68 protein-coding genes (1 of these 68 only partly in view) are annotated in these 54,984 nt (G+C 50.2%); 23 read left to right on the top strand and 45 right to left on the bottom strand.

Annotation, left to right across the window (positions count from 1 at the left end):
- Positions 1 to 339: 339 nt before the first annotated feature.
- From ONV78_RS28810 to ONV78_RS28840, 7 genes are all read right to left on the bottom strand, one after another.
- On the bottom strand, positions 340 to 807 hold the full coding sequence (locus tag ONV78_RS28810) for a hypothetical protein (protein ID WP_279507960.1): 468 nt from the start codon (positions 805 to 807) through the stop codon (positions 340 to 342).
- Positions 808 to 908: 101 nt separating this feature from the next.
- A complete protein-coding gene (locus ONV78_RS28815; RefSeq protein WP_279507961.1) occupies positions 909 to 1,817 on the bottom strand; it encodes a DUF2167 domain-containing protein in 909 nt (302 codons plus the stop codon).
- A 450-nt stretch (positions 1,818 to 2,267) separates the two neighbouring features.
- A complete protein-coding gene (locus ONV78_RS28820; RefSeq protein WP_279507962.1) occupies positions 2,268 to 2,792 on the bottom strand; it encodes a hypothetical protein in 525 nt (174 codons plus the stop codon).
- 552 nt (positions 2,793 to 3,344) lie between these two features.
- Entirely contained in the window at positions 3,345 to 5,204 is a 1,860-nt protein-coding gene (locus ONV78_RS28825; protein WP_279507963.1) for a hypothetical protein, read from the bottom strand.
- On the bottom strand, positions 5,179 to 5,463 hold the full coding sequence (locus ONV78_RS28830; protein WP_279507964.1) for a hypothetical protein: 285 nt from the start codon (positions 5,461 to 5,463) through the stop codon (positions 5,179 to 5,181). The genes ONV78_RS28825 and ONV78_RS28830 overlap by 26 nt, the downstream gene beginning before the upstream one ends.
- 116 nt (positions 5,464 to 5,579) lie before the next feature.
- Positions 5,580 to 5,954, bottom strand: a complete 375-nt coding sequence (locus ONV78_RS28835; protein ID WP_279507965.1) for a hypothetical protein — start codon at positions 5,952 to 5,954, stop codon at positions 5,580 to 5,582.
- A gap of 10 nt (positions 5,955 to 5,964) precedes the next feature.
- A complete protein-coding gene (locus tag ONV78_RS28840; RefSeq protein ID WP_279507966.1) occupies positions 5,965 to 6,327 on the bottom strand; it encodes a hypothetical protein in 363 nt (120 codons plus the stop codon).
- A 141-nt stretch (positions 6,328 to 6,468) separates the two neighbouring features.
- Between ONV78_RS28840 and ONV78_RS28845 the strand changes: the two genes are divergently transcribed.
- Entirely contained in the window at positions 6,469 to 6,747 is a 279-nt protein-coding gene (locus ONV78_RS28845) for a hypothetical protein (protein ID WP_279507967.1), read from the top strand.
- 17 nt (positions 6,748 to 6,764) lie between these two features.
- Here the strand turns inward: ONV78_RS28845 and ONV78_RS28850 are convergent, their stop codons facing one another.
- Both ONV78_RS28850 and ONV78_RS28855 read right to left on the bottom strand, forming a co-directional pair.
- Positions 6,765 to 6,980: a hypothetical protein gene (locus ONV78_RS28850; RefSeq protein ID WP_279507968.1), complete on the bottom strand. Its 216-nt coding sequence runs from the start codon at positions 6,978 to 6,980 to the stop codon at positions 6,765 to 6,767.
- Between the two features lie 13 nt (positions 6,981 to 6,993).
- Positions 6,994 to 7,560, bottom strand: a complete 567-nt coding sequence (locus ONV78_RS28855) for a hypothetical protein (RefSeq protein WP_279507969.1) — start codon at positions 7,558 to 7,560, stop codon at positions 6,994 to 6,996.
- Here ONV78_RS28855 and ONV78_RS28860 point away from each other — a divergent pair.
- Positions 7,559 to 8,272, top strand: a complete 714-nt coding sequence (locus ONV78_RS28860) for a hypothetical protein (protein WP_279507970.1) — start codon at positions 7,559 to 7,561, stop codon at positions 8,270 to 8,272. The genes ONV78_RS28855 and ONV78_RS28860 overlap by 2 nt on opposite strands.
- Positions 8,248 to 9,270 (top strand): hypothetical protein, encoded by a 1,023-nt coding sequence (locus ONV78_RS28865; protein WP_279507971.1) that lies wholly within the window; start codon positions 8,248 to 8,250, stop codon positions 9,268 to 9,270. Before ONV78_RS28860 ends, ONV78_RS28865 begins: the two co-directional genes overlap by 25 nt.
- A gap of 155 nt (positions 9,271 to 9,425) precedes the next feature.
- Here ONV78_RS28865 and ONV78_RS28870 read toward each other — a convergent pair whose 3' ends face one another.
- Positions 9,426 to 9,803: a hypothetical protein gene (locus ONV78_RS28870; RefSeq protein WP_279507972.1), complete on the bottom strand. Its 378-nt coding sequence runs from the start codon at positions 9,801 to 9,803 to the stop codon at positions 9,426 to 9,428.
- A 130-nt stretch (positions 9,804 to 9,933) separates the two neighbouring features.
- Positions 9,934 to 10,788: a restriction endonuclease gene (locus tag ONV78_RS28875; protein ID WP_279507973.1), complete on the bottom strand. Its 855-nt coding sequence runs from the start codon at positions 10,786 to 10,788 to the stop codon at positions 9,934 to 9,936.
- Between the two features lie 984 nt (positions 10,789 to 11,772).
- Between ONV78_RS28875 and ONV78_RS28880 the strand changes: the two genes are divergently transcribed.
- The 14 genes from ONV78_RS28880 (at position 11,773) to ONV78_RS28945 (ending at position 22,060) form a co-directional block, all read left to right on the top strand.
- On the top strand, positions 11,773 to 12,360 hold the full coding sequence (locus ONV78_RS28880) for a hypothetical protein (RefSeq protein ID WP_279507974.1): 588 nt from the start codon (positions 11,773 to 11,775) through the stop codon (positions 12,358 to 12,360).
- A gap of 424 nt (positions 12,361 to 12,784) precedes the next feature.
- A complete protein-coding gene (locus ONV78_RS28885) occupies positions 12,785 to 13,093 on the top strand; it encodes a hypothetical protein (protein ID WP_279507975.1) in 309 nt (102 codons plus the stop codon).
- Positions 13,094 to 13,301: 208 nt separating this feature from the next.
- Positions 13,302 to 13,991 (top strand): hypothetical protein, encoded by a 690-nt coding sequence (locus ONV78_RS28890; RefSeq protein ID WP_279507977.1) that lies wholly within the window; start codon positions 13,302 to 13,304, stop codon positions 13,989 to 13,991.
- Between the two features lie 24 nt (positions 13,992 to 14,015).
- Positions 14,016 to 14,351 (top strand): hypothetical protein, encoded by a 336-nt coding sequence (locus ONV78_RS28895; RefSeq protein WP_279507979.1) that lies wholly within the window; start codon positions 14,016 to 14,018, stop codon positions 14,349 to 14,351.
- A gap of 91 nt (positions 14,352 to 14,442) precedes the next feature.
- On the top strand, positions 14,443 to 14,928 hold the full coding sequence (locus ONV78_RS28900) for a hypothetical protein (protein WP_279507980.1): 486 nt from the start codon (positions 14,443 to 14,445) through the stop codon (positions 14,926 to 14,928).
- Positions 14,929 to 15,036: 108 nt separating this feature from the next.
- Positions 15,037 to 15,681: a hypothetical protein gene (locus ONV78_RS28905; protein ID WP_279507981.1), complete on the top strand. Its 645-nt coding sequence runs from the start codon at positions 15,037 to 15,039 to the stop codon at positions 15,679 to 15,681.
- Positions 15,682 to 15,717: 36 nt separating this feature from the next.
- Positions 15,718 to 16,068 (top strand): ClpX C4-type zinc finger protein, encoded by a 351-nt coding sequence (locus ONV78_RS28910; protein WP_279507982.1) that lies wholly within the window; start codon positions 15,718 to 15,720, stop codon positions 16,066 to 16,068.
- 11 nt (positions 16,069 to 16,079) lie between these two features.
- The gene (locus ONV78_RS28915; RefSeq protein ID WP_279507983.1) at positions 16,080 to 16,580 is read left to right on the top strand and encodes a hypothetical protein; all 501 of its coding nucleotides are present in this window, start codon (positions 16,080 to 16,082) and stop codon (positions 16,578 to 16,580) included.
- A gap of 944 nt (positions 16,581 to 17,524) precedes the next feature.
- Positions 17,525 to 17,701 carry a hypothetical protein gene (locus ONV78_RS28920; protein WP_279507984.1) on the top strand — a complete coding sequence of 59 codons (177 nt, stop codon included), beginning with the start codon at positions 17,525 to 17,527 and terminating at the stop codon, positions 17,699 to 17,701.
- Between the two features lie 176 nt (positions 17,702 to 17,877).
- Positions 17,878 to 19,185, top strand: a complete 1,308-nt coding sequence (locus tag ONV78_RS28925; protein WP_279507985.1) for a hypothetical protein — start codon at positions 17,878 to 17,880, stop codon at positions 19,183 to 19,185.
- Between the two features lie 45 nt (positions 19,186 to 19,230).
- Positions 19,231 to 19,662, top strand: coding sequence for a hypothetical protein (locus ONV78_RS28930; protein ID WP_279507987.1), 432 nt, complete (start codon positions 19,231 to 19,233; stop codon positions 19,660 to 19,662).
- A 37-nt stretch (positions 19,663 to 19,699) separates the two neighbouring features.
- Positions 19,700 to 20,689, top strand: coding sequence for a DUF4123 domain-containing protein (locus ONV78_RS28935; RefSeq protein ID WP_279507988.1), 990 nt, complete (start codon positions 19,700 to 19,702; stop codon positions 20,687 to 20,689).
- Complete coding sequence (locus ONV78_RS28940) at positions 20,686 to 21,411, top strand: hypothetical protein (protein WP_279507990.1); 726 nt, start codon at positions 20,686 to 20,688, stop codon at positions 21,409 to 21,411. Before ONV78_RS28935 ends, ONV78_RS28940 begins: the two co-directional genes overlap by 4 nt.
- A gap of 19 nt (positions 21,412 to 21,430) precedes the next feature.
- The gene (locus ONV78_RS28945; protein WP_279507991.1) at positions 21,431 to 22,060 is read left to right on the top strand and encodes an Imm5 family immunity protein; all 630 of its coding nucleotides are present in this window, start codon (positions 21,431 to 21,433) and stop codon (positions 22,058 to 22,060) included.
- Between the two features lie 42 nt (positions 22,061 to 22,102).
- On the opposite strand, the gene ONV78_RS28950 is transcribed toward ONV78_RS28945, so the two are convergent.
- The 26 genes from ONV78_RS28950 to ONV78_RS29075 form a co-directional block, all read right to left on the bottom strand.
- Positions 22,103 to 27,373 (bottom strand): fibronectin type III domain-containing protein, encoded by a 5,271-nt coding sequence (locus tag ONV78_RS28950; protein ID WP_279507992.1) that lies wholly within the window; start codon positions 27,371 to 27,373, stop codon positions 22,103 to 22,105.
- A gap of 88 nt (positions 27,374 to 27,461) precedes the next feature.
- Positions 27,462 to 27,854 carry a hypothetical protein gene (locus tag ONV78_RS28955; protein WP_279507993.1) on the bottom strand — a complete coding sequence of 131 codons (393 nt, stop codon included), beginning with the start codon at positions 27,852 to 27,854 and terminating at the stop codon, positions 27,462 to 27,464.
- On the bottom strand, positions 27,854 to 29,719 hold the full coding sequence (locus tag ONV78_RS28960; protein ID WP_279507994.1) for a hypothetical protein: 1,866 nt from the start codon (positions 29,717 to 29,719) through the stop codon (positions 27,854 to 27,856). The genes ONV78_RS28955 and ONV78_RS28960 overlap by 1 nt, the downstream gene beginning before the upstream one ends.
- 32 nt (positions 29,720 to 29,751) lie before the next feature.
- Positions 29,752 to 29,931: a hypothetical protein gene (locus tag ONV78_RS28965; protein WP_279507995.1), complete on the bottom strand. Its 180-nt coding sequence runs from the start codon at positions 29,929 to 29,931 to the stop codon at positions 29,752 to 29,754.
- Between the two features lie 41 nt (positions 29,932 to 29,972).
- Complete coding sequence (locus ONV78_RS28970; protein ID WP_279507996.1) at positions 29,973 to 30,338, bottom strand: hypothetical protein; 366 nt, start codon at positions 30,336 to 30,338, stop codon at positions 29,973 to 29,975.
- A gap of 13 nt (positions 30,339 to 30,351) precedes the next feature.
- On the bottom strand, positions 30,352 to 30,768 hold the full coding sequence (locus tag ONV78_RS28975; RefSeq protein ID WP_279507997.1) for a phage tail tube protein: 417 nt from the start codon (positions 30,766 to 30,768) through the stop codon (positions 30,352 to 30,354).
- Between the two features lie 2 nt (positions 30,769 to 30,770).
- Positions 30,771 to 31,145: a DUF3168 domain-containing protein gene (locus ONV78_RS28980; protein ID WP_279507999.1), complete on the bottom strand. Its 375-nt coding sequence runs from the start codon at positions 31,143 to 31,145 to the stop codon at positions 30,771 to 30,773.
- A gap of 24 nt (positions 31,146 to 31,169) precedes the next feature.
- Entirely contained in the window at positions 31,170 to 31,709 is a 540-nt protein-coding gene (locus ONV78_RS28985) for an HK97-gp10 family putative phage morphogenesis protein (RefSeq protein ID WP_279508000.1), read from the bottom strand.
- Entirely contained in the window at positions 31,670 to 31,981 is a 312-nt protein-coding gene (locus ONV78_RS28990) for a phage head closure protein (RefSeq protein ID WP_279508001.1), read from the bottom strand. Before ONV78_RS28990 ends, ONV78_RS28985 begins: the two co-directional genes overlap by 40 nt.
- A gap of 23 nt (positions 31,982 to 32,004) precedes the next feature.
- A complete protein-coding gene (locus ONV78_RS28995) occupies positions 32,005 to 32,292 on the bottom strand; it encodes a head-tail connector protein (RefSeq protein WP_279508003.1) in 288 nt (95 codons plus the stop codon).
- Entirely contained in the window at positions 32,292 to 33,485 is a 1,194-nt protein-coding gene (locus tag ONV78_RS29000; RefSeq protein WP_279508005.1) for a phage major capsid protein, read from the bottom strand. The genes ONV78_RS28995 and ONV78_RS29000 overlap by 1 nt, the downstream gene beginning before the upstream one ends.
- A 5-nt stretch (positions 33,486 to 33,490) precedes the next feature.
- Positions 33,491 to 34,048 carry an HK97 family phage prohead protease gene (locus ONV78_RS29005; RefSeq protein ID WP_279508006.1) on the bottom strand — a complete coding sequence of 186 codons (558 nt, stop codon included), beginning with the start codon at positions 34,046 to 34,048 and terminating at the stop codon, positions 33,491 to 33,493.
- A 19-nt stretch (positions 34,049 to 34,067) separates the two neighbouring features.
- The gene (locus tag ONV78_RS29010) at positions 34,068 to 35,273 is read right to left on the bottom strand and encodes a phage portal protein (RefSeq protein WP_279508007.1); all 1,206 of its coding nucleotides are present in this window, start codon (positions 35,271 to 35,273) and stop codon (positions 34,068 to 34,070) included.
- On the bottom strand, positions 35,273 to 36,991 hold the full coding sequence (locus ONV78_RS29015) for a terminase TerL endonuclease subunit (RefSeq protein WP_279508008.1): 1,719 nt from the start codon (positions 36,989 to 36,991) through the stop codon (positions 35,273 to 35,275). The genes ONV78_RS29010 and ONV78_RS29015 overlap by 1 nt, the downstream gene beginning before the upstream one ends.
- Positions 36,992 to 37,005: 14 nt before the next feature.
- Entirely contained in the window at positions 37,006 to 37,482 is a 477-nt protein-coding gene (locus tag ONV78_RS29020) for a phage terminase small subunit P27 family (RefSeq protein ID WP_279508010.1), read from the bottom strand.
- Positions 37,483 to 37,678: 196 nt separating this feature from the next.
- The gene (locus ONV78_RS29025; protein ID WP_279508011.1) at positions 37,679 to 38,263 is read right to left on the bottom strand and encodes a hypothetical protein; all 585 of its coding nucleotides are present in this window, start codon (positions 38,261 to 38,263) and stop codon (positions 37,679 to 37,681) included.
- 331 nt (positions 38,264 to 38,594) lie between these two features.
- Entirely contained in the window at positions 38,595 to 39,302 is a 708-nt protein-coding gene (locus ONV78_RS29030; RefSeq protein ID WP_279508012.1) for a pYEATS domain-containing protein, read from the bottom strand.
- Positions 39,303 to 39,344: 42 nt separating this feature from the next.
- Entirely contained in the window at positions 39,345 to 39,707 is a 363-nt protein-coding gene (locus ONV78_RS29035) for an HNH endonuclease (RefSeq protein ID WP_279508013.1), read from the bottom strand.
- A complete protein-coding gene (locus ONV78_RS29040; RefSeq protein WP_011398331.1) occupies positions 39,707 to 39,985 on the bottom strand; it encodes a hypothetical protein in 279 nt (92 codons plus the stop codon). The genes ONV78_RS29035 and ONV78_RS29040 overlap by 1 nt, the downstream gene beginning before the upstream one ends.
- On the bottom strand, positions 39,985 to 40,389 hold the full coding sequence (locus ONV78_RS29045; RefSeq protein ID WP_279508014.1) for a 3TM-type holin: 405 nt from the start codon (positions 40,387 to 40,389) through the stop codon (positions 39,985 to 39,987). Before ONV78_RS29045 ends, ONV78_RS29040 begins: the two co-directional genes overlap by 1 nt.
- The gene (locus ONV78_RS29050; protein WP_279508015.1) at positions 40,386 to 40,769 is read right to left on the bottom strand and encodes a M15 family metallopeptidase; all 384 of its coding nucleotides are present in this window, start codon (positions 40,767 to 40,769) and stop codon (positions 40,386 to 40,388) included. The genes ONV78_RS29045 and ONV78_RS29050 overlap by 4 nt, the downstream gene beginning before the upstream one ends.
- 74 nt (positions 40,770 to 40,843) lie before the next feature.
- A complete protein-coding gene (locus ONV78_RS29055) occupies positions 40,844 to 41,923 on the bottom strand; it encodes a site-specific DNA-methyltransferase (RefSeq protein ID WP_279508016.1) in 1,080 nt (359 codons plus the stop codon).
- A gap of 359 nt (positions 41,924 to 42,282) precedes the next feature.
- Entirely contained in the window at positions 42,283 to 42,858 is a 576-nt protein-coding gene (locus tag ONV78_RS29060) for a DUF6037 family protein (protein WP_347815438.1), read from the bottom strand.
- A gap of 85 nt (positions 42,859 to 42,943) precedes the next feature.
- Complete coding sequence (locus tag ONV78_RS29065) at positions 42,944 to 43,777, bottom strand: hypothetical protein (protein WP_279508017.1); 834 nt, start codon at positions 43,775 to 43,777, stop codon at positions 42,944 to 42,946.
- A 140-nt stretch (positions 43,778 to 43,917) separates the two neighbouring features.
- Positions 43,918 to 44,592 (bottom strand): hypothetical protein, encoded by a 675-nt coding sequence (locus ONV78_RS29070; protein WP_279508018.1) that lies wholly within the window; start codon positions 44,590 to 44,592, stop codon positions 43,918 to 43,920.
- A gap of 77 nt (positions 44,593 to 44,669) precedes the next feature.
- Positions 44,670 to 45,434 carry a DUF3427 domain-containing protein gene (locus ONV78_RS29075; protein ID WP_279508019.1) on the bottom strand — a complete coding sequence of 255 codons (765 nt, stop codon included), beginning with the start codon at positions 45,432 to 45,434 and terminating at the stop codon, positions 44,670 to 44,672.
- A 177-nt stretch (positions 45,435 to 45,611) separates the two neighbouring features.
- On the opposite strand from ONV78_RS29075, the gene umuD reads away from it, so the two are divergent.
- From umuD to ONV78_RS29090, 3 genes are all read left to right on the top strand, one after another.
- On the top strand, positions 45,612 to 46,034 hold the full coding sequence (gene umuD / locus ONV78_RS29080) for a translesion error-prone DNA polymerase V autoproteolytic subunit (RefSeq protein WP_279508020.1): 423 nt from the start codon (positions 45,612 to 45,614) through the stop codon (positions 46,032 to 46,034).
- On the top strand, positions 46,031 to 47,296 hold the full coding sequence (umuC, locus tag ONV78_RS29085; RefSeq protein WP_279508021.1) for a translesion error-prone DNA polymerase V subunit UmuC: 1,266 nt from the start codon (positions 46,031 to 46,033) through the stop codon (positions 47,294 to 47,296). Before umuD ends, umuC begins: the two co-directional genes overlap by 4 nt.
- 74 nt (positions 47,297 to 47,370) lie before the next feature.
- Positions 47,371 to 48,444 (top strand): FKBP-type peptidyl-prolyl cis-trans isomerase, encoded by a 1,074-nt coding sequence (locus ONV78_RS29090; protein ID WP_279508022.1) that lies wholly within the window; start codon positions 47,371 to 47,373, stop codon positions 48,442 to 48,444.
- Positions 48,445 to 48,460: 16 nt separating this feature from the next.
- Here the strand turns inward: ONV78_RS29090 and ONV78_RS29095 are convergent, their stop codons facing one another.
- The 8 genes from ONV78_RS29095 to ONV78_RS29130 form a co-directional block, all read right to left on the bottom strand.
- A complete protein-coding gene (locus ONV78_RS29095) occupies positions 48,461 to 49,243 on the bottom strand; it encodes a toll/interleukin-1 receptor domain-containing protein (RefSeq protein WP_279508023.1) in 783 nt (260 codons plus the stop codon).
- Positions 49,244 to 49,578: 335 nt separating this feature from the next.
- Positions 49,579 to 49,932 carry an antiterminator Q family protein gene (locus ONV78_RS29100; protein ID WP_279508024.1) on the bottom strand — a complete coding sequence of 118 codons (354 nt, stop codon included), beginning with the start codon at positions 49,930 to 49,932 and terminating at the stop codon, positions 49,579 to 49,581.
- 283 nt (positions 49,933 to 50,215) lie between these two features.
- Positions 50,216 to 50,563: a hypothetical protein gene (locus ONV78_RS29105; RefSeq protein ID WP_279508025.1), complete on the bottom strand. Its 348-nt coding sequence runs from the start codon at positions 50,561 to 50,563 to the stop codon at positions 50,216 to 50,218.
- A gap of 204 nt (positions 50,564 to 50,767) precedes the next feature.
- Complete coding sequence (locus tag ONV78_RS29110; RefSeq protein ID WP_279508026.1) at positions 50,768 to 51,073, bottom strand: hypothetical protein; 306 nt, start codon at positions 51,071 to 51,073, stop codon at positions 50,768 to 50,770.
- 17 nt (positions 51,074 to 51,090) lie between these two features.
- Positions 51,091 to 51,804, bottom strand: a complete 714-nt coding sequence (locus tag ONV78_RS29115; protein WP_279508027.1) for a replication protein P — start codon at positions 51,802 to 51,804, stop codon at positions 51,091 to 51,093.
- 2 nt (positions 51,805 to 51,806) lie between these two features.
- Positions 51,807 to 52,709 carry a replication protein gene (locus tag ONV78_RS29120; protein WP_279508028.1) on the bottom strand — a complete coding sequence of 301 codons (903 nt, stop codon included), beginning with the start codon at positions 52,707 to 52,709 and terminating at the stop codon, positions 51,807 to 51,809.
- An 11-nt stretch (positions 52,710 to 52,720) separates the two neighbouring features.
- Positions 52,721 to 53,332 (bottom strand): hypothetical protein, encoded by a 612-nt coding sequence (locus ONV78_RS29125; RefSeq protein ID WP_279508029.1) that lies wholly within the window; start codon positions 53,330 to 53,332, stop codon positions 52,721 to 52,723.
- Between the two features lie 21 nt (positions 53,333 to 53,353).
- Entirely contained in the window at positions 53,354 to 53,548 is a 195-nt protein-coding gene (locus ONV78_RS29130) for a Cro/CI family transcriptional regulator (protein WP_279508031.1), read from the bottom strand.
- Positions 53,549 to 53,635: 87 nt separating this feature from the next.
- Here ONV78_RS29130 and ONV78_RS29135 point away from each other — a divergent pair, with 87 nt between their 5' ends.
- The 3 genes from ONV78_RS29135 to ONV78_RS29145 all read left to right on the top strand — a co-directional run.
- Positions 53,636 to 54,343: a helix-turn-helix transcriptional regulator gene (locus ONV78_RS29135; RefSeq protein ID WP_279508032.1), complete on the top strand. Its 708-nt coding sequence runs from the start codon at positions 53,636 to 53,638 to the stop codon at positions 54,341 to 54,343.
- A 325-nt stretch (positions 54,344 to 54,668) separates the two neighbouring features.
- Complete coding sequence (locus tag ONV78_RS29140; protein ID WP_216740566.1) at positions 54,669 to 54,923, top strand: hypothetical protein; 255 nt, start codon at positions 54,669 to 54,671, stop codon at positions 54,921 to 54,923.
- Positions 54,920 to 54,984, top strand: partial view of a hypothetical protein gene (locus ONV78_RS29145; RefSeq protein WP_279508033.1) — the start only. It continues 301 nt past the right edge of the window; 65 of the gene's 366 nt are visible here — the first part of the coding sequence; the start codon lies at positions 54,920 to 54,922; its stop codon lies off the right edge, out of view. Before ONV78_RS29140 ends, ONV78_RS29145 begins: the two co-directional genes overlap by 4 nt.

Genomic DNA, 54,984 nt, shown 5'->3' on the forward strand with positions numbered 1-54,984 from the left:
ACGTCCTCAAGAACCTCAGTAATGAACTCTAATTCTTCATCTGTCTTTCCATCAATCACGCTCATACAAACCTCGACTGACTTAGACATAACTTCGGATAAGCTTTGCCAACATTGTTTTGTCAGAGGATGATCTCCACCCTAAGCTTCGAGAATTCGATCCTCTCCTTTATTATTTCTTTAGCTTGACTCAGGTATTTTTCCATATTCCCTTTCAATGCCTTTAAACACTTAACGCCTCGATCACCTGGCCAGTGTAGTGGAGCAATATTTATGGTAAAAGAGCGGAGCGATACCATAAATATTGCAGAGCGTAACTGGCTCCGCGTGCATAGAATTGTTAGGAGTTTTCATCGCTTAGTTCACTATCCAATGCGCCTATAAATTTAGTATTCCATTCTGTAGCACCGGTTCTCCAGCTCGAAGATTCCATAGTTGACCTTCCCGCAGGAAGGTAGTGGCTGTCACTGGGCTCGAACAATCGGTGAAATGGAAAACTATACGGAGATCCTATCCAGGAATTTCCGTCGTTGAGCTGCTTTACGTGAAAGGCATAGCAACCGAAATTATTGTCGGGACCCGCACCTACAAAAGATGGGAGCCACATTATTTGTATTTCTCCATCGCCATCCCAACCCATGTCACTAAATCTATTCTTAACTGCGGAAATCAAGCTATCTTTTTCGGGCCAACCTCCTAAAACTTCATCTGCTTGCCTCATAAAAGTCAGATCGTCAAGATATTCATAAGAATAGAAGTGCCAGTAACGCACTCCATCAGCAGTTCCAAGTCTATTCTTCCAATTCATTTTCAATGTCGCGATGAACCCTCAATGCTCCTAACGCCTAGCTCACCGGAAAAATGCGAGGGCAGCGAGTATTTTGTCCGGTGTAGCTATTTGTTAGCAGTTTATGCACTGTCTTTGGTACCTGAAAATAAGCCTTTGATCCACTTCCAAACGAAAACAAAAGGCACAAAAATAAGAAACCATAATTTCTTAGCAAAGATTGCCAGCAGCGCTAGCAAGCCTGCGCTTGTTTTCGCAGCGGCTTTACCAGTTATAAGCTTGTAAGCCAGAGCACCGGCCCCAACTGCGGCTAGCGTGTCTGTTCCCGGAACATAATCGGCGTATTTTGAACCTTCATCATACTGATACGCTGCTAGAGATGGGGATAAAGATGTTTGAGCATTTGCAAATTGACTAGGGTTGCCCATCCAGACTATTTCGGAAAAACCCTTACGGCCTAATTTCATGGCTTTTGCATTTACAATTGAGCTTCCTTCACTTGTATGTGCGGATATTGCCCAGTAAACAATTGCGTGTGCTTTATCTAGGTATGGCTCTTGCGCCCAGCCATCAACATACAATTTTGGATAGCCTTTTTCCTTTATTTTATTTGCAGCTTCCGTACTACTTTGAATTTCTTTTAGCAATTCATCTTTATCAATATGCTCTTCCCAGTCATCCATTTTTACATAGCCGATATCATGATACGTAAAAAGTACTTGTGTATCTTGGCTAGGGCCCTCGACACGAACGATTATGGCATCAGGCTTAAAGCCATCGTGCCCTTCAGAGATACGCATATATTTATGCGCCTCTGCGCCCTTGAGTAAATACTCGTCTGAATTTGTAGTTACTGAGGCATTCGAGCCAGCCAATTGATATTTTCCAGGTTCCACTTGCCAGTCCAGAGCCTGGATTTGCTTGATCATGGTATCTTCATCCAACGCTACTGCTTGTGTAGCAACTACGGCAAGCAGAAGAGTTGAGAAAACCCATTGTAGGTAACTCGTGCTACCGTAATTCGTTAACATGACAATTTTCTCCATTTTTTTACTGCTAAAACTCGGTTTAGGGGCGGCTGGAGCGTAGCGTAAGCCGTCCCAGTCGCGTATTTCGCGGCGATTACAACCGCTTGTTATGTGGCCTCACATGATTGCCCAACAAGTGAACCAGGCTGCGCCGCAAACGGTAGCCAGCTGATACCACAGACTTCTACCTTTAAGAAGCGCAATACCCCCAACAAGAAAACCAATAGCTGCCGGACCGAACACATAACCACCCAACATTGCCCAGCCTTCACAATCTGGCGTTCCCTCGGGAAAAGTGACTAAGCCGGTGAGTGACCACCCTGCTACGATAACGAAGATTATCCCCATAAGAATGAGAGAGAGCGCAACCAGCTTTTTATAGTTCTTATACGCCTGGATCTCGCTGACACATAACACTTGTTTATTAGCCCGTGATCGATTAATGAAATTATCTTATCTTTTTTCACTAATAAATTCTTCTAGGTGATCTTTAAAAATATATTTATCGTAGTTAAAAAAGCTAGCAGGAAAAAATGGTAAGAAGTACCAGCCAACCCAAACATTTGTTTCACTATCAAAGGTTCTAATTGACTCGCCATATTCAATTTTTACCTGTCGATTTGCACTCGTTCCTTTTATTGGTATAACGTATAACGTGAGAGCAGCAATAATACCCGATCCGGCACCAGAAGACACATAAGAGTCTATTACAGTAATAATCATATCTGCTTCTTGCTCTTCTGTTGCCAAAGATGCGATACAACCCTTTTTGTTAAAAACTTCTTTTGTCCAATCTATGTAGTCGTCAGGGTTGATTCGACCTTTTTTTTGATATTCTTCCGGTAAAACATGAACCTTAAACAGTAGCCGACAATCAGAACTGTTTAGGGATATTGGTTCACCTTTTATTTCTTTGATTTTTGATTTATCGAAAGAAACCGCGCATCCATTCAACAGCATACAAAATATAGCGATCAAAATATAAACACAATTTGAATTACGCCTTAGAGAATACAATTTAGCTAATAGACTCATTCGATATTATTCACTCTGATTTCGTCAACTTTTTGCTCATAACATTTGTATATCGCGCATGCGCGTTTTTCCATTCTAATATTTTGAAGATAGTTCCTCCAGCCCACTGTTTCCAGTGTAAAACCCCAGAAAGTCAAACTACCTCACTTACAAGAAACCGTGCGTGCGCATATACACTTTCTTGGGGGTCTCGTTATCACAACAAGCCAGATCCCAACTTATTGAATCAAAGCACTTTCCAGAACCAGTTTCCATTAAGGCTGAGAGCCTACTGCGCAGGCGTGAGGAGGAGCGCCCTCCTCAACCACAAAGATACTTACACGAGATCAACCTCTCGTCGCCTCCTTCCCCTGTCCAGTTAACCGCCTCGCGGGCCTCCGCTATGGTGTAGCTGCGCAGCACGTCATCCTCCTGGCGCATGCCAATACCGGGTCGGCTTGAGGTGACAATGTAGTCGCCGATCTCGATGTCCCCGCTTTCACCACAAACCAGGATCTAACCTTCCCCCAAGGCGTTCATAATGCCAGCGGTATACGTGTCCTCCAGCTCCGCAAACTCGTCGTCCGTCATGTCGAAGTGTTCCGGGTTAATGGCGGTGGCGGAAACGTAAACGCCAGCCTTGCCACGCTGCCGCGGCTTCGATGACAGGCTCGCTTCATGCAGTACGTTGGATAAATCCCGGCGGTTGATGACCTCGCCATAGACCAGGATTTGCCCTGGCTTGGGCTCGCTGCCAGAACGCAATAAGCAATCGTGCGCGCCGGTGAAGGGTCCATAGTCTCCAAAGTTGGCGTAAACCGCGTACTTGTTACCCTGCGCATTCACCCCTACCCCGCCTGCGCTGCTCGCCTTTATGCCCATAGATATCGGATCATGCGACATATTGAGCGCGTATATCGCAGGACTGGTCCGTGCGGTCTGTGACTCATGCACCGCAAACAGCGGCATCCCCGTATTCGATTGCGCCATGATCGCGACCGTATCGTTCGAGTGAGCCAGTATGCCCGCCCGACGGTTGCCCGGGTTCAGGTTCCCCACTTGCATCACATACTTGTCGCCTCCAACCGGTCGTATGCCGATGCTCGCCAGCTCCTGAATCGACCCGTCTCCCTGATCGCCGTAGAAGTGGGCTTCATTGGTGGCCGAGGACAGAACAATCCGCTTGCCGCCGCCGGCGGTCTGCATGGTAGAGCCCGTCACCGTAGCGCCAGTAATATTGGTTCCGTTAATGGCGCCGCCATTAATGGTGGTCCCCGAGATATGCGTCCCTTGGATCGTTCCGCCGCTGATCGTGGGCGCGTTCAGGCTGACGCTCGCCGCCACGCTGGTGGCCAACACATCCCCACGCACGGACAGCACAGAGCCGTTCCAGCTCAGGCAGTTATTCGCCGCGCTGGCGTTCAGGGCGAAGTGGCCGTTTCGGTCCATGTAGGTGGTGAAGCGGCTGCCGTTATGAAATCCAAGGTAGTCCGCCGTCAGGTTCAGACCGGGCGTAGCGCTATCGGAAAACCGTTGCGGAATGCCGGACACTTGCCCCCAGTCCGCGCCTTTGGTGGCGCCGTCCTGAATGCCTTGCAGCTTGCCGGCTTCCGCTGCGTTGATGGACGACAACGAATTAGGGCGATCCAGCAGGGCGGAATACCCTTTGCTCCCCGCCGCAATGTTGATCTGGCCAAATACTTTGAAGGCTTTTTCTGACTGATCCCAGATCGCATAAGAGCCGCTTTGCTCGCTGCCAAGCAAAAGGTCGCCGTTTTCCCTAACCTCGAATATGGGCGCGCTCACCGCGCTGGCTTCCAGCACATTGAAATAGCCGTCGCGCTTGAGCGGTCCCAGGATCACTTTGGAGCCGCCGTACTCGCTGACGACATTGCCGCGCACAATCAGGTTGTCGCCGTCGCTCAGCTCGCCCGCCGGGTTGAAGGCCTCCGTCTTGAAACTGAATTCCGGCGTCAGTTCACCGTCGCCAAACTCATCCGCGCCCAGTAACCGGAAATAATAGGTAGTGTCCGTCTGCAAGCCTTCATGGATCACCGGGTTGGTGTAGCCGTCATACACCAGGTTATCCGGGCTGGGTGTAAAGCCTTTCACCGTTGACCGGTAGACCTTGATGGATTTGAAATCCGGGTCAGTGATGTCAGTCAGATAGGTGCGCGCCGTCCCGATCCCGGCGACCGTATTGTTGACGGTTACCTTGGGCGCCGGGTTGGACACGCTGATAACAGCCGTTTGCCCAGTCTGGTTCTGTTTTCCCCAGGGGCGCACGCTCAGGCCAATATCTCGGCTATTGCCGTCCTCCAGGTTCATATTGCCGGTGTAGGTGTAGCTTCTACCGGTAATGTACTCCCGGCGCACCTGCAGGCCTTTGTGGTAGACGGTTATCTCGTAGAAAGCGAAGTGCGCCGACCTTCAGCAGGTTCCCGGCGTTTAGCTCACGCACATAGGAGCCGCTGGACATGATCGCCGTGCGACGACGCAACCCCATTTCCCCGTTGGCGTAAATAGGTGAAAACGCCCCCATCATCAACAGCAGTTGCTCCTCGATGAACTTCTTGCCGTCGATCTTGGTTTGTCCGCGCACCACCGCCGGCAAGCCTTTGTCTGCATCGGTCACATCCCAGAGGTCTGCTCCGATATTAATAAAGTCGGACGTGCGCACATATTGCGGATCGACGCCCAGATGCCAGTGGTCCGGGTGGCGCTTGCCGGGATAGCCGTAGATGTAGCCGGTCAGTAATCCATCAGCAGCATGGGCGCCGGCTGCTCGATGTAGACGTATTCCTCCACCTGCGGCGCGTTGTCGGCGTTGGTGTCCTCGGACTTTTTAACCGTCGCCACCAGATGCTTGGTCCCCAGCGCGCCCCACTCACAGCCCCAAAAGGCGGTGGGAGTTGTGTATTTGTAACGCACGATGCAACCGTTGGGCATTTTGAGATAGCCGACGGTCTGGTTAGGCGCATCGGTAATGCCGCTCCCGCGTGGCTGGTAGACAGGCGCAAACCCTTCCGTGGAATACACTTGAATCACGTCGTTATTCCCCACGGCGGGCACCGCCAAGCCGACTTTTTTAACGTCGAAGATATCTTTGCGCAGCGTACGTTGCACATCGGCGCAACTAAACGATCAGGAACTCGGCGTCCTCGATGATCTGCGTGGCCACCAGGACAAAGTCCGACCACGCCAAACCACGCTCGCCGACCCAGACGCGCACGCGTTTGCCGCGCAGGCCTTTCCCATCGTCCAGCTTGGCTTTTTGCAGCGCGCTCAGGTTGTGGTCCAGCGCGTCAAACTCAAGGCTACCGATGGACGCCAAGCCTTTATCGGGCTGGATTTTTTGCGACGTGCCGGACAAGGTGCGGGCGTTCAGCACGCCGTCATACACCACGCCGGACAAACCAGAGACGGGACAGCTAGTCAGATACACCACGTCCTCGTTGGCGCGGTCGAACGACAGCTCGACCACATAGACGGGCGACACGCTCTCGCCGCTCCAGGCGGAGACGAATTCGCTATTACTTTTCTCATTTGGAATTACATCAAGTTGGTGGGATGCTGCGCCTGTGTACTAACGCTTGATAATGCAATAACATGCCGCGCTTATTTTTTATCGAGAGCATTAATGATGCAGAAAGTACATAAGGAAATGATTTATTCCGCTATTCAACGCTTTTTCATAGGCATGACCGTTATTTTCACCCTGTTGCTCATTTCAACAATCTATAATCTTGACCTATCTTCTGCCGACTCTGAGAAGCAAAGCTTTAGGCTGCTTGTTCTCGCCGGTCTTTTCCTGCTCAGCGCTGGTTTCGGAGCCGCCGCATGGGTAATGCATAAGAAAAGAAAACACGGCTTTAATGTTAATGATGTTTCTTGGCACCATATGATAGACGGGGACTGACTCCATAAAGGTCAGCCTTAAACTATCCTCAACTTCAAGGTATACCTGAAATAGTCTGTCGCGCCGTAGCGTTCCTCCTTCCAGGTAATCGGGTCCAGCATAGCGGGTTGTAGCGGGCTCGCTCGGTCGCCATACAGGCTGACCATAAAGCTCTCGCCACCGCTAACGGACCCCAGAAACTCCCGCATTTCCGCCAGCGACATGGCCGGGCGCGATAAAGCGCCTCGCAACATACTCGATGTACATTTACAGTCCTCTTAGTTGTTGCCCGTTGCGGCTGTTGGCTTCCACGATGACAATGTCCCGTAAGTGCGGCGGAATGGCGTCGGCGATCAGGCAGGGGTCGCCGTTAACCGATCCGTTAAGCTGAAAAATGATCTGCGCACCCTCACCTTTGCCGCTGGCGGGTCCACTGGGGATCATGGGTTGTGGCGGCTGGTAGGTGTTGGTCGGCGCTCCGCCTCTGTCGGCGCTGACGGTTCCGCTTCCGCCAAACTTCTGCGACTTGAGCTTTTGGATTTGCACGGCGGCGGCGATCACGGACGTGGCCGCAAACGCGGCGCCCACAATAGGACCGCCGATCTGCGCGCCTTTGTTATAGGAATGCACGGCGGCTTCATAGACCTGCCACCAGGGCGTTGGCGATGGTAGCTTTTTCCCGATCTCAAAAAGCTTCTTGCTCTTCGTTTCCATCAAGGTGGAGAGGTTGCCGAGCATGCCGGTCATGACCGACACCCGTTCCTGATGCTCCGCCTCCCCCAGAGCTTTACGCTTGTCCTTCTCCCGTTTCTCGCTCTCCGTTGGCGCTGGCATGAAGTTGCATAAATCCCTGAGCGTGGGTGGAACGCCCCTTAAATTGGTGTCTGAAGACGTGCGCTTGGCGTTGTTCAGTCCTGGGCGCGCCGTGTTTACGGTGCAGGCGGACGCGCCCTTGTCGGGCGTGGTCCAGTTCGCCCTAGGCTATGACCCCAACGCCTTACAGCGCTTTTTTATCGGTTACGTGGAAAGCTGTACGCCCCTGGACAACCAACAACAGCGGGTATTTTGTCGGGAGCTGACCGCCACGTTAAACCGACGCTTAGCGCTCAATCTGCGCCACGTCACGCTAAATGAAACCCTGGCGGAGATCCGCCAGGACACGGGGCTGACTTTCGTGACGCCGCCGGAACCTTACGCGACCGCCAAGGCGCCGGCGTTTTATTCCTGGGGCGGCGGTTACCACTGCATGGACGCCTTGCCGGAGGTGTACGCCATCCCGCACATGATCTGGCAACAGCAAGGCGACGGCGCGGTCTACGTGGGAAGCTGGGCGCACAGCTACTGGGCGACCCGGCCCCTAGAGATCCCGACGAACTTATTAAACGGCTTCGGCGTGGCTCACCGCGCCCGCATGCCAGCAACGCCGAAACTCCGCCCAGGCGTTTGGCTGAATCAAACCCATTACGTCACCCAGGTGTGCCTGGCCGACAATCATATGAATCTGACCTGGAGTGCTGCGCCGTGGACGAAGAGATTAAAAAGATAGTGTTAAGGATGTTTCCAGAGCTGAGCGGCAACTTGCATCTGCCGCGCTTGGCCAAGGTGGTGGCGATCAGCGACCCACTGCAAAAGCCGGAACTCTGCGACCGCTTCCGCCCCCGCTACGCTGTAGACGTACGCATACTGACACCCCTGGGCGAGGAAGACCCAGAACTTCCCCTTTTTCGTTGTGTGCCGTTGCTGGCATCCTGTGGCGGCATTGAGCGCGGGCTGTATGGTTTCCCGGAACCCGGGACCATCGTAGAGGTGGCGTTTGCTTACGGCCTCCCGGACCAGCCCTTTATCCGCACAGTGCTGGGACAGGGCTTAGGCGCTCCAGGCGTCCAGCCGGGTGACCTGGTGTGGCAGCAATCCGAAACGGTGCGCCAGCGCGTCAGCGCCAAAGGCGACTGGCTGCGGGAAACGCACGAAGACATAACCGACAAAAGCGCCCGTCGGTGCGTGGACGCCCTGGACAATCAGGAGCGTTACCAGAACAGCCGAACCGAGGTCAGCGAACATAGCGCGGAGCATATCGGCAGCGTGAAGACGGTAGAAGCCCTGGGGGCGTTAAAACTGCTGAGCGGCGGCCACGCCAACCTGTCGGTGGCGGATAACCTGAACCTGACCACCGCCGCCGACCTTAACCAAGCGGTCGCGCGAAATCGGAAAGCATCGATCCAAGGCGACGACAGCGCCACCGTGGGCGGCTCGCGCTCCGCGACGATCTCCGGTAGCGACACGCAGACCAGCGCCAACAAAACCATAACCGTTCAGGGAAGCCATACCGACATCGCCAGCGCAGCCAGGAAAATCCAGGCGCAAATCATAGAACTAAAAGCCAGCGCCGCTGTAACCATCCAAGCGCCGGCTATCGCCATCGGCGGCGGGGGCGTGGATGTGTTGCAAGTTATTGCGGATCTGATCGGGGGTGGTTCAGGAGTTGGCGGCTACGACGGCGGGCCACTTCTACCTTTAAAATGTAATTTCCAGCATGCCAGTTAAAATTTTTATTAAAAATCTCAATTAGTGGTTTTACAATTTCATCTCCAGCAATAGAAAAGTGATTATCTCCTTTGATTTATTTTTTCCTTAATATATCATTCCTAATATTGTTCTCAGCCATAAAATATTTCTCATCAGTCACTCTGTCAAAGTAGTTAAGAAATATAACTGGGCGCCCCACTTTTATCTAGCTTTAGACTAAAGGGAGTTAGCAATATCTGTTGACCATCACTTGATTTTGATAAATAAGTCTGCGCTGGCAACTCCATTTCTAATTTTGAATCTCGATATATTTTTGAAACAATTTTTTTTATCCTAATAATGCGCCCACCTGCATTTCTAATTATTAAATAAAGTTTCAAGTTCGGATTCCCTATTTTATTGGCTAATAGTATCTTGCTGCGAACATCAAACTCTAGTTTTGCTCTTCTTATTAAAACATGGATTGGAGAAAGTTGAGACAATGCTAATGCCAAAAAGGATATAACCACAGACCAAAATTTCAAATCCATTAATATTTGACTTAAATTCATTTCATTTCCTCCAACATGCACATTAAACTTTTACAACAATCTAACAATGGTTAACAAATAACAAATTGTACCGTTAATAATATATTCGCACTTGTTTTGATATCAATAGCGAATAAGAAACGATAAAAATCTATGATTTTTCGTAAGCCACTTTTACACTACCATCTTGCAGTTGAATCAATGTTAAATAACCAGATTTTTCCTTTCCTATATCAATATTTGCAAATGCAGCATTACACACCACCTCCCCCTCTGTAATATCGGTATACTTGATACGCTTTATGTCGTAAAGCTGAGTTTCAAGAATATATTCAACATACATAAAAACTTCTACGGCTGGATATTCTTTTTCCAAGTCAACATCTATAACCTTAAAGTCTTTTGGGTGGAATTTTACTAGCTCTCTATATGTTTTATCTGACTCAAGCCCATCTATAGAAATTTTATTAACATGAGATATGGCATTTATTTTCATAATATTTTTGTTAAATTCATTTCCATTAGATAAAATTATTTTTGGATTTTTTATGCCATTTACAAACTCGAAGTCTATATTTATTTTAAAGTTACATTTTGTGACAACCTTTCTAAGCACGACGATATTAGCCAAAGGCAGCCACTCTAAACTTTCAAGGTCTTCCATGTGAAGACAACTTATATTATAGAACTCAGCTTTCGTTAATGCTGGCTGGGTAAACCCAGATGAAGATACTATTATCCCTTTGTTAATATTAAGACATCCTAACTTTGCCCAAAACTCATCTACTACTTTAACATCTACTTTGGCCTTCCAATCTTTACACTCAATGGCAGTTAGCCGCTTATGTCGACCAGATCCATAACTTATTAGAACATCAATCTCTCGCTTTTCTCCGGTAGTCTTATCAATAAGGTATGCTGGAGATAATACTGTCGCACCTATTTCGTGAGTATTTTTTTCTAAGACCTTTACAAGCCTTTCTAATTCTCTCCCCTTTCTTGCCATTATGATCCTCATTGGGTTACGCTAAGGAATTAAAATTCTCGCAAATATTCAACTTAAAAATATTTAATTTAATTTATGCTCATCAAAAAACATGGACAATAGCAATTTAATAACCACCGAGAAAAATCATTAATTATTTAAATTATATTCATCACCGCTTTCTCTTTCACCCTCTTGTAATAGAGAATTATCCAACAGTATAAGAATGCAGTCAGTCAAACCCAGATAAATATCCGAGGTACGCACAAATTTAATTTTTAATCCCACTTTATCATCGCACACAACCAAACGTAGATATGCATTTTCATTATTGATTAATATCTTTTATAAGTGCGCACCATCATTTATTTAACTTCTTCTATATTAGAGAAACTGTTAATTCCAAATAGTATAAGACAAGTATAGATCAGCATGCTTTATGCGAAAGGTATCGATACAATTTTTTGAGGACGCTACTTGGCTTACCTGTACCCAAAAACTGAACTCCTAATCACTCCTCCCCACGCCTGCGCGATTTGAGTAAATGCCAGTTTGTGAAATTGGGGTTAGGCCCTAAGCCCCAAAGGGGACAGACTTTGGAAAGATCAGGATTTCAGTTACTGAATAATTTGGAACTAAGTTGTAACAGTTAATCTGGTGTAAGACGTCGTGATGGGGACAGGTATTTTTTATATTTTACTGTATACAAATACAGCTTATTTCTCACATGATTGGAAAGTCGCACGCTTTTTCGTAGCGAATGGCTCGATTTTCTGATGATGTTGTCCCGAAAAATGCTTTGATTCAATAATTTGCGAGCTAGCCTGTTGTGATAACGAGACACCCAAAAAAAGTGTATATGCGCACGCACGGTTTCTTGTAAGTGAGGTAGTTTGACTTTCTGGGGTATTACACTGGAATCAGTGGGCTGGAGGAACTATCTTCAGAATATTGGAGTGGAAAAGCGCGCATGCGCGATATATAAATGTTAGGCAAATGAGGGCTATGGCTACAGATATCACGCAAAAAGATTTTGAAATTTTGGCCATGCTCAGATTACGGCTCAATCCTGGAAACTGTTCCTTCTATCATGAGCTCTACAATAGTTGTAGAAATATAGAGATATTGCAGCCTAGCCATAATCATTACTATCAATGGAAAAAGTTTATTCGGAAGATAGGTAAAAGGCTCGTATTGATCGGTTTACTTGATATCGCGCCCTTAGCTTTGCATCAGGCAAGGTCTCCTCTTCCACTGCATATGCAAAAATATGCGTTGTCTCCGGGCGAGCTTGAACGACTGGAAATGATCGTTAAGTTTTTGAATGAATGGGTGCAAAGTGGCGATGAAAAGATAAAGATTAAGCTCAGGCTGTTTCTTCCTGAACGCGAGCCATATAGTTTTGGCGGTATCACTACCGCACCTACACATTATATCAATTGGCTGCTTCTTATATTAGTGGGTAAAAAGAAGTTTACGTACTACACGAATAGAGCTATGCACACCGCTATGAGCTTAGGGCTGCAAACCAATTCTATCGATTGGTGTGTTGAGGAAAAAATAGCCAATGAAATTTTGGCAAAATATGCCTAACAAATCGATGCACGCGGAGCCAGTTACGCTCCACAAGCCATGCATTCGCTGTGCTCATAATAGCATGGCTTGCTCCACTACACTGGCCCGGTGATCGAGGCGTTACTGTATATGAGCTTCAGAGCCGATCTAAAAAAAAGTGGAAAGTCACAAGAGCCTTTTTAGGTGAAGCACGCGAGTTGCTATGTGAGTGCCGTGGGATTGGCAAGTTCATAGCCGAATATGATGAATACCTAGACCATAATGAGCTTGAGCTGGCTCTAGATATGTTGGAGGAGGCCGCACTTGAAGCAACAAACCAGCCTCCACAGAAGGTTTGGTCAAAGCTAAAAGAAGCAGCAGAATCAATGGGCCTAAATGATCGTTGTGAATTCTATGACCAGCAAATACGAAACAGTTAACAAACGCAAGCAGGCGACGCAAAATGCGCGCGCCTGCTACGGGCGTTATGTGCTTCGACATTATGAATAGCAATCAAGATTTAACAAAGGGCTGCGCAGACAAATACCCATTGCATGGCTTGTATATTTTTCGTAATGAGGACACTTTTGAGTCCATTGCCATTTGTGATCACGACTTTGAACCTATTCTTGAAGCATTATCTCCAGGGCCGGATGGTTGGGAAGGGTTGGCCTACGAATACCATTGCAATGAGACATGGAAAGAAGCACCTTGGCACGTATGTAACGTGGATTTAGCTTATAACCAGGTAGTCTCTGGCGCTAAGGTATGAGTCGAATATTTCAATAAAGATAATATATCAGAACTGTTACAATTCCTTAGCAAAGCTAAGAGTCTTGATTGTCGGGTTAATATTAAATATGAATGGGGTGGTACCTAGATCGCACATAACCAAGCTATCTACCGGACTCCATTTCGTCGCTTGGTTTTTGTGCTGAGTAGCACAAAAAACCCCAATCAACTACAATTCGCCGGTAAGAGTGGCGTTAGATGCTATTCAACACATAAACTTAACGGGGAAAACAATGATATTTTTTGGCACTAGAGGAAAAACAGTATCAGGCCAGGTAATTGAAGGCACTCAATGTCCTAACTGTGAAAATCAACAATTTATTACATTTGGTATTATTCGATATTTTCACCTTTACTGGATTCCAACGTTTCCAACGTCGAAAACAGTTGGCATTGAATGTACCCATTGCAAAAGAACCCTTGTAGATAATGAGCTTCCGCCGGAGCTGGCCAAACAAATCAAAAAAACTGTGTTTAACAAAAAAAATGTTATTCCAATGTTTTCTGGTTTGATTATTATTGCCTGTTTAATACTATATGGTGTTTATGCAGCTCAGCAATACGACATTCAAGAAGCGGTATATATTGAACAACCTGCTGTAAATGATCTTTATATTGTAAACTTCACCAAAATATTCACCGACGTAGACCCAAAATACAAATATGGGCTAATGAGAATTAAGCAAATATCTGCAGATCAAGCCGAATTTCAAGTAAGCAAAATTGCTTACAATAAAATATCTGGTGTCCGCAAGGATATTAGAGAAAGAAAAACGTCCTCAGACTCATACTATGATAGTGAGCCTCTATACATAGATATTGGCAAGCTAAAAAGCATGAAGGATACAGGAGCGATTTATTCAATAGATCGCATATAACAAGGCGCTGCACTCGGAAATAATATGGAAAACGGTTCAATTAAAGTAATAAAACAATCAAATTCAGATATTGAATTTTCATTTATATCAGGAAAAGAGAAGGATGCAGCCGAATATTTGGTAAAATACATCAGTAGTGGTGGCGAGATCTCATTGGCAAATAACGAAGACGAAGCAGGCGAAGGAATAACGTCAATTATATATAAAGATGGTGTGTTTCTATTCAAGAACGCTGGGCATGGCTGGACCGGTGATTGGAATGTAATATCTCAGGAGGATTTGAAGGCAATGATTGTTAAGTTGGCGCCTCATAATGATGGTAGTCATTGGAGTCTAGTTGGAAGGTTGCGAAAATGCTAACAAGTAGAGCCAGCATCGCCCCTGCGGGGCTGGCCCTCCGTTTCGGCGCTTCGCGCCTACACAACGGCCGCTGCTTTAGGCGTTATATTTTATGAATGAGATCGTAGAAAAATACCCCAAGTGGAAAAAAGTACTCATAGCCGGTTGGGTCTTGGTTATTGCGGCTTTGATTTTAGGCCCTCCCGTTAGTATCCCTCTATTTATAATTGGTGGTGTAATGGTTGTAGTTGGGGGTAACTTAAAAAGGCGCTCGTTACCACCACCGGTTCCACTCTCCCAGTTGCCTGGCAAGGCTAAGGTAATTTTTGCTGGTATACCCACTATTTTTATCTTGTCCGTATCGGTTTTCACAGGTTTTGAAAATGCACTCATTCATGGTGTTGGCCTGTTTCTTCTGGCATATGCCATTGTTGGCTTAGTTGAACTTAAATTTGGTCCATTTCTTGCAACTTGGGCTACTCGCTGGGATAGCATGGCGTCTTGGAAAAAAGGTCTTATATCACTAGTTGTAATAATCGGCTCATTAGTCGCAGTTGTTTTAATGATGCCTTTGGTTGCAAAGGTTCTATATGGATAAATATAACAAAGGTAGGCAAAATCGCCCGCAAAAAGCGCGGGCTGGACGCGCTAACGCTCGCCTTTGCTACCGGCGTTATGCAAGCTAGGCTCAAGATAAGGGCATTAAATGAACCTAATAAGCAGTCATAAAGATATCAGGAAAAATATATCAATAGATAATTATGAAGAACTTGTTTGTGTGCAAAAAGCAAAAACTAGAATTGGGTTTTGTGTTCAAGGATGGTCTGTTGATGATAGGATTCAAGAACTTGAGGAGCTAGAAAAAGATTACGGTTTTGTATTCATGGCTGAGAAGGAGTGGCTCCTAGATTACAGAGACAAAGGGAAGCAGCCCGTATATTCTCTTTGGCTTAAGGAAAAGATGTGGGATCTTCTAGCTAGTAATATTTATATTATTGAATATGATGGAGATCCAAGATGGTGGCCGGAAAAGGTAGTACAGTTTTCAGTTGAAACGAAAGGGTTATTATTTGAGTTTAGTGAAGAGCTAGAAATTGATTGCATCTTTCCTAAAACATTAGTGATTAATGTCCCATATATAAACGAATCGGTAAGTTTGCCACATTTAGTGGTTGCTTATGAACTAATCCATGATTTTGAATATATTCTTCAATCTATCAGCATATATAAAAACGCCAACATGGAGGTCGAGAGTATAGATATACTTTCAATGGACGATCCTCACGCATGGCTAATAAATCAAAACGGAGATGGTTGCGTATGGGATATGCCGGTGCGGGGTCGTAAATAACGCGTAACAAACGTATGTACCTGGACAAAGGAAATTATGATCGAATATATACGTAGAAAACTGATTGGCCTGATCGCAAGGGATATGCTTTCTTATTGTACTTTCTGCGGCAAAAAAGAAAGTGAAGATCTAGAACTGGTTAAGGGGCCCTGTGTAACCATTTGTAAGGAGTGTGTAGAAACAGCAATAGATGTTCTTTCAGTAAAAAACAAAAAAATATATTCGAGTGATATGTGTCTTTTTTGCTATTGCCGAAAAGCAGAAGATAATCCGCTCGTTGGTGATGGTTACTATTCTATTTGTAGTGGTTGTGTTGAACAAAGTGCACTCCAATTTATTGAGTCAGGTCATGAGTTCACTGATATATCAAAAAATGAAAAAACATAACAAGTGCCAGCATGTTCGCACAGCAAGCTGTGTTGGACTTGTGTTTCTTCGCAACCCAAGCCCATGTGACAGGCGTTATGCCTAGAGAGATCATGACTCAAGAAGAAATATCTATCTATGTAGCATGGTTTGCTCAGGAGTTTGGAGCAATATCGAGGCAAGAGTTTCTTGAAGAGGTCTATAGTGTAGTTAGAAATTGGCAAGTGCCTAGTTCATGGGTATTAGAGTATCTGTCCAGTGATGAGTGGGCGCATTTATACGAAAAAGATGAGTTTGAATCTAACCACCAACTAATACTAGAAATATTGAAGCTTGCGTTTTTGAGATTCTCGCTACAGCCTGTTCAGTTGAAAAATGCTCTAGAAAGGTTCTTTCTTTGTGAAGAGCATGGTGGTTTTGAATGCCCTGATGAGAAGCTTAATCAAATATATGAGTCTTATCAGGCACCCAAATTAGAGCTTGAAGAAAGTAAGTTGCAGCAAGAGCTTTCCCGATACTTTGAAAGCGCATAACAAGTGCAGGCAACATCGGGCACTGCGTGCCCTGGACAGCCTTTCCGTGGCTTCGCACCAATCGTTTCACTCCAAGTCTGCCGTTGCTGCAGGCGTTATATCTAATGAATAATGGTTTCAATCCAGACGGTTTTCTTGTTGTAGGGCAGTTTCAATCCACGCCCTCACACGGAGGGCGACCCGGTACTTGTCGGACGCGTGCCCGTGTAGTCGCGTTTCAATCCACGCCCTCACACGGAGGGCGACTCCCCCACTATAGCCCGCTGTTTTCAATAATGTTAATCACGCTTTTTCGCTAACCTCTCTTATTTCGGACATTAGAAAGCCCCCTATTTGATAGGACAAAAAGAAAATATCGTAATTTCAGCATGCTATGACAGCGCTAACCTGTCAGGGGTTTTATGAGAACCAGAGGTTAGCGCTTGGGTATGGCATGAACAATAATCGCCAGCGACCAAGATAAGATTTCAGGCTTTGGAATAAGAAATGGATTTTGTAGGGACAAGCTGGTGTCGACACTCTGCCAACGTTTTGAGAGACAGAAAAAATTGCGTTGACACTTTGTTGACACTTAGCCGATTTTTGGCAAAGCTTGGTCAACTGAATTAGACATCAACAATCTGAAAGTTACTGATTTATAAGGGAAATTTGGTGCCCGGGGCCGGGGTCGAACCGGCACGGTATCAAATACCGAGGGATTTTAAGTTTGTTTGGGGTGCGCCTGCCACCCCTATAAACTATACAAATCAATAGGTTACGATTCACATAGTTATCATACCCAAGCCCCAAACCATAGTATGTGCGACCAAACTGCGACCACTACTTTGAGTCGGAATTTCAGAATGTAGGAAATTTCTCACGCACTATTAAGAGCAATACTATTTCCACCCTCCTCCCTGACGATTAATATGCCCGGCCATATTATTTACAGGGAGTATCCTCAAATGCCTGCAACAGATGCTAATCTCAGCCTACGAGAAATCACTGAAATCCTTCGCACTGAAAATCAGATCACTGAATACGCCTACGAATGGCTTATGGAACATTGCGACAGGCAGTTCTTTAAGCGCGAACTGAAAAACATTGTTAAACCATCACACGAGAATGACAAGGCCGCTTAGCACAAGCCCAGTAGTAGCGCCCCAGAGCGAACCTATACCTTTCGGACTAGCCACCACTGCCAATTGATCGATAGTCCTGAGCCGATAAAATCCCACCCTTTGTTTCAAAGTGTAACCGCCAAGCTCAGCCCACTGAGCCTACGCACTGAATTAGCTGTTTCTAGGGATGATCCTGAATGCGCGCCAATCGCTGGTTTGAAATTAAGCACTGGACAGACATCACGGTCGCAGATCTACCTTATGTTGAGTCGCCCTTTTTCGCTTCTAGCTTCATTGAAAGAAGCCTACGCGACGACTTCAAGGCAAGTGACATTATCAGCAGCCTGTCTGGGTACTACTTCAGATCGACAAAAAGCGATATCCCTAGAAAAGGCGCACGTGGCTACAAGCAATGGCAAGAAGCCTTCACCAAAAAAGCTGGCTTAGGGGAAGTACTGCTGGTCTACAAGGACAAGCAAAAGCCATTCTGCTCAGTTGTTAAGGAAACAGAAGAAGGCCTCACCCCAGAGGGTGATAGCTTTGCTCTGGCAAACAGGCTTATTGCTCGCGCCAATCCCGCACCACCGCCACCTCCAGCAGTAACTGGCAAAGTTTCTGAAGTAACTCAGCTTAATGGAAACGTTGGTTGGGCAAGCGCCCCACGGGAAAATAAAAGCTATCAGTCACCACCTCCTGCTCCACGCTCTGAAAAGCAAGAACCCCCTGCTCAGTCAAATGAATCAGAAAGTGCTGCTGTAAACAAAAGTAGCCAGACTCAAACACTAGAAGATGCAGCCCAAAAAGGAACTCCTTTTTGCGAGGTTTGTGAGGGCCAAAAGGCAGCAGAAGAAAATTTATTTTCAGAGTTGAGCTCACCAGCACCTGCGCCAGAGATTCTGCATGACAAGGAAAACGTACCGCCAATCTTTAGCAATATAATCAATAAATTATGCAAGCTTTCGCCAACGCTTGATTTTAATCTTGAAATGTTGAACGCAACTGGCTGGAAGGTGGATCTAACAAGCTCACAGGGCAAAGGCACTGTTTGCGATAGGAAGGATAAAAAAATATTTTTTGATACTAACGAACTTAGCGACAAAACTGCTTTCTGTAGAAACCTTGCTCACGAAACTGGACACGCAATGAACCTCCCGGGACGAGCTAAATCTCCAATAGGCATCAGCAAAGAGGAGTTCGTTAACGCTAATCTTAAGCTAATGCTTGCGGACGAGGGCGAAGCCACGCTAGCAAATATGGATGTCAGAGCAGAGATTCTCGAGACTGACGGTGCCGACATTGGCGTAGCTGGATCTCAGGAAACAGAGTACTTGAAAATATACGACGAATATTGTGCCGGCAACATTACACGACAAGAAGCAAGGGAAAAGATCGGCGAGATCTATGCCGACAAAGAGAAGCCAAGTGGAGCAAAAGGCTTAACTTACAGAGAGCACTACGGAGCACGTTGCGCGAGATTCTATGACGACTATCATGGTCTTTCATAGTCTGCGTTTTTTCTAGCTGCTCGATTATTGCACAGGGGAACTATCATGGCCGAATCAGAAGTATTCAATAAAGCTTTAAAGCTAACTCAGATTGAGAATTTAAAGCTAACTGACATCGAAGAAATTTTCGCCACAAAGCTAACAGAAAGTGATTATAAGGGTGTCATCCTGTTAGGAAAAAGAAGGACGTTCACTGGAACTGTCGAGGATAGTCTTTCCCAGATTAGCAGCATCGAAGTTGACTGCTTCGAACAGAACCCTTCTGAGTGGGGAAATATTTCCCTAATCTTACACCAGGATTTAAACAAAAGAATACAAGAACTAATTGATACAGAAAAATACGAATCAAGCTTTGAAATGAACTCTGAAACACTTGATGCAATCATGATATTTCATGTCGGAAAGCATGAAATAATGTTTGTAACAAAAGAGGATGAGAAATATCCAAGCACTGTCATTGTGAGCATTAAGCGCTGATCTCATTACATAACTCACAATACTCCATAGCGAAGACATGAATAGCACACCAAGTTTCAACATATTAAAAAATCAATGCCAGAATTTTAGATTTTACTATGCAATAGTTGACTGTGCTGCTGACCCTGAGTTATTTCGGTTAATAAAAGGAAGTGGCTGCGAACACTCCAGTCTTATCCTTGCTGATGAGAATAGCGACTTAATAAAAGCATCTCCACACATTGTTTCTTTAAGAGCTTGCGTTTTCACCTCGAATTTATTTTCCAGAGGTTGGGGTAATAGCTGGGCTTCTTTTGTTGCAAGTAACTTGAGCCTACCCAATATAGTCAGCCACTTCCGAAGAATCGCAAAAGTAAGGGGACCAAAAGGAGAGAACTGGTTTTTTCGATATTACGACCCAAGAGTATTACGTGTTCTCCTAACAACTTTAGACGTAGCTCAGATGAAAAGAATAATGGGAGATATCGGTGCGTTTTGGATGGAGGATGACGACCCTAATGTTGCGTTAAGATTTATCTCAACAGACACCGAAATATGTAGACGAAAGTTTTATCTTGCAGAGCCAGAAAACAAAGATTTAGAAAAGTTCACTATTCAAAATTTCTACCCAGATGAACGCCCCAATTCTAAGACTACAAGATCAACCCTAAGAATTAGGAAAGACCAATGCGATGATCTTGCAACCGCCGTTGTAAGAAAAGAGTTTATTAAAGAGCTAGTCAACGACTTTAAGCTAGCTTTCCCCGTAAAGCTCCATAAAACATCGCACTCAGAGCTGCGCTTACTAGTAGCAGATGCATTAGACACTTTCACAAAGATTGGTTTAGACACTCGTGGCGATGCATATAAATTCATTAGGCTATGCGTAAACCTTGGCTGGGATTTCCTTGAGAATCCAAAAACAAGCTGGGTAAATGAAGGTTTTATCAAAAACGAAGCCTTAGGGGCACCGACGAAGCGATTTGAGATGCTTTACAACTATTGGCGTCATGGCTTTCACAATAGTATTGAGGCTAACGAAGAATGAACTCAGATGAATTAGGGTCTAAAGAAAAAAGTAAAGAAAGCATTGGAAAAGTTGCTTCAGAATGTCCTATAACCTCGGCTGACGAGTCTGGGCTAGATGCTGGCAAAAGTATTAACTCTCTCCTTGATAAAGCTGATGAGGCATACCAACGAGCTGAAGATACTTTTGAGGAGTACTTAGATACTCTTTCTCCAGCTAAAAGAGTTGAACACTCGATGAAGTGCGTTGCTGCAGATGGCTACATAGCACTGAGTGGTTACCAAGAAAATAAACCTGCCCCCTTTGTTAATGTTAACGGAGAGCAGTCTTTAGATTTCTTACAAAAACATACCAAGCAAAGCCCCGATGAGAATGCAGTCAAAGAGTACAAAGTTAGAGGACACTATTCGGACAAAGGGGTAAAAGGTAAGCACTTCGCTACACACTCCGAAAAGCAGCTACTGATGCTTCATCACATGGATGGCGACCACAGACCTATCGGTGTTACACGCGATCAATGCGGCGACTGCCGAGAAGCCTTTCAGTCATTTGCTTATCATAATGACGTTACAGTCGTTGTAAGAGACCCTAACTTCTACAGGATTTACCAGCCAAGTGGAATGGTGGAAGTATATGACCTCGATAGAAAGCTTGTGCATAAAACCAGCGTAGACAAAAATGGGATGGTAGAGCCCCCGTCTGCAAGCACAGTCGCTGCACATTATACAGGCCGCCCCTGGTAATTAAGCCTAAAGGACCACTATGTTACCTAAAGAACTAAACGACCAAATTGCAAAAGCAAAAGCTTATTTAACCAATGACCCTCACGGGGATCTGCCGCTGCACCAGAGAGCTCCTATTTTGCGCTTACTAGGTGATGGCAGAGAAGACATGAAAGCCCCATACCCATCCTACCTTCCCGGTCATATCAGACGCTACACCTTGATGAAAATGTGTGCGGAGAAAGTCTTCTTTGTTTGGGAGAATTATTTCCAGATTGATAGAACTCCACAAATCACTTTAGGTGAGTCCGACAAATATATTCAACGGGGTTTTCCACCTACACGGGCAGAAGTAAAACCTCTTATTAACCGTTTGCTGGCATGCGTAGAAAACGACCCTGATGCTGGGGCTGCAGCTATGCCGGGCTGGGCCGCCGCTTATGCTTTTTTACTTTCTGAGTCTGACACCGATATCTGGACCAGAGATGATGCTGCAACTATGGAAGACCTTGATTCAGAAATTTATGGATGGACTGGCGACTTTAATGCCAGTCTGGCATATGCGAACGGACCTGTTGGCAATGACGATTCTGACGACTCAAAGCGTCGCGAGTTCTGGGAATGGTATCTCAACCAAGCAGTTGAAGAAGCCTACGAGAGCGTAAGCTAATACTTGATTTTAAGCTGGGGTATTCGTACCCCAGCTGTATTTCTAGCCACAAAGATACTTACAAGAAATCAATCTCTCGTCGCTTCCCTCCTCTGTCCAGTTAACCGCCTCGCGGGCCTCCGCTATGGTGTAGCTACGCAGCACATCATCCTCCTGGTGCATGCCTATGCCGGGTCGGCTTGAGGTGACGATGTAGTCGCCTATCTCAATGTCGCCGCCTTCAGCGCAGACCAGCATCTGACCTTCGCCCAGGGCGTTCATTACCCCCATGTCGTACTTAGTCTCCAACCCATTCAACTCCAATAGTGCCGCAGGTTTCTCGTCATTGCTCATAGCAGTTCGGGAGACAAGCACTCCAGCTTTTCCTTTTTGCATAGGTTCCGATGACAGCCTAACGGTATGCAGAACGTTTGAGACATTCGCTCGTGCGACCACCCGGTCATATATCAGGACTTGGCCTTGTCTTGTTATCTCCGCCTTATCGATAAGGCAATCATGCCCGCCAGTAAAGGGTCCGTAGTTTGATCCGACACCCGATGCGTAGAAGTCATAGGTCGCGCCATGTCCCTGAACACCTCTACCTGTTGTTGAATATCCTCTCACACCAATTGAAGAGGCTCCCCCGCCTTGCGTTGCCCCTTCAACTCCAACTTGATTCACTCCCCAGGTTAATCCCCTAACAGCCGTTCTTTCTCTTGATGAAAATTCGCCTCCTGTCCCCTTAATTGAAGCCGCGGATAGGCCGTTATTACTGTATGAGGTTGCCAGAACACCTATTGCAGAGTATCCAGCATCGATACCTCCAAAATTTCCTATGTATCGATCACTGTCTCTTTGACTAATCCCTATCGTTGCAAGCTTGGCAATTTGGCCATCGCCGCGATCACCATAGAACTCCAACTCATTAGAAGCCGAGGATAAGATCATCCGCTTTCCTGCAGATGCAGTTTGCATAGTTGATCCGGTTACCGTGGCGCCGGTAATGCTGGTTCCATTGATCGCGCCGCCATTAATGGTGGTTCCCGTGATGTTCGTCCCTTGGATCGTTCCGCCGCTGATCGTGGGCGCGCTCAGGCTGACGCTGGCCGCCACGCTGGTGGCCAACACATCCCCGCGCACGGACAGCACGGAGCCGTTCCAGCTTAGGCAGTTATTCGCCGCGCCGGCGTTCAGGGCGAAGTGGCCGTTTCGGTCCATGTAGGTGGTGAAGCGGCTGCCGTTATGAAATCCAAGGTAGTCCGCCGTCAGGTTCAGGCCCGGCGTAGCGCTATCGGAAAACCGTTGTGGAATGCCGGACACTTGCCCCCAGTCCGCGCCCTTGGTGGCGCCGTCCTGAATGCCTTGCAGCTTACCGGCTTCCTCTACGTTGATGGACGACAACGAGTTGGGACGATCCTGCAGGGCGGAATAGCCTTTGCTCCCCACCGCGATGTTGATCTGGCCAAATACTTTGAACGCTTTTTCTGACTGGTCCCAGATCGCATAAGAGCCGCTTTGCTCGCTGCCAAGCAAAAGGTCGCCGTTTTCCCTAACCTCGAATATGGGCGCGTTCGCCGCGCTGGCTTCCAGCACGTTGAAATAACCGTCACGCTTGAGCGGACCCAGGATCACTTTGGAGCCACCGTATTCGCTGACGACATTGCCGCGCACAATCAGGTTGTCGCCGTCGCTCAGCTCGCCCGCCGGATTGAAGGCCTCCGTCTTGAAACTGAATTCCGGCGTCAGTTCACCGTCGCCAAACTCATCCGCACCCAGCAACCGAAAATAATAAGTGGTTTCTGGCTGCAACCCTTCATGGATGACCGGGTTGGTGTAGCCGTCATACACCAGGTTATCCGAACTGGGCGTAAAGCCTTTCACCGTTGACCGGTAGACTTTGATGGATTTGAAATCCGGGTCGGTGATCTCCGTCAGATAGGTGCGCGCCGTCCCGATCCCGGCGACCGTATTGTTGACGGTCACCTTGGGCGCCGGGTTGGACACGCTGATAAACACCGTTTTCCCAGTCTGGTTCTGTTTTCCCCAGGGGCGCACGCTTAAGCTGATTTCCCGACTGTTGCCGTCCTCCAGGTTCATCTCGCTGGTGTAGGTGTAGCTTCTGCCGGGTATGTACTCCCGGCGCACCTGCAGGCCTTTGTGGTAAACCGTTATCTCATAGAAGGCGAAGTGCGGCGGCTCTTGGTAGCCAGAGCCATAGTAAATATAGAAGTGCGCATCCCTTCCCATGAAGTGATTAGCCTCCTGCCCTCGGTCCACCAACATCACTTTGGGCGTCACCAGGGGCAAAGCCTCGCGCACGTCAGGCGAACCGCTCTCAATGCGCGAGACCGTGGCTGACGTAGCGGCGTAGTTGGCGGAGCGCTTGCCCGACTTGCTCACGCCAAAGGCGCGGAAGTAGTACGTCTTGCCATCGCTCACCAGTTGCAGCGTCAGCTCCGGCGCCGCCGATCCCAGGTCCGTCCAGCCTGCGCCGTCCGCCGGTCGGTATTGGAAAAAGGCATGGCTATAGTTGGGATCGTCGGGCGGGACCGCGCTCAATTCCAGGGTGGAGATATTGCCGTCCGGCGTGCGCGGCGTATTCGCCGACTCCGTGACGGAGATACGCAACGGCTTTTTCGCCACCTCTTCCATGACGATGGGCGGCTGATAGCCGGACAGGATCTGCACGCGATGCCAGGACTCCGCCATATTGGGCGCTTGCCCAGTCGCCTTGGTCAGAAACCCGCGCACGGCGTTCTCCCGTTCAGGCCCTAAGTAATTCCCCACGTAGGCGGAGGCGACCGCTTTGTTAACGCCTTCAAAGGACGGGTCCCAGCTCGCGCCCACAGTATCATTTTGATGCTTGCGACCTTGGATAAAGTAGACGCCGTCCTGCACTGGGCTCACGCCATAGCGCGCCGCGCTGTTGCCCACGGTGACGTTAGGCGGGTTGTACTTGCCGTCCACGAGGTAATACACCGCGCCGGGCGCGCCGCCGGCGCCGCTGCCGGATTTGAGATAAGCTTGCGGATCGAAAGCGCCGCCGATCTGGCGCGGGCTGCCCAGTTCGCCATCCTCGCCGCTGGTGTCCACCCGTCCATTGGCGCCCAGGTCGATCCCTCGCGCCACCACCAGCAATCCAGCGCCGCCTGCGCCGCCACGTCCGCCGGGTGTTTCGCCGGTATTGCCGCTGTAGCTGTTGATGGCTGCGCCGCCGCCATGGCCGCCGTTGCCACGAATATCAGACGGCAAGCCCTGCAGTTGGCCTTGCGCATTCACGTTTAAATTGAGGTAGGCGACGTTATCCCGTGCGGCGCGGGCGTTGATGCCGCCGCGGTTATTGGCGGACTCAAAGCGGCGGCGGTCTCCCGTCCCCAGGCCGAAGACAATCCCGTCACCCGCTACGGTGGAGCCGATACCGGTTAGGGAAACAGATTGTCCGCCAGCGACTCCCGCGATGCCTCGGCCTTTGCCATCGAGGACGCCGTTGATCTGCAGAAAGCCTTTAACCCGCAGCTGCACGTTGCCGGACAGAATGACCGTCACGCCGGCGTCCACAATCAAATCCCGATCGCAGAAGTAAACGGACTGATTCAGGTCCGCCCCGCCAGTCAGATGAATGTCGCCGACGATGCGCACCTGCGTATCGGTAACCAGCACTTTGCCCGGGAAGCTGGCGGCGTTGATCGCCACGCCGGCGGAGCTGTACCACGCATCCGGCAGCGCCGCGCCATTCTGATCCGGCGGCAAAGCGCCCGCCGGTTGCGAGGAGCCCAGCAAGGCAAGCTTCACCCGCCCCGTCACCCAGTCCGTGCTGATCTGCTGGATTTCAAAGTTACGGTCCAGGCATCCGTCCGCCATGGAGCCAGTGTAATCCTGCACATGCTCCAGGTTAACGCGAACGATGTCCCCCACCTCCAGATCGTGATTGTCCATATCGGCGACGACATCGAGGAGCAAAGGCGGCCCGGCGTAGGCGTCGCGGAGTGCATCGAACTGATGCTTGATGGCGGAATAGGCGTGTCGGGAGCTGTGCAGGGTTTTAAACTTCAATTCCTTCAAATCCGACGCGCCATGGGTGGCGATGGAGTCTGGGTCCACCAATACATTGGCGCGGCGGTACTCTTTTTTGTCCGGGTCATAATGCCAGTGAATAGCGATCTGATTAATGATCGCGCCCATGTCATGGCGGAGCGCGTTCACCTTTAGCAGGTTGCTGGCGTTCAGCTCGCGCACGTAAGCCCCGCTGGACATAATCGCCGTGCGGCGACGCAGCCCCATTTCCCCATTGGCGTAGATCGGCGAAAACGCGCCCATCATCAACAACAGCTGCTCCTCGATGAACTTCTTGCCGTCGATCTTGGTCTGTCCGCGCACCACCGCCGGCAACCCCTTATCTGCGTCCGTGACATCCCAAAGGTCTGCGCCGATATTGATAAAGTCGGACGTGCGCACATATTGCGGATCAACTCCCAGGTGCCAGTGGTCTGGGTAACGCTTGCCGGGATAGCCGTAGACATAGCCGGTCAACAAACCATACAGCAGCATGGGCGCGGGCTGCTCGATGTAGACGTATTCCTCCACCTGCGGCGCGTTGTCGGCGTTGGTCCCCTCGGACTTGTTGACGGTTGCGACCAGATGCTTGGTTCCCAGCGCGCCCCACTCGCAGCCCCAGAAGGCGGTGGCGGTGGTGTACTTGTAACGCACGATGCAGCCGTTGGGCATTTTGAGATAACCGACGGTTCGGTTGGGCGCATCGGTAATGCCGCTGCCGCGTGGCTGGTAGACGGGCGCAAACCCTTCCGTGGAATAAACCTGAATCACATCGTTATTCCCCACGGCGGACGCCGCCAAGCCGACTTTTTTAACGTCGAAAATATCCTTCCGCAGCGTACGTTGCACATCGGCGCAACTAAACGAATAAACGCCGTTCAGGATCTCGGCGTCCTCGATGATTTGCGTGGCCACCAGGACAAAGTCTTGCCACTGCAAACCACGCTCGCCCACCCAGACGCGCACGCGTTTTCCGCGCAGGCCTTTCCCATCATCCAGCTTGGCTTTTTGCAGCGCGCTCAGGTTGTGGTCCAGCGCTTCAAACTCCAGGCTGCCAATACTCGCGAGCCCTTTATCAGGTTGGATTTTTTGCGATGTGCCGGACAAAGTGCGGGCGTTCAGCACGCCGTCATACACTACGCCGGACAAGCCAGAGACGAGACCACTGGTCAGATACACCACGTCCTCGTTGGCGCGATCGAACGACAGCTCAACGACATAGACAGGCGACACGCTCTCGCCGCTCCAGGCGGAGACAAACTCGCTATTGCTTACTCTCATCAGGTTGGATGCCTATTAATAACGCAGGGGAAATAGAAGGGAGGCGAAGGCGCATTCAGGCCAGGCGTATGGGAAGCCGTGCCTATATTTAAGCCACTCGCACTTTGAACGTATACCGGAAGTAGTCTGTCGTGCCGTAGCGTTCCTCCTTCCAGGTAATCGGGTCCAGCATAGCGGGCTGCAGAGGGCTCACCCGGTCGCCATGCAGGCTGACCATGAAGCTTTCCCCGCCACTGACGGACCCTAAGAACTCCCGCATCTCCGCCAGCTGTTCCAGCTGGTTCATGTACACTGTTGCGATGTCATAGGTCTGATCGATGCGGTGGAGCAAGGTTTTCGATTTGCCGCTGAGCGCCGTTGTCGTCTGCGCTTCAATCTGCGCATCAAAATCACAGCGCGTCAGCTTCACATCAATCCAGTAATTGCCGCCGGCGACATGGCCGGGCGCGATAAAGCGCCTTGCGGTATATTCAACGTACATTAGAGCCCTCTTAGTTGTTGCCCGTTGCGGCTGTTCGCTTCCACGATGACGATATCTTTCTTGCTGACAATGTCCCGCAGGTGCGGCGCGATGGCGTCGGCGATCAGGTAGGGGTCGCCGTTGACCGATCCGTTAAACTGAAAGATGATCTGCGCACCCTCGCCTTTGCCGCCGGCGGGTCCGCTGGGGATCGTAGGTTGTGGCGGCTGGTAGGTGTTGGGCGGCGCTCCGCCTCCGCCGGCGCTGACCGTTCCCCCGCCGCCAAACTTCTGCGACTTCAGTTTTTGGATCTGCACAGCGGTGGCGATCACAGACGTGGCCGCGAACGCGGCGCCCACAATAGGACCGCCGATCTGCGCGCCTTTGTTATAGGAATGCACGGCGGCTTCATAGCCCGCCACCAGGGCATTGGCGATGGCCGCCTTTTTCCCGATCTCGAATAGCTTCTTGCTTTTCGTGTCCATCAAGGTAGAGAGGTTGCCCAGCATGCCGGTCATGACCGACACCCGTTCCTGATGCTCCGCTTCCGCCAGGGCCTTGCGCTTGCCCTTCTCTCTTTCCTCTATGGCTGTGAGCGTGGCTTGATGCTGCGCGGACAGTTCGCCCAACAGCTCCATATGCTGCGTTTGGGTTAACAGGTTTTCGTCCAGCGCCTCCTGCAGCATGTCCCGCCGGCGCTCGTACGATTCCCGTTCCGCCTCTTCCTCGGTCAGCAGGGACTCACGGATGCTTTCGACGTTGCCGCGGATTTCGTTCTGACGCTGCAGCGCGGCATTGGCTTCCTCCTGCGCGGCTTTTACGCGTTGAAGGTTGTCCGCTACGGTGGCGGTCACGCCTTGGTAGTCCTGCAAGGTGACGACGCTTTGACCCAGGGTGACGTTGAACTTTTCCGTCTCCTGATCCGCCGCCGCCATCTGAGCGAAGATGTCGCCGGTGGCGCCGCGCAGATTCTCCTGCATGCTGTACAGCTCGGCGTCGACCTCCGCCACATCGTCTGAGAGCTTGCCCAGGTAGTAAGTCGCCACCCGGATAAACTCGACCACGCTCGCGCTGACCTCCAGCGCGCCGGCGGCGAGCAATCGCACCGCCTGTCCGCCCAGCTTGGCCGCCTCAGGCAGCACATCCCCCAGGAAGTGCGCGACCTGCTCGATGGTCGGCCCCAACGCCACGGCCATGTTGTTGGTCATGCCCGTTAGCGCCGCATTCATGCGAATTATTGCCGCATTGGCGGCGGTGGCCTGCGTCGCAAAGCTTGTGCTGATGGTATTGCCGGTGCGGTCGGACTCTTCGCCCATGGCTCGTATGGCGGCGCTGCCGCCTTCCATGGTTTGCAGCAGGGCGACGCCTTCGGAGTCCAACAGCTTCATGGCGAGGCGCACCCGGTCCGACTTCGCAGGCACCTCCGCCAGTGCGTCCGCCAGCACTTCAAATTGCTGTTCGGGACGCAGTTGCTGGAGCTTCTGCGCGGATAAGCCCAGCGCTTTGATTGCGCCTATGGCTTCGCCGCTGCCGGCGGCCGCCTCGGCGATGCGTCGCGTCATGCGCTGCAGGCCGGTTTCCAGTGTGCCGGCGGATACGCCCGACAATTCCGCCGCGTAGGCGAGACGGCTCAACCCTTCCACACTCACGCCCAGGCGCACGCTCAGGTCGCCCAGGTGGTTGGCCGCGTCCAGACTGCCTTTGATGACCCCGCCAAACACGCCCGCCGTGGCAATGGTGGCCAGCGTCGTGAACATCTTGCCGGCGTTGTTGGCTGCCGACGCTGTGCGCTCCAGATGCTTGTTGACGTTACGCAAGCCGTCTTCGACCTTGGCCGTCGCAAGGCGTAGATCAATAGATAGCGCGCCAATCATTTCTTGGCTCATAAGCGACCTGTAGGGATTACGAAATAGAAGGGTTAGGCGTCGCGCCAGGCGTCGCCAAATAGGAGTTGTTTCAGGGCGTCCGCGCGCTCCGCGCTGCTCTGGCGCTCACGCTCGAATTGCTCGGCGTAGGCGTCCAGGGATTCGTAAGCCATCCACTCGGCCAACTCGGCGGAGTTGATCTCCTGCAGGAGGGTTCTAACGGTTTTGCCCAATTTGGCCGCGAGGTAAAAGTAAAACCGGCGCTCGGGCCGGCTCAGGAGTTTTTTGCGGCGTCCTCCACCTCGCCTTGAGTTAAGCGATTGAGACGGGCGGCGACATGGTAGACGCGATCCAGGGCCGCGCAGGATTTTGCGCCCAAGGCCTTCACGTCCCCCTCACTGAATAAGCGCTCGCCTTTATCGTCCACCAGACACACCGCCACCAGCTTGGCGCGAATGTTAGTCAGATCACGTTGCGCCGTTCCATCCGGGGCCAAGCGAATCAGGGAGCCCTCGTAATCATCGCGGGCGGCGCCGCTCATCAGCGCGACCCGCACGGTCCCGCCCCACTCTGGCACGTCCACATCGACGGATTCGATATCCTGCGCCGCCAGGATCTGGGCTTTGTTTAAGTAACTCATAAAGGTTCCTCGTTTAGGGTTTCGCGAAAGTGGGTTTACCAGTGATGCGCAGCGCGGCGGAGCCTTCCACCATGCCGCTGATCCCGCCGGAAAGGCTGGTCGCGTTCTTCACGTAAGCCTTGAATGTGGCGGTGGTTAAATCTGGAAAAGTAATCTTGACGGTCTTCAGCGCTCCGGACAGCTCAGCGGCGCGGACTTCGTTTTGGCCGGGGTCGGCGTAGTTGATAAACCAGTCCAGAGAGAAAGAGCCCCAGTCGCGCTTGCCGAGGAAAAACTCGGACGCCTCGCTACTTAAATCCGTGTTGTCGATTTCGGGGCGCTCCCCATCAAAACCGGAATAGGATTTAACCCCAGTCACCTCAATGTCGGGCGTGCCGGCGGTCGTACCGTCGATTTCAATTTTTGTCCCGTCGGCGGGCATTTTCGCCATGGTCAGTCCTCGTAAAAGGTAAATGAATAATCCAGCATCAGCCGGTGGAGCTGGGCCGCGTCGTCGTACTCGTAGGTTTTGCCGTTGCGCACAGCGGTGAAGTCTTTGCCGCGTGAAGCCAATGCAGCCGTCGCAGCCTTTGCTAACTGCTCCGCCTGCTTTAGCGTCGGCGCCCAGGCGTCGATCTGCGCCCGTTCGCGGCGGCTGTTATCCTCTCCGCCCAGGTCGTTGACGGGATCGTCGCCGACATACAGCAGAGACAGCGCCGGCGTCGCTGCGTTGGGCGGTAGAAAGCGTCCATGAATCGCGGACGGCGGAATCAGCGCCCTGATCTGATCCGCCTTACGCAGCCGCTTCAGCAATCGGGGAATGATCATTCCCGCGTACTCCTTCAGGGTTGATTAATTGCGCTTCGCACGCGCTTGAATAATGGAACGCCACATGCGTTTGCCGGCGGCTTTGACCGCCGCATCCTTGGCGCGCAGAAACGCCGGGCGCAGGAAAGGACGCGGCGCAATGCCGGGATGGTTAACGCCGGACACCACCTGCGAACCGATGCGCAGACGCTTTTTGTTTTTGCGCTTGTTGCGACCGCGCCCGGTGGTTGGGTTGGGGATGGCGTGCGGCGCCGCGCCGAACTCGATAAAGCGGGCGTAATAGGCTTTGGGATGCACGCCTACGCGACCGGTGTAGCCGCGCCCGCTGCGATCCCTACGCAGCTTGTAGCGGATGTGTTTACGCAAGTGACCGCTTTTCACGGGCGCGCCTTGGCGGATCTCTTTCCTAAACGTTTTGGCCGCCTCGGCCAGCCCGTCACGCGCCGCCTTATTGGCCGCCTGTTTGCCGAGTTGCTGTAAGGCTTGGTGCAGCTCGCGCAAGCCGCTGATCTTGACGCCGCTGCTCATACCGCCGCCCCCGTGTCCGCGCACATCAGCACCCATTCTTTGTTTTCCTCGCGGGTGTTGATGGCGGAATGGATGTCGTAGACGCGCCCCTGATAGATCGCCCGGTGATCCTGGGGCGCAAGCCCAGCCAGCCCCGGCTCCCAGCGCAGCACGATGCGGGTGGTCAGTTCGGCGCGGGGACCGCTGGCGGCCAGGAACTCCCGACCGGATAGCGGCTCCACGCCCGCCCAGCGTGTAACGACATCTCGCCAGCCCTGCACGGTTTCGCCGTATTCATCCTGGGTGGCGACGTTGGCTTGAATCGTCACTCGCCGCCGTAATCGTCCCGCCCTCATAGCCGACGAATCCGCAGCAGGTCCAGCAGGGCTTTAGAGCACAGCGGCACCTGTGAGACCGTCGCCACCGTCTGGTCCTCCCGTTGCTCGTACAGGGTAGCGATGATCATTTTAATGGCGTGCTTGGCCAGCTCGGGAATGCTCTCGCCTTCCTCCAGGGAAAGGCCTGAATACTCCTCCGCCAGATTACGCGCTACCGCGATCAACGCTGTGATGTAGGCGTCTTCTTCCTCATGCTCAACCCGTAGATGCTGCTTGGCTTCCTCTAAGGTGATGGGGGCCATTACGCCCCCTTACTCAAGGTCAGCACCTTGATTGCGTTGGAGTCGACCAGCATGCCGCCCACCCGCTTCGTGGTGTAGAAGTGGACGAAGGGTTTGTGGGTATAGGGGTCACGCAGCATGCGCGCGCCAATACGGTCCACAATGCTGTAACCCCGCATGAAGTCGCCAAACAAGATGGCGTTAGCATCCGCCGCCACTTCCGGCATGTCCTCGTTCTCTTCAATACCGTATCCCAACAGCAACGAAGGTTGGCCCGCCTCGATGCCTGGACGCCACATGTAGTTGCCGTCCGCGTCCTTGAACTTGCGCACCTTCTCCACCGTGGTCCCGGTCATCATCCAGCTGGCGTTGCGGCGAAACGCTTTCTTCAGGCGGTAGATCACGCTTAGCAGGTTATCCGCGTTGAAATCGCCCGCCTTACCGCTGATCACTCGTTGCAGCTTGCCGAACTCGCGGGAGGCGTCCGGGGCGGCGTCCATGGCGTAAGCCAGGATGCCTTTCGGTTTGCCCACGCCATCGCCATTTAGAAAGGCGTCGGCTTCGCGGTCGACGAACTCTTGCGCCACCTCGTCGGCGATCCATTGCTCAACGTTGAAATACACATCGTCCAGCGCCTTTTGGGTTGTGGCGGGGTTGGCGTAGATTTCCCCCATGAAGGCTTCAATCTGCGCCAGCTTGGGTGTGTTGGTTTCCGGACGGGCGTCGGTTTCACCGACCCAGCCAGAGCCGGCACCGCCCAGGTTAACCAAACGCTTGTACCCATCCGTGGACACCTGGATATTGCGGCACAGCGCCCGCATGGGAGACAGCTCGCGCTCTAATTCCAAAATCTGGCGGTCCAACTCTTCCGGCACGCCAAAGCCGCCGTCCTGATTCGCACCCAGGTTGACGGCCTTGACCTCAATGCCGGCGGCGTTGTTTTTTCGCATCCACTGGTCGATAAAGTGTTTGCGGTATTCCGCATCCCCTTCCACCGTTCCGGGGCGGTTCTGCTTTTTATAAAGGCCGTCCAGCTCCTTTTTCAGGGCCTCCAGTTCACTGAGCTGGGCGTTGAGCTTGTCGGTTTTTTCGGTGAGCTTGATTACCTCTGCGCGGGTGGCCTCCATAGAGGAGTCATTGGCTGATTTAAATTCCGTGAAGCGGCTAGACAGTTCTTCCGCTACGTCTTGGATGTCTTTTAATTCGACTGGCATCAGGGTTAGTTCCTTGTGGTGAATATATGTTTTAGGGATGAAATAGCGGCCAGGGCTTGTGCGTGCTCGGCGTTTAGTTGGCGGTGTTTGACCTGCGCAATGCGCGCCTCGTCATTAGCGGGAAAGGTCACCAGGGACACTTCCCACAAGTCGATTTCTTTAATCAAAAACGCTTCTTTGGCGCTGTCGTATTCCATGCCGTTGGACGGCACGGAATAACCAATAGAGAGGCCGGAGATAGAGCCTGCTTTTAAATGCCCGTATGCGCGCTTGGCCAGTGGGTCATCGTCGATCAGCAGACGCCCGGACAACTTCAGACCGTGCTCGTCTTCCTCCATCGCGGTGTAAACCCCTATAGGCTCGTCCATGCGGTGTTGCCATAACAGCGCCGGCAGGCGGCCTTGCTGTTTCCAGCGTTCCAGCGAGGCCGTGAACGCGCCTTTCAGTACGATGTCTGAGTAGGAGTCTTTGACCCCAAACACGGAGCCGTACCCTTCAAACTCGCCGGAGTCGGACAGGGACTTGATCTTTAATGGGATATCCAGTTTTTGCTTGGTGTGCATGCGTGCCTCGTCTGGCTGCTTAATTCGTTTCTGTCTCGTCGGCAGGCTGGCCGTTAACCGCCATATTGAGTGGCGTCAGGTAGGTGTCGCCGCCCTCCCTGGGGTTCATGTCCTCCAGGATGCGGACTTCGTTCGGACTCATGACGCCGTTTTGAATCATGGCCGTGTAGTATTCGCTGCGGGTCTTCATGTCCCCGCGCATCAGGGCGTTGATGTTGAACTTAACGAAATGGCTGACTCGCTCTTTATCGGACAGCAGCGACTTGTTAATGCGTTTCTCAATACGCGTGCAGTATGGGATTAATGAATGTCGCGCAAAGGCGAGGTCTTGGTGTTCAATGTTGCTGAAGGTCGCCCGCTCCAGGTCGCCAATCATGTGCGGCGGCACCCGGAAAAAGCCGGCGATCTCTGAGCGCTGAAACTTGCGGGTTTCTAAAAACTGGCTGTCTTCCGCCGTCATGGAGACTTGCAGCCACTTCAAGCCGCCGTCGAGGATCATCTCGCGGTTCTGGTTGGCGACGCCGCGGTGCAGCTCCATCTCCTGTTTCAGGCGCTCGTATTGTTTATCTGTCAGCGCGTGATCGGTGGAGAGCACGCCAGAGGGTTTCGCGCCATGGGCGAACAGTGTGGAGCCATGCTTTTCCGTCGCCTTGGCCAGCCCCAAACAGTGGCGGTTGTATTGAATCGGGTTCAGTCCTGTTAAGCCGTCCAGACTCCACAACCGAATATGCAGCACTTCCTCCGCCGGCAGCGTCCGCACAGGGCCGCTTTTAAACTGCACGTCATAAGTCAGTTCGTAGTCGTTGGAGAGTTTCGACGTTACCGCATCCGGCGCCATGGGCAGCAGCTCCAGCACCCGGCCCGACGCCGTGCGGTTGATGTAACTGTAATGGTTGCCGCGCAAACACAGGTGCGCGACGATCAGTTCTTTATATTCCTGATCGGTCAGGTAGTCGTTCGGACCGTGCTTTAACAGCGCCTGCAGTGGGTGGCCGCTGGCCTTTTCCGAACCACCGCCGGGCAGTTCCTTAAACAGGTTTAAGGGCAGCATGCCGATAGATTCGGTTAGGACTTTGATGCACGAAAACACCGCGCTGATTTCCGGGGCGTTGCCGGGAGTGATCTGTACGCCGGCGTCGGCGTCGTACCATGCGCCCAGCAACTCCGCGAGCTTAGCCGAGCTGTCGATGACAGCGGCGTTCTTACGTTTGAAAATGGAGAACATCAGGCAAACCTTATGCTGGGGCCGGTGGTTTCCGCCGCCAACATAGCGCGGCCCACGGCCATGATGAGCGCGACCGCGCCGTCGATTTTTTTGTCTTTGTGTTCCTTGGTCGGGCGCACCACATCGTCATCGGCGCCGCCCATGTAGCGGCCTACTACGTTGCCCATACACCAGGTTAAAATGGGGTGGCCGTCATGATGGAAACGCCCGGCGGCGATGGCCGCTTCCAGCTCTTTCATGCCGGCGGACATGCCGGAATAGTTCTGCGTGATCTGCACCGGGTTCAGGTTCTCGTCGTCCAGGCGGTGAGACAGGTTCAGCGCGCCGTGTGGATCAATGCCGATCTCCGCAATGGGGTGGCGTTGGTTGGTGTCGGTGACTTCCGCCAGCACTTCCAGATAGTCCACTTCCGCGCCGTCGGTAGCGGTGAGCGCGCCCAGGTTGACCCACTTCTGATAGCGGCTGCTTAACTTGCGGTTGTCCGGGTTGTTGACTGTATCCTCCGGCGCCCAGAATACGGGCGAGAGGCAGTAGTAATGCCTGCGGGTTCTTCCATCCTCATCCATCAAATCGCGGTAGAACAATTTGACGAAGGCGTTAAGGTCGAGTTTGCCAGCCAAGTCCAGACCGCCGATACACTCCTGGCCTTCGAAGTCTTCCGCGTTCAGACTGGGGTCAAAGCATTTAGCCCACTGCTCCATATTGAAAAAGGCGCTGCGGGCGGTAACCCATATATTCAGATGTTTAATTTTGAATATGTTCTGAAAGCGAGCGGAGCGAATGGCTTTCTGTTGCTGACTTTCCAAATACTTTTTATAAACGCTAACGCCCAGGTTCGGATTAGCCATGGCCAATACGTCCGGGTCCGCCCAGCGCTCCGGATCATCCACGCCATACATCAGGGCGAACAGCTCATCATTCGGCGCGACGCCATCCAGCATCTCTTGCGCTTCGGTCTGCTTGTCGTAGCAAGGGCCTTCGATGTTGTTGCCGGCGGTGGTGATAATAAACGTCAGCGGCTGCCGGCGTGCGCCCTGCCCCGTCACCATGGTCTCGTATAAGTCGGGGGCGTCGTGTTCGTGGTATTCATCGATCAGCGCACAAGACGGACTCGCGCCATCGCCGGGCTTACCGATGACCGGTTCAAAGCGGGCCTCATCCGCCGGGCGGTTTAAGTTCTTCGCGTTGACCGCGATCCCTTTTGCTTTCTGAAGCAGAGGCGTGCGCGAGACCATCAGCTTCGCGGGACGAAACACCTCCCAGGCTTGGCGTTCGTTGGTCGCTCCGCTGTAGACTTCGGCGCCGAACTCGGCGTCGCAGGCGAACATATACAGCCCCACGCCGGCGGCGATGATCGACTTGCCGTTCTTGCGCGGGACGCACCAATAGACTTCGCGGAAGCGGCGCAGGTCGTCGGCCTTGCTCTTCCATCCGAAGATGTTGACGAAGCCGAACACCTGCCAGGGCTCCAGCTTGATAAGCTGACGTTTGAACGCCCACTCGCCCTTGGTGTGCGGCAGCAGTTCGACGAACTCGCAGACCCGCTCGGCCTCCGCCTTGTCGAAGTAATACGGATAGTCCGGGTCGCTCTCCTGGGCGAGGTCGTCCAGGTAACGTTGGCACGCCAAGCGCGTGTACCGGTACGCAGGGATAGACCCGTCCAGCACGGCGCGGGCGTACCGCGTCGCCGCCTCGACGTGAGGATATTTAGCCGCCATGGAGTAACCGAAAATCAGAATTTATCGAAAGGGTTTGATGTGTCGTGGTTGCCGCCGCCGGTCAGACGTTGGCGACTGGATGGGTCCAGGCCCAGGAGCGCCCCGAAGGTCGCCAGTTGTTTTAAGGATTCGTTGGCGACGGTGGCCGCCGGGTTCTTCTTCAGGCCGCCGTTTGCGTCCGTGGTGGTGATGCCGTACTGCGCCAGTTCTCTTTCCGCCTGACGCCAGCGACCATAGGCGGCGCAGAAGGCTTCCAGGTTGTGCGCGTCTGTAATGGCGATGATCTTTTGCGCGCATAGCTCCGGGGCGATCAGCTCCCACATGCGGCGCGCGTCGTCGCCCAGCCAGTCCGGGCAATCGATGTTGGTGATCTGTGAAAACTGAGGTTCGTGGGTGTTAAGTTGACGCTTTCCGGGGTTGCCGGCCAGGAGCTTTTGCGCAACGGGCTTGGGCTTCCGCCCCCTTCCAGCTCTGGTTGCGGTTCCACTCATTGCGTTAACCTGAAATTTTTAATTTCGCGGGTATAAAAAAAGACTTAGGGGTGCGGTGTTGGTCGCCCAGGTATCAGAAATTTGACCCGCCCCGCCCCTTCAAACTTTCGATATTTGATCATTTTTTGGGCGCTCTCAACTGAGTCGCGACCGGAGCACTTTTAGGAGCACTTTTAGGAGCACTTTTAGGAGCACTTTATTCCGCGCGCCCAGACCAATGCGAAAATTGGCTTCCTCTTCTCCTTTTATTAAACTCTACAATATTATCAATATACGCCTGAATTTCCTCAATACTGAAGCTGTACTTTTCATAACCAATGCTGCCTAAGTATTCGTTTAACCAATCTACGGCCAACCTATTTGCTTCATCTTCTTGATGGTTATTCTCTTTTTTAGTTATACCATCATACTTACAAGATTTGTGCATTTTGTATGCATGGGCGATCTCATGAAGAACTATCATCAAAAAAGATCTTACACCCTTTTTCTGGACAGCTTCTTCATCCAACAAGGTTCTCCCTTCTGGAGGAAAGATATATCCCGTAAGAATAATCACTTCACAGCTTCTTTGAGCTGCCGCAAGTCTACATGCAGCAATATTGTTAACTTCAATAATTGCCAAGTTACTTTTTAACTCTGAAAATATCACTTTTGGCAAACATTTGAGAGCCACCTCAACCCAACGTGAGTGCTTCTTTGTCTCGCAATCTATAATTTTATTGAAGTAACTTCCCTTAACTGAGGAAGAGACATACAAATCATCAGTGTTAATGGTACTCATAATGATGTTAGCACCTGCATCATTTGGGGAATTATGGAGATATTCGCATTACCGAAAATGCGGCGATCAAAATTAAACCAACGATGTGCATTTATACAATCCTCCGATTTTTGATCTTGTGGCAGTCTTTACAAATACCCTGCAGATTTCCCCTTACATTCATCCCCACCTTGCGCTAGATGTGATCCACCTCCTTAGCCGCACTTGTTCGCCCTGCCTTTAAGCACACCTGGCACAAGTATTTATCCCGCCGCAGTATCCTCGCTCTAAGCTTACGCCATGGCCAACCATAACCGCGTTGGGCGTCACTACCTTTCTTATGAGTCTAGCTCTAGGCTTGCGCCATCTCGAAGTCTATATAGCGATGCAGCATCACCTGTTCGCCATCCTGAAACGTAACTAAGCAGGTACATAAAAATGGCCCGTATGCTGATGTTCTCATTCCTATAATATCTCCACTCCTCTTACCTTCAATAATCCTGTTTCCCCAATAGCGCCCGAGGAAAAATTCAGCCTTTGCAACATCAGAGTATTCCTCGCTTTTATGCCTTATAAGATATATAAAAATTTCTATTTGCTGACCTCGCTTTTCAGCACGACTATAGGAATGAACAATAAAAAACCCCCTATTCTTTCCATATTGTTCATCACGATCCTTTGATCTTCCCGGCATTGTATCTATATGGACACCATTCTCTATAGCTGGGGTATTATCTGGCGCTGTCTGAGGGACCACAGGCAGGTTTATTAGTTGCATTTCATGGGACCGGAAAAATAAGGACTCGTCTTTAAGGTCACCAGGGCCGTAAAGCTTTGTATGATGACGAGAAACCAGCCAGCCAAACACTCCGAGAACAACGCAGGGGAAAAGGGCAAGAAACCAAACAAGAGTCAAACGCTCTTCTTGTAAAAGGCTATCACCATTTGTAACAACCAAACACGCAAACCCATAAACGAGCACTATAAATAAAGCAATTATCCCCAGAGGATTTCTTGACAAGTCCTTAGCAGCACTACTGAAGGTATTCAAACTATCCATTAGAACCCCCTATGACCCGGCACTCGCTGTTTTTATTGTAGCTTATTGATTATCGTTGGCGCTTTTTTTCACATGACATGCAATGCATATCCCTTGCAAATTCTGCTCACGATCATCCCCACCTCTAGCCTTGGGCTTGATGTGGTCGACCTCCATCGCCGCACTGGTTCGCCCCTGCTTTAAGCACACCTGACACAAGTAGTTATCTCGCCGCAGTATCCGCGCCCTGAGCTTACGCCATTGCCAACCATAACCGCGTTGGGTGTCGCTGCCTTTCTGTTGTTGCCAAACTCCCCAGCGTGTCGCCTCTCGCTTGTCTGCGTGGCTCTCACAGTATCGTGACTTATGTCGGGTCGTATTGGGACAGCCTTTATCTTTGCAGGGTCTTAGGGATGCCTTGGGCATTATCTTTCACTCTGCCGCTCGATCAGGCGGTCTAACTTGTCGTTGATGGCTCGCAGGTCGGTTTTGATCTCATTGCGGACGGCGTCGATACGTTGCCGCTGTTGCACCTGCTCTTCATTCAGGTACTTAACCGCCAAGGCGTTTTGCTCCACACGGCGATCTATGGAACCCGCCCAGGTGATCACGGAAATGGCGATTACCAGCGTGCTGATCAGGTGGCCCACACTGATGGTTTTGTCCAAGTGCCAGTGCCTCCGGGTGGTTTGGTTCTCTTCCATTATTTCTTACTCATCACGTCGGTTACCTTGGGGGCGATCTTCTCCAGCGATCTGCCGGCCACGTATCCGCCCAGTCCTATTTGCAGCAGATCCCAGGCTTCCACGCTAAGGCGAAACGTCAGCAGGCCAAAGGAGTCACACACGACCAGCGCCAGAAAGCACAACATAGTCAACGGGCGCCAGTTGCGCTGCAGGATGCTTTGGCCTTGCGCCTCCGCCTGGATGGTTCTGGCCTTCGCCTCCAGCAGCTTGGTTTCGTACTCCATCACCCGTTGGGTTAGCTCGGCCTGAATCTGGAATAGCTGCGCTTGTACCTGCAGGCGTTCCTCGTCACTGGTGTGGACGTTGTCGATCAGGTCAGCGACCGGTTTAAACAGGTTCAGAATTGAAGCCCAGGTGCTCATGGGTATTCTTTCCAAGGCAGTTGGTAATGAGGTCCGTCGAAAAAGCCGTTGAAGTCGCCGCCCCACTCTATGGGAATGCCCAGCTCGTCGGCGGCTTGCTTCACGGCGTCGGCGAGTATCTGGTAATAGCGGGCCTCCCAAGTGATCGAGCCGTTTATCAAAACACCCAGGTCCACCGCATGCCCCGTTAAGTGTCGGCTGCGCATCGTCTTTGATTTGCCTGCCTTATACAGTTCCTTTTGGCGTTCAAGGCTGCGCAAGCCTTCCAGTACGGTGAAGTCTATCGGGGTGATCTGAATCGCCCTTTCTACGACTTTCACAAGGTCAGGATGCAGGCCAACCAAGCGCGACTTGGAGCGCTCGCCCAGGTAAAAAGTCATTCTTTATGTGTTCCAGAAATAAAAAAGCCCCGCAGTTGCGAGGCCCTTGGTAGGATTTATTTGTGGTCGGCGGGTTATCCCGCTTCCTTTAGTGGTTCTGCCTGATGCTCGGATAAGCTCTGCAGCGTGTTGTTAAAGTAGGCTTTGTCCATATCGACGCCGATAAATTCGCGCCCCAGCTCGATGCAGGCTTTGCCGGTGGAGCCGGAGCCCATGAACGGATCAAAGACAACCTGTCCCGGCCTCGTGCTGGTCTGGACGATATGGCGCATCATATCGAGTGGCTTCTCACAGGGGTGTTTGCCTGCGTAGTACTGGACCGGTTTAAAGTCCCACACGTCCGTATAAGGCACGGCTGCGTTGACAGAGAATGGACGCCGTAGGCTTTCGTATTCCTGCCGTAGCTCCTCATAGTCTCTCTTCAGTTCTGAATAGGTACGTTGTAGCTCGCCGTATTCCTGCGTCAATTCGCCATGCCCTCGGGGCAACTCGACGGCGCGTTCGGCAAAGAGGCGTTGCAGGATCTCGTATTGTTCCTGCGTGGGTAGCTTCCATTGGCAGGACGTAAACCAGTGCGTCGACATCTGCGTGCCGGTGGCGGCGTCGATATCCTTACTGGCGATCCCCGCTTTGGCTTTCGCTTCCCTAAAGTACGCAATCAGGGGCTCGAATACGTGGGCCTTTAACTCGATGCATTTTGAGATATAGCCTGACTGGCCCTTGGCGGCGCTCTCGGCGTTGTAGTGTTCAGCGAATAGAATTCGCTCGGTCTGGCCTGCGTATTGTCTCAGCGACTCCTTACGGTGTCGTTTGAATACGCCGCTGGGTTTACGCCATACGATATGGTTTAGAAGTCGGAAGCGTTTGCCGATGCGCATCTCCACTTTGCCCGCCATGCGGTCGGAGCAAAACAGATACAGGCTACCGGATGGCTTCAGCACCCGGTGAAACTCCGCCAAGATATCGTCCAGCCAGTTTAGAAAGTCGTCTTCTTTCCGCCACTGGTTGTCCCAGGCGTCGGTCTTCACCCTGAAATAAGGCGGGTCCGTGGCGATCAGGTCAATGGAATTATCAGGGATTTGCTTCATCACCTCGCGGCAATCAGCGTTATAGAGTTGAACTCCCGGTGCGGGTACTACGTGTTCTGGTGTCATGATCCTTCCTGAATGGGCCGAGTTAACCCCTGTCCATGCAACGGCGAGCGGCCCTTTAAAACGCAAAAACCCGGCTCCTTGCGGATACCGGGTCTTTATATGAAAACGCCCTGAGAGTTGTCAGGGCGTAGTAGTGCAGAATATGAGACACACCCTACCCAATTGTTCTCAATTTGTCAACAATAATATATTAAAATAACACTTTAAACACAATTAAAGAACAATAATCTTTGTTAGCTGCGGTTTAGCTATTGCATAGTTTAGAGCATGACCGTCGAAACGAAGACCAAAAATATACAAGGATGCTTATTTGGAACCAAAATCAAGATTAATTCGAATTATTGCGCTCACAAAAAGGTTTATTTTTTCCATGCCTTTCCAAGATCCATCGAGCTCCATTTTGAAGACGCATTTCTTTGGATGCTATAACTAAGAGCTTCATCTCCTAGAACTAGCTGAGTTTTGTGTCTATTTTCAGCACTAGGACCCCTTCCACTTTCTTCACTCCAATACATCCAAGTATCGAAATAGGGTCGGTCTCGGTCTTCTGTTATATCCGGGCGTAATCTAATAATTTCGCTTGGTACTGGATTGCGCCCTACCGAGGCTACTTTTGGCATTTTATCATTCAATTGTTCAAGGAATTCCTTAGGCTTAAGTATATTCCCGCTATTTGCCCCAGTATTGAGTAGGCTGGCCAACTCAGAATAAAATTCTTTGAAATAGGGTACAATCCAATATCCGGGCTTAACCTGAAATAAAAAGAATTTAGGACTCAACCCACGTGAAGTTAAAGAAAGAGTGAAATTTGGCTTGTCTCTCGTGGAAAATAAGCAGTCAAAGCTAATTGACCCCATAGTGACTTGAAACTGTTGCATATCTGATTTAATTGCAATCATGCTTCTATGTAGCTCCTGCAAGGAAGTCATCCTCATAATCAATCCTTCAAACTATTTAACAAACTTTATCTACGGCTTATTTGAATCAAAAAAAAAAAACACAAAATCGAGAAAATTTTCTTTACAGCGCAATATATTCAAACAAACTTGACAAAATTCTTCCGACAGTGCCATTACCAATATATGAGTCAGAAAGTTGCACGATAGAAGCTGCATTTGACATTCCATTCTCAACTTTCTTTAACAAAGCGTTAGTTTCATCTATGCTTTGAAAGTCCTGATTTATTAATAGCTTTGTGAGGTGGTTAACAGTGCTTGCCATCTCATCTAAATTGCAAGAATCAGAAAAGTTAGATTGAAACGCTACTAGATCATCACGTGTTACTGAAATAGGATGTGTTTCTGGTAAATCTAACGACGCATATAGATCATTCAAAAATGGTTTTCGGCCACCTTTAGGAAAGTCATTTTCAAATTTTTTAGCTATACACTTAAATCCAAAAAAAGTAGGGTTATTTATTATAAAAACAACTGCCGACCTCATCTCTTTTTGGTTATAGTAAACCTCAAAATGCCCTGGAGGGCTTATGGAAGCTCCATGCAGCCCGACACCTGTTGGTATGTATGGTTTAGATTTAAATTTAAAAATATCAGGCACATACCCTTTAGGGAATAGTACAGCTATAACAAACTGGCCTGGAACTGCGTAATCATCTGAGAATAACAACCTACCATCTGGAACATGCCTTAATTTTGTTTCTTCCCCAGCTGGGCCTTCCTTAAAATAGTCATCGCCATGAAATACAAAAGGGAAAATACTAGGATTCCTATCATCGGCAGAGACAAGTCTATTTGTTGCGAATGACCAAGGAGAGCTCAAATTGAAATTTTGATACAATCTTACTTGGCGAAAGTCATCATCTATCTTTTGAATTACAGCCCTAGTTGTGAACATACCTTATCCTTTGATATTCTAACAATTGTATAACTGCATATTTTTGAAGTTCAAGATGTCGAAGATATCATTCCCTATAACACTGAGCATACAGCACTAAAGAAACAATACTCTAAAGCCATAACTCGCGCCAATCTAAGTTAGTCACATTCTCTCCTACGGACTAATCTTTTAACTGTACCCAATGGACTTTCCTTCCATTTTTTATTAAAGCCCGGGACTGTCAAATCAGAAAAAGTATTAACGAATCTTTTAAAGGTAAAGTACTCTGAAAATAAAAAGAAAGCGATACACCCAATAACGATAACAGATAGAAGCCCTAAGTATAAACCCACCACACCTGCTATATCTGTCAATATGTATAACAAAATAAGTGAGAGGCATATAGCCGCGACACCCGAAGCAAGAGAATAGTAAATAAGAAAGAATTCAAGCTTACCTATTTTTATACATAAATCCCCGTTATCTCCAACTTCAAGAAAACCACCAAAATTTTTGATATCCTTAGCAGGTATTACGCCCTCTAAATACAGATTAATTAGAGCTTTCGCTTTAACTGGAGAGGTTATATATCCTGTAGATATAGAGAACACCTCTTCGTCTTTCAACTTATCTAAAAATTTGCTATAAAGCCCGTCTTTAACAACCTCGCCAGACAAACCTTCCAGCCTTTTAATTTTTCTTTTTAGAAACGAATTTTCTTTAAATTCATACACGTCCTTATATAGCTTAAAAAACATCCCAACAATGAAGCAAAAACCTACAAGCACCATCATTACAGGATTTTCCTTAACTATTTCAGAGGCCCACTCCATTTCCATAACTTCCTTTCACATTTATACAATTAAAAACCTATTGTGATTATGATTCACCGAGAGTCTCCAATATTAAGTTAACTTCGACGATTCCGGACTATTATTTTTAACTCCTTAATTGAATATGGCGGATCGTCTCGATGCAGCATTGCATGGCAGTTCGGACATACTGGCCGCAAATCTCTTACAGGGTCTAATTCATATTCTTGCTTGATGTTCGAGAGCGGAACCAAATGATGGACGTGTATGTAGCCCTCGCCAATTTTTCCATAGACTTCGGCAAAGTTGATCCCACAAACGGAGCATGAAACGCCATGGGCTCTGATGCACGCAGCTCTTGCAGCGCCATGCCGCTCGTATGCGTTAACGGTAATTGTTTTTGTGGCGCCTTCAATGTAAAGCTTTGGCTCTCGGACTTCTTCAGGTAGCGCCTCTAGCCCTGGTTCAGCCGACGAATTGAGCGACCATGTAATCTGGACGGGAACGGTATCTTGGTGGCTGATGGCCTTAGCTGTGCCCGCGTACACGAACGGCGCTCGCGTATCGTCTCTGTAGAAAATGAAAACTAGTCCCTTGGGGTTCAGCAAGGACTGAATGGTTTCGTGCTCTAATTTCGAGCCGTTCTTTCCATACCAAACAAGCTCACTACCGACAAACTCATTGTTGTAATCATGCCCGGTCCTTCCTGGGGTGCCTATATTGCAGAATACAAACCAGTCGTCCTTATATCGCTTATAGCCATTGTGCCAGTCCCCTTTCTGTCCCTCAGGTGGAACAGCGCAAATCTGGTATATGTCAGCCCTGGTGTATTCTCCGCCAACAACAAATCCGTAATCAGGCATATAGCTTCCAACTCCTAAGCATGCATTCGCTTTAGGTTCAGCATGTTACAGCCACCTCCCGCGGAACGCTAAAAATTGTCGTACCGTGGCCTACCATCCACACAACCGGCGCCATTTGCCGAGGTCGCGACCATACTGTATCTTTATACAGTATATTTTATCACCTTAGAGGTCACAATGCGCGTATCGCTACTTGGTCGCAGCGGTGCAAGGATGCGCAGGCGTTTACTCCCGTTGTTTTTGGAGCACGTATCAGCCGGGTTTCCGAGCCCCGCCCAGGACTACATAGAAAAAGCCCTGGACCTCAACGAGCTATGTATCAGGCACCCCGCCGCCACGTATTACGTCCGCGTTCAGGGTGACTCTATGATTGAGGCCGGCATCTATTCCGGCGATATCCTGATTGTGGACCGCTCCCTTACCGCCAAGCACGGCGACATTGTTATCGCAGCCTTACACGGCGAGTTCACGGTTAAGGAATTGCAGCTCCACCCTACTCCTTGCTTGCTCCCCCGTAACAAGCGTTACAAGCCCATAGACGCGCCTGAAATTGAAGTGTTCGGCGTGGTGTCAGGCGTTGTCCGGATACTCAACAGATGAATTACGCCTTGGTTGATTGCAACAACTTCTATGCGAGCTGTGAGAAGCTCTTCCGCCCCGATCTGAAGGACACGCCCGTCCTGGTACTCAGCAACAACGACGGCTGTATTGTCGCCCGCTCACGGGAGGCCAAAGCGCTTGGCTTTCCCATGGGTGCGCCTATCTTCAAGTTCCGCGACTTGGTTAGACAACACGGCGTGGTTACCTTCTCGTCGAATTACGCCCTTTACGCGGACATCTCCAGCCGAGTCATGCGCACCCTGGGCGAGCTGGCGCCAGTATGTGAGATCTACTCTATAGATGAGGCCTTTCTCGACTTGTCCGGCGTCTCAGCCTGTATGGATTTGGTGGAGTTCGGCCAGCAGGTCCGCCAGACCATCAGCCAGTGGATCGGCATTACCGTCTGTGTGGGCATTGCTCCCACCAAGACATTAGCCAAGCTCGCCAACCATGCAGCCAAACGTTACCCAGCTACCGGCGGCGTGGTTGATCTCTCCGACCGCTACCGCCAGCGCCGTTTATTGACCCTTACGCCGGTTTCGGAGGTCTGGGGTATCGGTTCAAAGCTTGCCGCTCGCCTGGGCGCGCTGGGCATTACCACCGCCTTAGAACTTGCCGAGGCTAACCCCGCCCTACTCCGCAAGCGCTTATCGGTTGTGGTAGAGCGCACAGTCAACGAGCTTAACGGCGTTTCCTGTATTGAGTTAGAAGACGCCCCGCCACCCAAGAAACAGATCATCTGCAGCCGCTCCTTCGGCGAGCGCATTACCTGCTTTCAGAACATGCGTGAGGCCGTATGCGAATACGCCAGCCGCGCCGCCGAAAAGCTCCGCCGGGAGAAGCAGCGCGCCTCCGTCATTACCGTGTTTATCCAGACCGGAAAATTCTCCAAAGGTGAACCATACTATTCCAATGCAGCAACCGGAAAGCTGCCTTTTCCTTCTGACGATACCCGCGATTTTATAGAGCTTGCCCGGGTGTTACTGGAGAGGATCTGGCGGGATGGCTACCGCTATTTGAAGGCCGGAGTAATGCTTTGTGACTTCTCCCCTCCTGGGGTTTGTCAGCGTCATCTATTTGAAGAGGACGAAGGGAGGCGCGGTAGTGTGGAGCTTATGGAGACATTGGATAAGCTTAATAGGGGAACAGGTGGCGTTGTTTGGTTTGCTGGACAGGGTATACAGCAGCCCTGGGGAATGAAGCGAGGGAGGCTTTCTCCTGCTTATACTACTAGGTGGGGAGATATTCCAAATGTTCATTAGCAAGCATTTAGAAACAAGGGGCATATTTCACTCGATTAATCACTCGCCCCCTAAAAACGTACTAGTATAAAATAATGAAAAGCATAACAGACTCATTAGCCGATTTATTTAGAGAGCGAATAAAAAATGTAATTATAGCAAATTTCATAATCGCATGGATGATCATTAACCACGAGTTCGTTCTATATCTATTATTTAGCGACGAAGCAACACAAGGAAAATTAGAAGCAATATCCAAAAAAACACTTAACATTTACACAGACATAGTATGCCCCTTAGCCTTATCTACAATATACATATTTGCAATGCCCTTATTGAACTGCCTATATTTATGGCTCAAGTCCATAATTACCGACCCTGCAATAGCACATCTCAAGAAAAAAGAGTTAATATTCTACTACTCAAATAAACTTGAAGTCGAGGATAAAAGGATAGATGTTGTTCTGCGCGAAAGAGAAAGAGAAAATAGACTAGAAGAAGAAAGAGTTAGACTATTAAAAGAAAAGACATCTGAAATTGACAAGGCATATATTGCCGCACAAAAAAAAACCGAATCTGAGAAGCTAGAGACAGAAGCATTAGAAAAGAAAAGGGTTGAGCTAGAGAGAATCAAAGAACTTGAGTCAAATACTGACAACCAAGAGTTATCAACTAGATTAAAGAATATTGAAGAAAGGGAAAAAAAACTACTTAAAAATGAGAGAGAAATATTAAGCTTTTATAAAGAAAGAAAAATAATTTCCGATGACATCAATAAAATCACAAACAGCATAAAGTCTGTTGGTAGCTCGCAAAGATGGAGTAAAAAGAATTCTAGCGCAACAAATGGAGATAGAGTAACAATTGATTTTCTGGGAAAAATCAACGGAAAAAGCATTGAAGGTGGTCATGCTAGAAACCACCAATTAATTCTGGGAAACGGAAAAATGATACCAGGAATCGAGGATAATATTATTGGGCATAGCGCAGGAGATCATTTTTCTGTACAAGTAGTTTATCCAGATGACTATCATGCAGAAAATTTGAGAGATAAAAAAGCAGAATTTGACATATCACTTATCTCCGTTGAAGAAAAACTCATACAGTATAGTTCATTACAAAGCATAATTATTGAACTAGACATAATTGCGGAAAAAATACAACATTAACATGCAAAAAAGGCAGCTATTCATTAGATTCATCATCTATTTTTTTTAACACATCGTTAACTGCATCTTCAATATATTTTCGATCTCGCCCCCCTTCACGTGAAAACAAGCTATTTTTACGAGACTCATTCTTAACAAACATCGTTGCAAACACCCTATTAACACCATCCAACGAAGAAAGCATATCATCATCAACTTTATTACCTATATCTGCAAGAGTTTGCCTTCTTACACTTCGTCCCAAAGGGCGAATAGACTCCAGTATTTCTGCCAACATATCTTCGGCCGACCTTTCCGACTTAACATCTGAATTAGGATATTTCAAGATAATTTCTTTAAATTTAGATTCAAATAACGGCCAAAATTGCTTATACACAACATCAAGAACAGGCACATCTAACCCTTCACTACCCAGAGACTCATTTAGTGTAAAAATAAGTCGATATAGCCCGTTTTCGTCAGGCATTGAATGATTGAAGCTAGCAAGCGGATTACTCACATCTGAAGGGCTTAAATCAACAAGAAATGTACATACTCTCTGACTTTCAAGACCTCTTGATAGCGCGCCAGCCTCGAAAAGAATCCATGGCTTATTTACATTTTCTTTAGTTAAACAAATAACACCAACTGTAGAGTCTTTTATTTTTTTACCTATAGCATTAAACCAAACCTCTCCTCTTTCAATATCCACATCAGAAACCCAGGGATCCAAAGCCTGCAAAACATATCTAAGCCATGAACGTAGCAAAACTGCAACCGCTTTACTTTTTTCACCAGACCAACTTATAAACACGTTCACTCGAACCTCCTTATAACTCCGATACCAGTCATATCAGTATTAGCCACATCTTTCAAATACTTGTCTTCTCATGTGCCAGAGCCCTAATTAACAACTACAGCTTGCAGCAAACTATGTCTTAGGAACGCAGTGCCGCATCTATCCAGCCCCCCCCCCACACTTATCAAGACAACGGATCGCTCGTTTCATCTCGACGGGAAAACTCGACAACGGTACTCTTGTCCATGGCGGTGTATCTCATATATTGATTGACTTGTTTGGCGACAATAAATCAACCAGATACGCCGCTTCTTTTCAAACCTCCCGAACACCAGATTCAGTTATAACTCTAATGCTCATTGGGAATTACTTAATGCTGAATCTATCCAAGCCACACCAGATTTAACGAGGATGTCAGCTTTCCTACGACCCAAATCGGGCATACGGCGCACCACATAAGACAGATTTTCACCCGCCATGTAATAAAGCTTCACCACTTCCCCCATCTCCTCATCCCTCGCCCGCAACTTAGACACAGCCAAATCCACCTTGGCCGCCTCCTGATCCGTAATCACTGGCGACCGCACCGAACTCCCAGCCATCCGCGCAAACGGCGTAGACGACGGATAGCCCACGTTATCTGTATTAAATTTAGACCACCTCGCCCACTGTTCCAGTAACCACGCGGTTTCATCTACTGCTCGTCTCATCGTTTTACCTCTATCAGTTCGTTTTCAATAAGCTGGATGTGCGTCCAGGCAAGCCAATCCATGGTCAGCTGCTCACGCTCCGTTTTCGTCAGTTCCTTGCCTTGGTCAAACCGCATGTGGCAAGGCGCGCACAAAGGGAACGTGGCGGCGTCTGAGGCTTTCAGCCCTCGCCCCTTTCCGTGCCTCAACAGGTTGGAATGGGCAGCCTGAGAGCCACCCTCAATCCCGCAGGACGCGCAAGGCAGCTGCCTAATAGCCGCCAGTAGTTTGTTGTTTCGATAAATCACGCCCCGTACCTCATCCGCTCCGCTCGCTTGTTGGCTGACTTGGTCCGCCAGATTTCCACCGCCCACTCCGCTGTCCGTAGCTCCCAATGCAGCCGGGCCTCTTCCTCCGTCGCCTGCATCAGGCCTTTCAACAGCTCCAGGTATTCCGGGTGACGCCTCGCCCAGGCCTCCTGTCTGTTGGCCGCCGTCAGGTCCGGGTCCGCGCTCTCCGCCTCTCTCATCAGAATGGCGATCTTGGATTTACGGAACTCCTCCAGGTAAACCCGGTTAGCCTTGGCTTTCGCAAACTCCGCCGCCTTGTTGCGGATGTTCTGCAGCTTGTTCTCCAAGGTCTCGTCGCTCATGCCGCCCGCCTCCGAATCAAAGCCCTGGCCATCTCTGGCGTGATCACAGACGGTGCCGCTTTGGGTTTCGTCTTCAGCGCAAAGTAGGTCCGCACATGCGCTTCGACCATCGCCCGGAATTGAGTGGGAACAGCGGCCAGCGCTCTGGCTCGCGCCTCCCTGCCCTGCATTTGTAGAATCTCGGCGGCGTATTCTCTCGGGCGCTTAGTCATGCTTAACCGCCCTCCAGGCCACCGCCTTGCGTCCTGATATGGAGCATTCCATGATGCCGACGCGCTCCACTAAGCCCGCTTTCTCCGCGTCTGGAAGGCGACGTGCGACCATGTAGCGATCAAGCCTGGCGGTCCTGGCCAACTCCGAACTGGTCCACCCTATGACCCAATCAGGGACCGGGCGCTTGGCCAGCTCCAGCGCGACAAGCTGCGTCTGCGTCCAGCGGTTTGACTCATTAGCCGCGGCCGCCAAGTGGCTGCTTACGGGGTCGGTTCTTCTTGCGTGTGTTTGTGTCATTACTGCTTTTCCTTGGCCTAACTGCTGGCCGAAACTGATTTCAACAAGTCCGCCATGCGTCGGCGGGCTTCTTCGCGTGGGACAGGCTTAGACGCTGCTGCGGGCTGCTCTGGTAGCGCCTTTGGGATGTCCGCTTGGATGTCTTCCCCGTTCATGACGCGTCGACAGACAATGTCGTAATTGCGGGTGAACAGCGGCAGCATTTCGCTTTCAGGGCGCGTTCTAAGCTCAAAGCTGCCCGTCTCCCTTGCTGCGATACGCGCCGCCAGATAGGCAAGGCTTTCCCCGCGCTCAAGCTGCTGAAGCCCACCGCAGGCTATCCGGTAGGCCGCTTGCACTGGCATCAGGCCAAGGTCTTCCGCTGTAGGTCTACACCACGCGATGAACTGGCCCACGCTGGGAATGTGCGGGGAGTTCAGTCTGCGCGCTCTGGTTAGGCCGACCTGAACCTGTTGCATGCTCAGAATCCCGTTTTCGATGAATCCCTTGGTCCAAGCCTTCTTGGCCTGCTGGATGACTTCGTGGTCTGGGAAGGCGTACTTCCAGGCGGGGAATACTCCGCTAAGCTCCGTGAACAAGGCGTTGACGATCTCCGCCGCCTGTTCGGAAATAGCCGCCTGTGATTGCCCGTAAGCCCTACGTTGTGCCGCATGCTGTAGCGTGTCGTCCTGGCGTAGCGTGCGACTGATTACGCCGTGTATCTGCTGTGATCCGATGTGCTTTGCTTCCATGGTTAAATCCCTAAATCCTGCGCCCAGCTTGTGTCGTGAAACCCGTAAACATCCCCAGGCACCGTGCTGTTGCCTGCGGCGCCGTATTCGTTGAGCTGCGATTGACGGGTTGGCTTCGGCGCAAACTTCATGCTGTTGCGCATCCAGTTACGCCAAGCCGACTTCCAGCACTTGAACGTCGAACCCTTGGCCCGGTGGTAATCGAGAAACTTGTCGGTTTCGGTGACAAGGTCCGTGGTGATCCGGTTGTCACACGCCCAGCCGAACAGCTCGTCGGTGATTTCAAAATCGGTCGGCGCTTGGGTGGCGCGTTTCACACGCGCTTTCTTAACAATGTCTTTTGTAAGATTGTCTTTATTGTCTTTTGTGTAGGCCGTTTTCGGCTCGTTTTTCGGGCCGGTTTCGGCCTGCTGACGAGCCGGTTTCGGCCTGTTTTGTTCTGAATCCGTAGTGTAAGAACAGGCCGTTTTCGGCTCATTAACAGGCTGGTTTCGGCTCATTTTCGGGCCGGTTTCGGCTCGTTTTTGAGCCGTTTTCGGCCTGCTTGGCTTCGTCATTTCCCAGTCTGAGATAACAGGGTTAGGCCCCATTTGCCGACCATCGACAACGATCATGCGGCGGGCTTTAAGCTCCCGGATGTCGGCGCGGATATGCGACGGGCATCCCTCATAACTCATAAGCTGGCAAAGCTGCTCAGCCACAATCCAGTCAAACTTTTTCCCGTATCCGTAGGTCTTCCTGATAAGGGCCATGAAGACGCGATACTGACGGCCTGACAGCTCTACTTTGCACAGACTGTCCGCCAGCTCATTGGCTAAGCGAAAGTAACCGTTATCAATATCTGCTTTGACCACTTCCATTTTGGGCGCGGAAGGAAACGCCAAGACGTTGGCTTGCGCCGTCATACATCAACCTCCTAGTTGATTACTGCGTGAGAGCGGGCGGCCATTGCAGCGCCCTTATAGTTCAGCTCGGGATAGGTTCTTTCCAGCTCGCCCAGTACAGCCGCCCCCGTGGCGACCGCTTCGGACACTTCCTGATAGGCGCGACGGGCGGATTCGAGGTCCGGGTGTATGCCCAACTCAATGACGGACACCTGGGCTTCCATCTGTTCTTTGGTGAGACAGGCCGCCATGCGGGTGGCGTCGATGTGCTCGCAACTCACTTGCCGACTGCACACCACGACACCTGCAACACTGAACACGTCATTTAAATAGGACAGGCGCAAGGCTTCAGGCATGGCCGCAACGATGGCGGGCTCTAGACACCACAAACGATCAAGAAAAGCGTGTATCCCGTCGTATTGACCCAGCCAGCGGAAGATCTTTTGGGCGTTGACGCGCATGTCGTTATAAATGTCGTCAGACTGGTTAAACGTAATCCCTTCGTTTTTGAGGATTTCAGACAGCCCGCAGTCATTAGCCGCTTGAACGATTTCGCCGCAGATAGTCGCCCGGCTCGCTTTGGGTTGTTCCAGCCAGCGATTAACGGCGGACATAAGCAGTTTTAGGCGTGATTGCTGTTTCATGAATTAAAAGCCTCCCTGCTCTTAAACTGATCGTGTCGTTTCGGAGGATAGTGTTCGCGCGTGTTTTAGTTTTCCGTTAGTGATGCGCTCAAGCTGGAAAGCACGTAGCTCTGGGATAAAGTCACCCCATTGGTAAACTGCCGCCGGAGCAATTCCAAGTGCTTTGGCCAAGTTTGCTTGGTTGCCAAAATAATCCACTGCTTCTGTTTTCTTCATTCGTTGCCTCATGCATCGGAAAAATAAGATTTCTTACATCATATTTACAAAGAAAACTTATGGCAAGGAAATGTAAGATAACTTATTATGAAAACACTAGGTCAGAGAATCAGAGAGCGACGCAAAGAACTTGAGTTAACCCAGGCCAAAGTCGGGAAACTGGTCGGGGTATCAAGTGTGTCAGTGACTCAATGGGAGAAAGACGAGACCTCCCCGCGTGGCGAAAATCTCGTCAAGCTCGCAAAGGTTTTGGATTGCGAGGTGGATTGGCTATTGGAGGAAAAAGGAAGAACCCCGATACCCAGAAAGTTTCAGAATGCCGTATGGATGGGCTATGTGGATACGTGGGAAGAAGGAGATCCCCTAAAGCAAGGTGAGGTAGAGTTGCCATTTTATACCGAAGTTCAGTTGTCTACGGGTAAAGGCACTGTCGTCAAGCTTGACGAGGAAGGAAGAAAGAGCAGATGCTCCGCCGCCTTTCTAGAAGAGAAAGGCTTAAACCCTAAAAAGGTTGCTTGGGTAACCGTTAAAGGCTCCAGCATGGCGCCAGTGCTACCCAATGGGTCGTATGCGCTTATTGATACAGCCAACACTGTAATCAATGACGGCGATCTATATGGGATTGACCACAATGGAATGTTGTTGTTGCGGCTTATCTACCGCGTCCCTGGAGGCGGCATCAGGCTTAGAACATACAACAGCAACGAATACCCTGACGAGGTTTATACAGAGGAGAGTAGCCAAGGCATACGGATTTTAGGTCGTGTATTCTGGTATATCGTATCAATGATTTAACCCACCGACCTCCATGAAAGGCCTGCTTAGCAGGCTTTTTTTTCGCCTCCAACAAATAAAATAAGATTTCTTATTTTTTAGCTTGACCGCAAAACTAAGTTTTCTTATATTTCTCTCAGGCCGATTCAGATGAAAGGACAGAGAAATGCTAAGTGTTCTTAGAAAGTTCACACCACAAAACAGCCATATACGTTTGGCTCTCATCGAGACCCAGGGACCAATCAGCAACCTATCCAGACTGGCCCAATACAAAAGCAAACGAGCCATAAAAGCCGTTAACCCTAACGCCAAGTTTCCAGTCGCTATCTACCAATAAGGACCACACATGAACGGAACTCTACTCACCCACATGACAGACAGAGAGCTTCTAAACGCCCTCATGATCAAGTGCGCGGTCGAGGCTGAAGCCATCCTCTACAGACTGGACGACCTACGAGATAAGAACAGCGACTTGGTATTTGATCTGGAATGCAGCCATGACGATCTGGTCGACGCCAACTCAGCCATTCAGGAGCGCGACCGCAAGATTGCCGAACTGCAAAACATCATTACCCAACTTCAGAAGGACTTAGAGCAATGAAATACATGGACTACATGGAAAGACAAGAGATCAAAGACCCCATTCTGGAGGGTATCGCTAG

Source organism: Hahella sp. CR1, from assembly GCF_029813005.1.
In the GTDB taxonomy this organism is placed as follows: Bacteria; Pseudomonadota; Gammaproteobacteria; order Pseudomonadales; family Oleiphilaceae; genus Hahella.

What these genes read in the sequence shown, in the direction of transcription:
- ONV78_RS28935 (WP_279507988.1), top strand. Translation starts at nt 19,700, where the DNA reads ATGAATAGCACACCAAGTTTCAACATATTAAAAAATCAATGCCAGAAT.
- ONV78_RS29090 (WP_279508022.1), top strand. Translation starts at nt 47,371, where the DNA reads ATGAAAAGCATAACAGACTCATTAGCCGATTTATTTAGAGAGCGAATA.
- ONV78_RS28980 (WP_279507999.1), bottom strand. Translation starts at nt 31,145, where the DNA reads ATGATCATTCCCCGATTGCTGAAGCGGCTGCGTAAGGCGGATCAGATC.
- ONV78_RS29000 (WP_279508005.1), bottom strand. Translation starts at nt 33,485, where the DNA reads ATGCCAGTCGAATTAAAAGACATCCAAGACGTAGCGGAAGAACTGTCT.
- ONV78_RS28920 (WP_279507984.1), top strand. Translation starts at nt 17,525, where the DNA reads ATGCCTGCAACAGATGCTAATCTCAGCCTACGAGAAATCACTGAAATC.
- ONV78_RS29120 (WP_279508028.1), bottom strand. Translation starts at nt 52,709, where the DNA reads ATGACGGCGCAAGCCAACGTCTTGGCGTTTCCTTCCGCGCCCAAAATG.
- ONV78_RS29130 (WP_279508031.1), bottom strand. Translation starts at nt 53,548, where the DNA reads ATGAAGAAAACAGAAGCAGTGGATTATTTTGGCAACCAAGCAAACTTG.
- ONV78_RS29015 (WP_279508008.1), bottom strand. Translation starts at nt 36,991, where the DNA reads ATGGCGGCTAAATATCCTCACGTCGAGGCGGCGACGCGGTACGCCCGC.
- ONV78_RS28985 (WP_279508000.1), bottom strand. Translation starts at nt 31,709, where the DNA reads ATGGGTGCTGATGTGCGCGGACACGGGGGCGGCGGTATGAGCAGCGGC.
- ONV78_RS29005 (WP_279508006.1), bottom strand. Translation starts at nt 34,048, where the DNA reads ATGCACACCAAGCAAAAACTGGATATCCCATTAAAGATCAAGTCCCTG.
- ONV78_RS29075 (WP_279508019.1), bottom strand. Translation starts at nt 45,434, where the DNA reads ATGCCTGATTACGGATTTGTTGTTGGCGGAGAATACACCAGGGCTGAC.
- ONV78_RS28930 (WP_279507987.1), top strand. Translation starts at nt 19,231, where the DNA reads ATGGCCGAATCAGAAGTATTCAATAAAGCTTTAAAGCTAACTCAGATT.
- ONV78_RS28850 (WP_279507968.1), bottom strand. Translation starts at nt 6,980, where the DNA reads ATGTTGCGAGGCGCTTTATCGCGCCCGGCCATGTCGCTGGCGGAAATG.
- ONV78_RS28945 (WP_279507991.1), top strand. Translation starts at nt 21,431, where the DNA reads ATGTTACCTAAAGAACTAAACGACCAAATTGCAAAAGCAAAAGCTTAT.
- ONV78_RS28910 (WP_279507982.1), top strand. Translation starts at nt 15,718, where the DNA reads ATGATCGAATATATACGTAGAAAACTGATTGGCCTGATCGCAAGGGAT.
- umuD (WP_279508020.1), top strand. Translation starts at nt 45,612, where the DNA reads ATGCGCGTATCGCTACTTGGTCGCAGCGGTGCAAGGATGCGCAGGCGT.
- ONV78_RS29115 (WP_279508027.1), bottom strand. Translation starts at nt 51,804, where the DNA reads ATGGAAGCAAAGCACATCGGATCACAGCAGATACACGGCGTAATCAGT.
- ONV78_RS28970 (WP_279507996.1), bottom strand. Translation starts at nt 30,338, where the DNA reads ATGAGTTACTTAAACAAAGCCCAGATCCTGGCGGCGCAGGATATCGAA.
- ONV78_RS29045 (WP_279508014.1), bottom strand. Translation starts at nt 40,389, where the DNA reads ATGAGCACCTGGGCTTCAATTCTGAACCTGTTTAAACCGGTCGCTGAC.
- ONV78_RS28975 (WP_279507997.1), bottom strand. Translation starts at nt 30,768, where the DNA reads ATGGCGAAAATGCCCGCCGACGGGACAAAAATTGAAATCGACGGTACG.
- ONV78_RS29055 (WP_279508016.1), bottom strand. Translation starts at nt 41,923, where the DNA reads ATGACACCAGAACACGTAGTACCCGCACCGGGAGTTCAACTCTATAAC.
- ONV78_RS29065 (WP_279508017.1), bottom strand. Translation starts at nt 43,777, where the DNA reads ATGTTCACAACTAGGGCTGTAATTCAAAAGATAGATGATGACTTTCGC.
- ONV78_RS29100 (WP_279508024.1), bottom strand. Translation starts at nt 49,932, where the DNA reads ATGAGACGAGCAGTAGATGAAACCGCGTGGTTACTGGAACAGTGGGCG.
- ONV78_RS29105 (WP_279508025.1), bottom strand. Translation starts at nt 50,563, where the DNA reads ATGAGCGACGAGACCTTGGAGAACAAGCTGCAGAACATCCGCAACAAG.
- ONV78_RS29135 (WP_279508032.1), top strand. Translation starts at nt 53,636, where the DNA reads ATGAAAACACTAGGTCAGAGAATCAGAGAGCGACGCAAAGAACTTGAG.
- ONV78_RS28880 (WP_279507974.1), top strand. Translation starts at nt 11,773, where the DNA reads ATGGCTACAGATATCACGCAAAAAGATTTTGAAATTTTGGCCATGCTC.
- ONV78_RS28845 (WP_279507967.1), top strand. Translation starts at nt 6,469, where the DNA reads ATGATGCAGAAAGTACATAAGGAAATGATTTATTCCGCTATTCAACGC.
- ONV78_RS28905 (WP_279507981.1), top strand. Translation starts at nt 15,037, where the DNA reads ATGAACCTAATAAGCAGTCATAAAGATATCAGGAAAAATATATCAATA.
- ONV78_RS29125 (WP_279508029.1), bottom strand. Translation starts at nt 53,332, where the DNA reads ATGAAACAGCAATCACGCCTAAAACTGCTTATGTCCGCCGTTAATCGC.
- ONV78_RS29040 (WP_011398331.1), bottom strand. Translation starts at nt 39,985, where the DNA reads ATGGAAGAGAACCAAACCACCCGGAGGCACTGGCACTTGGACAAAACC.
- ONV78_RS28815 (WP_279507961.1), bottom strand. Translation starts at nt 1,817, where the DNA reads ATGTTAACGAATTACGGTAGCACGAGTTACCTACAATGGGTTTTCTCA.
- ONV78_RS29025 (WP_279508011.1), bottom strand. Translation starts at nt 38,263, where the DNA reads ATGAGTACCATTAACACTGATGATTTGTATGTCTCTTCCTCAGTTAAG.
- ONV78_RS28875 (WP_279507973.1), bottom strand. Translation starts at nt 10,788, where the DNA reads ATGGCAAGAAAGGGGAGAGAATTAGAAAGGCTTGTAAAGGTCTTAGAA.
- ONV78_RS29070 (WP_279508018.1), bottom strand. Translation starts at nt 44,592, where the DNA reads ATGGAGTGGGCCTCTGAAATAGTTAAGGAAAATCCTGTAATGATGGTG.
- ONV78_RS28900 (WP_279507980.1), top strand. Translation starts at nt 14,443, where the DNA reads ATGAATGAGATCGTAGAAAAATACCCCAAGTGGAAAAAAGTACTCATA.
- ONV78_RS28925 (WP_279507985.1), top strand. Translation starts at nt 17,878, where the DNA reads ATGCGCGCCAATCGCTGGTTTGAAATTAAGCACTGGACAGACATCACG.
- ONV78_RS28960 (WP_279507994.1), bottom strand. Translation starts at nt 29,719, where the DNA reads ATGAGCCAAGAAATGATTGGCGCGCTATCTATTGATCTACGCCTTGCG.
- umuC (WP_279508021.1), top strand. Translation starts at nt 46,031, where the DNA reads ATGAATTACGCCTTGGTTGATTGCAACAACTTCTATGCGAGCTGTGAG.
- ONV78_RS28895 (WP_279507979.1), top strand. Translation starts at nt 14,016, where the DNA reads ATGGAAAACGGTTCAATTAAAGTAATAAAACAATCAAATTCAGATATT.
- ONV78_RS28940 (WP_279507990.1), top strand. Translation starts at nt 20,686, where the DNA reads ATGAACTCAGATGAATTAGGGTCTAAAGAAAAAAGTAAAGAAAGCATT.
- ONV78_RS28915 (WP_279507983.1), top strand. Translation starts at nt 16,080, where the DNA reads ATGTTCGCACAGCAAGCTGTGTTGGACTTGTGTTTCTTCGCAACCCAA.
- ONV78_RS28810 (WP_279507960.1), bottom strand. Translation starts at nt 807, where the DNA reads ATGAATTGGAAGAATAGACTTGGAACTGCTGATGGAGTGCGTTACTGG.
- ONV78_RS29110 (WP_279508026.1), bottom strand. Translation starts at nt 51,073, where the DNA reads ATGACACAAACACACGCAAGAAGAACCGACCCCGTAAGCAGCCACTTG.
- ONV78_RS28870 (WP_279507972.1), bottom strand. Translation starts at nt 9,803, where the DNA reads ATGAATTTAAGTCAAATATTAATGGATTTGAAATTTTGGTCTGTGGTT.
- ONV78_RS28860 (WP_279507970.1), top strand. Translation starts at nt 7,559, where the DNA reads ATGAAGTTGCATAAATCCCTGAGCGTGGGTGGAACGCCCCTTAAATTG.
- ONV78_RS28885 (WP_279507975.1), top strand. Translation starts at nt 12,785, where the DNA reads ATGCGCGCGCCTGCTACGGGCGTTATGTGCTTCGACATTATGAATAGC.
- ONV78_RS28950 (WP_279507992.1), bottom strand. Translation starts at nt 27,373, where the DNA reads ATGAGAGTAAGCAATAGCGAGTTTGTCTCCGCCTGGAGCGGCGAGAGC.
- ONV78_RS29060 (WP_347815438.1), bottom strand. Translation starts at nt 42,858, where the DNA reads ATGAGGATGACTTCCTTGCAGGAGCTACATAGAAGCATGATTGCAATT.
- ONV78_RS29050 (WP_279508015.1), bottom strand. Translation starts at nt 40,769, where the DNA reads ATGACTTTTTACCTGGGCGAGCGCTCCAAGTCGCGCTTGGTTGGCCTG.
- ONV78_RS29010 (WP_279508007.1), bottom strand. Translation starts at nt 35,273, where the DNA reads ATGTTCTCCATTTTCAAACGTAAGAACGCCGCTGTCATCGACAGCTCG.
- ONV78_RS28995 (WP_279508003.1), bottom strand. Translation starts at nt 32,292, where the DNA reads ATGGCCCCCATCACCTTAGAGGAAGCCAAGCAGCATCTACGGGTTGAG.
- ONV78_RS29030 (WP_279508012.1), bottom strand. Translation starts at nt 39,302, where the DNA reads ATGGATAGTTTGAATACCTTCAGTAGTGCTGCTAAGGACTTGTCAAGA.
- ONV78_RS28855 (WP_279507969.1), bottom strand. Translation starts at nt 7,560, where the DNA reads ATGCCAGCGCCAACGGAGAGCGAGAAACGGGAGAAGGACAAGCGTAAA.
- ONV78_RS28955 (WP_279507993.1), bottom strand. Translation starts at nt 27,854, where the DNA reads ATGTACGTTGAATATACCGCAAGGCGCTTTATCGCGCCCGGCCATGTC.
- ONV78_RS29035 (WP_279508013.1), bottom strand. Translation starts at nt 39,707, where the DNA reads ATGCCCAAGGCATCCCTAAGACCCTGCAAAGATAAAGGCTGTCCCAAT.
- ONV78_RS29140 (WP_216740566.1), top strand. Translation starts at nt 54,669, where the DNA reads ATGAACGGAACTCTACTCACCCACATGACAGACAGAGAGCTTCTAAAC.
- ONV78_RS29020 (WP_279508010.1), bottom strand. Translation starts at nt 37,482, where the DNA reads ATGAGTGGAACCGCAACCAGAGCTGGAAGGGGGCGGAAGCCCAAGCCC.